The 57,145-nt window shown below is 64.2% G+C and carries 50 protein-coding genes, 1 tRNA gene and 1 other RNA gene (2 of these 52 running past the window's edge); 28 read left to right on the forward strand and 24 right to left on the reverse strand.

Annotated features, from left to right (window positions below; all coding sequences use genetic code 11):
* The 4 genes in view from thrC to argS are tightly spaced (at most 17 nt apart) and all read right to left on the reverse strand, a layout consistent with a single transcriptional unit that may run on beyond the window.
* A protein-coding gene (gene thrC, locus CXR03_RS00515) for a threonine synthase (protein WP_104101260.1) crosses the window boundary here: on the reverse strand, positions 1–474 show its beginning. It extends 642 nt beyond the left edge of the window; the window shows 474 of its 1,116 coding nt (coding positions 1–474); its start codon is at positions 472–474; its stop codon lies off the left edge, out of view.
* Positions 475–478: 4 nt separating this feature from the next.
* Positions 479–1,777: a homoserine dehydrogenase gene (locus CXR03_RS00520; RefSeq protein WP_104101262.1), complete on the reverse strand. Its 1,299-nt coding sequence runs from the start codon at positions 1,775–1,777 to the stop codon at positions 479–481.
* Between the two features lie 17 nt (positions 1,778–1,794).
* Complete coding sequence (lysA, locus tag CXR03_RS00525) at positions 1,795–3,246, reverse strand: diaminopimelate decarboxylase (RefSeq protein WP_104101264.1); 1,452 nt, start codon at positions 3,244–3,246, stop codon at positions 1,795–1,797.
* A 3-nt stretch (positions 3,247–3,249) separates the two neighbouring features.
* Positions 3,250–4,899 (reverse strand): arginine--tRNA ligase, encoded by a 1,650-nt coding sequence (argS, locus tag CXR03_RS00530; protein ID WP_104101266.1) that lies wholly within the window; start codon positions 4,897–4,899, stop codon positions 3,250–3,252.
* Between the two features lie 169 nt (positions 4,900–5,068).
* Between argS and CXR03_RS00535 the strand changes: the two genes are divergently transcribed.
* From CXR03_RS00535 to CXR03_RS00585, 11 genes are all read left to right on the forward strand, one after another.
* Positions 5,069–5,512, forward strand: a complete 444-nt coding sequence (locus CXR03_RS00535; RefSeq protein WP_258073431.1) for a hypothetical protein — start codon at positions 5,069–5,071, stop codon at positions 5,510–5,512.
* A gap of 7 nt (positions 5,513–5,519) precedes the next feature.
* The gene (locus CXR03_RS00540) at positions 5,520–6,386 is read left to right on the forward strand and encodes an FAD:protein FMN transferase (protein WP_104101269.1); all 867 of its coding nucleotides are present in this window, start codon (positions 5,520–5,522) and stop codon (positions 6,384–6,386) included.
* Complete coding sequence (locus CXR03_RS00545) at positions 6,383–7,945, forward strand: FAD-dependent oxidoreductase (RefSeq protein WP_104101271.1); 1,563 nt, start codon at positions 6,383–6,385, stop codon at positions 7,943–7,945. Before CXR03_RS00540 ends, CXR03_RS00545 begins: the two co-directional genes overlap by 4 nt.
* Positions 7,946–8,027: 82 nt before the next feature.
* A tRNA-Arg gene (locus tag CXR03_RS00550) sits at positions 8,028–8,100 on the forward strand.
* A 319-nt stretch (positions 8,101–8,419) separates the two neighbouring features.
* The gene (locus CXR03_RS00555; RefSeq protein WP_104101272.1) at positions 8,420–9,019 is read left to right on the forward strand and encodes a TetR/AcrR family transcriptional regulator; all 600 of its coding nucleotides are present in this window, start codon (positions 8,420–8,422) and stop codon (positions 9,017–9,019) included.
* On the forward strand, positions 9,016–9,990 hold the full coding sequence (locus tag CXR03_RS00560; RefSeq protein ID WP_104101274.1) for an NADPH:quinone oxidoreductase family protein: 975 nt from the start codon (positions 9,016–9,018) through the stop codon (positions 9,988–9,990). Before CXR03_RS00555 ends, CXR03_RS00560 begins: the two co-directional genes overlap by 4 nt.
* A gap of 69 nt (positions 9,991–10,059) precedes the next feature.
* The gene (locus CXR03_RS00565; protein WP_104101276.1) at positions 10,060–10,854 is read left to right on the forward strand and encodes an ABC transporter ATP-binding protein; all 795 of its coding nucleotides are present in this window, start codon (positions 10,060–10,062) and stop codon (positions 10,852–10,854) included.
* The gene (locus CXR03_RS00570; protein ID WP_104052478.1) at positions 10,851–11,567 is read left to right on the forward strand and encodes an ABC transporter ATP-binding protein; all 717 of its coding nucleotides are present in this window, start codon (positions 10,851–10,853) and stop codon (positions 11,565–11,567) included. Before CXR03_RS00565 ends, CXR03_RS00570 begins: the two co-directional genes overlap by 4 nt.
* Before the next feature lies 1 nt (position 11,568).
* Positions 11,569–12,447: a branched-chain amino acid ABC transporter permease gene (locus tag CXR03_RS00575; RefSeq protein WP_104101277.1), complete on the forward strand. Its 879-nt coding sequence runs from the start codon at positions 11,569–11,571 to the stop codon at positions 12,445–12,447.
* Positions 12,444–13,607, forward strand: a complete 1,164-nt coding sequence (locus CXR03_RS00580) for a branched-chain amino acid ABC transporter permease (protein ID WP_104101279.1) — start codon at positions 12,444–12,446, stop codon at positions 13,605–13,607. Before CXR03_RS00575 ends, CXR03_RS00580 begins: the two co-directional genes overlap by 4 nt.
* Positions 13,604–14,935, forward strand: coding sequence for an ABC transporter substrate-binding protein (locus CXR03_RS00585; RefSeq protein ID WP_258073432.1), 1,332 nt, complete (start codon positions 13,604–13,606; stop codon positions 14,933–14,935). Before CXR03_RS00580 ends, CXR03_RS00585 begins: the two co-directional genes overlap by 4 nt.
* A gap of 101 nt (positions 14,936–15,036) precedes the next feature.
* Here CXR03_RS00585 and CXR03_RS00590 read toward each other — a convergent pair whose 3' ends face one another.
* The 3 genes from CXR03_RS00590 to CXR03_RS00600 all read right to left on the reverse strand — a co-directional run bounded on the left by CXR03_RS00590 (position 15,037) and on the right by CXR03_RS00600 (position 17,028).
* Entirely contained in the window at positions 15,037–15,489 is a 453-nt protein-coding gene (locus tag CXR03_RS00590) for a MaoC family dehydratase (RefSeq protein ID WP_104101281.1), read from the reverse strand.
* A 2-nt stretch (positions 15,490–15,491) separates the two neighbouring features.
* Positions 15,492–16,265, reverse strand: a complete 774-nt coding sequence (gene fabG, locus CXR03_RS00595; RefSeq protein WP_104101283.1) for a 3-oxoacyl-ACP reductase FabG — start codon at positions 16,263–16,265, stop codon at positions 15,492–15,494.
* A gap of 112 nt (positions 16,266–16,377) precedes the next feature.
* Entirely contained in the window at positions 16,378–17,028 is a 651-nt protein-coding gene (locus CXR03_RS00600) for a DinB family protein (protein WP_181034456.1), read from the reverse strand.
* 125 nt (positions 17,029–17,153) lie between these two features.
* Between CXR03_RS00600 and CXR03_RS00605 the strand changes: the two genes are divergently transcribed.
* Together CXR03_RS00605 and hrpA are read left to right on the forward strand one after the other, a co-directional pair.
* A complete protein-coding gene (locus CXR03_RS00605) occupies positions 17,154–18,152 on the forward strand; it encodes a YafY family protein (RefSeq protein WP_104101285.1) in 999 nt (332 codons plus the stop codon).
* 13 nt (positions 18,153–18,165) lie between these two features.
* Positions 18,166–22,086, forward strand: coding sequence for an ATP-dependent RNA helicase HrpA (gene hrpA / locus CXR03_RS00610; RefSeq protein ID WP_104101286.1), 3,921 nt, complete (start codon positions 18,166–18,168; stop codon positions 22,084–22,086).
* A gap of 181 nt (positions 22,087–22,267) precedes the next feature.
* On the opposite strand, the gene CXR03_RS00615 is transcribed toward hrpA, so the two are convergent.
* From CXR03_RS00615 to CXR03_RS00625, 3 genes are all read right to left on the reverse strand, one after another.
* Entirely contained in the window at positions 22,268–22,696 is a 429-nt protein-coding gene (locus CXR03_RS00615; RefSeq protein WP_104101288.1) for an HIT family protein, read from the reverse strand.
* A 135-nt stretch (positions 22,697–22,831) separates the two neighbouring features.
* Positions 22,832–23,704 carry a sulfurtransferase gene (locus tag CXR03_RS00620; RefSeq protein ID WP_104101289.1) on the reverse strand — a complete coding sequence of 291 codons (873 nt, stop codon included), beginning with the start codon at positions 23,702–23,704 and terminating at the stop codon, positions 22,832–22,834.
* A complete protein-coding gene (locus CXR03_RS00625; protein ID WP_104101291.1) occupies positions 23,701–24,369 on the reverse strand; it encodes an MBL fold metallo-hydrolase in 669 nt (222 codons plus the stop codon). The genes CXR03_RS00620 and CXR03_RS00625 overlap by 4 nt, the downstream gene beginning before the upstream one ends.
* A 181-nt stretch (positions 24,370–24,550) precedes the next feature.
* On the opposite strand from CXR03_RS00625, the gene CXR03_RS00630 reads away from it, so the two are divergent.
* Entirely contained in the window at positions 24,551–24,973 is a 423-nt protein-coding gene (locus CXR03_RS00630; RefSeq protein WP_104052489.1) for a Fur family transcriptional regulator, read from the forward strand.
* 6 nt (positions 24,974–24,979) lie between these two features.
* Here CXR03_RS00630 and CXR03_RS00635 read toward each other — a convergent pair whose 3' ends face one another.
* The 5 genes from CXR03_RS00635 to CXR03_RS00655 all read right to left on the reverse strand — a co-directional run bounded on the left by CXR03_RS00635 (position 24,980) and on the right by CXR03_RS00655 (position 30,261).
* Positions 24,980–25,855 carry a metal ABC transporter permease gene (locus tag CXR03_RS00635; RefSeq protein WP_104101293.1) on the reverse strand — a complete coding sequence of 292 codons (876 nt, stop codon included), beginning with the start codon at positions 25,853–25,855 and terminating at the stop codon, positions 24,980–24,982.
* Complete coding sequence (locus CXR03_RS00640) at positions 25,842–26,657, reverse strand: metal ABC transporter ATP-binding protein (protein WP_104052491.1); 816 nt, start codon at positions 26,655–26,657, stop codon at positions 25,842–25,844. The genes CXR03_RS00635 and CXR03_RS00640 overlap by 14 nt, the downstream gene beginning before the upstream one ends.
* Positions 26,654–27,652 carry a metal ABC transporter solute-binding protein, Zn/Mn family gene (locus CXR03_RS00645; RefSeq protein ID WP_104101295.1) on the reverse strand — a complete coding sequence of 333 codons (999 nt, stop codon included), beginning with the start codon at positions 27,650–27,652 and terminating at the stop codon, positions 26,654–26,656. The genes CXR03_RS00640 and CXR03_RS00645 overlap by 4 nt, the downstream gene beginning before the upstream one ends.
* Before the next feature lie 123 nt (positions 27,653–27,775).
* Positions 27,776–28,846, reverse strand: a complete 1,071-nt coding sequence (locus CXR03_RS00650; RefSeq protein WP_104101297.1) for a hemolysin family protein — start codon at positions 28,844–28,846, stop codon at positions 27,776–27,778.
* A complete protein-coding gene (locus CXR03_RS00655) occupies positions 28,843–30,261 on the reverse strand; it encodes a hemolysin family protein (RefSeq protein WP_104101298.1) in 1,419 nt (472 codons plus the stop codon). Before CXR03_RS00655 ends, CXR03_RS00650 begins: the two co-directional genes overlap by 4 nt.
* 514 nt (positions 30,262–30,775) lie before the next feature.
* Here CXR03_RS00655 and CXR03_RS00660 point away from each other — a divergent pair.
* From CXR03_RS00660 to CXR03_RS00685, 6 genes are all read left to right on the forward strand, one after another.
* Positions 30,776–34,624 (forward strand): multifunctional oxoglutarate decarboxylase/oxoglutarate dehydrogenase thiamine pyrophosphate-binding subunit/dihydrolipoyllysine-residue succinyltransferase subunit, encoded by a 3,849-nt coding sequence (locus CXR03_RS00660; protein WP_104101300.1) that lies wholly within the window; start codon positions 30,776–30,778, stop codon positions 34,622–34,624.
* A 64-nt stretch (positions 34,625–34,688) separates the two neighbouring features.
* Positions 34,689–35,288, forward strand: coding sequence for a GDSL-type esterase/lipase family protein (locus tag CXR03_RS00665; protein ID WP_104052496.1), 600 nt, complete (start codon positions 34,689–34,691; stop codon positions 35,286–35,288).
* Positions 35,289–35,627: 339 nt separating this feature from the next.
* The gene (locus tag CXR03_RS00670; RefSeq protein ID WP_104101301.1) at positions 35,628–37,382 is read left to right on the forward strand and encodes an ABC transporter family substrate-binding protein; all 1,755 of its coding nucleotides are present in this window, start codon (positions 35,628–35,630) and stop codon (positions 37,380–37,382) included.
* Between the two features lie 114 nt (positions 37,383–37,496).
* Entirely contained in the window at positions 37,497–39,029 is a 1,533-nt protein-coding gene (locus CXR03_RS00675; protein ID WP_104101303.1) for an ABC transporter permease, read from the forward strand.
* Between the two features lie 12 nt (positions 39,030–39,041).
* Complete coding sequence (locus tag CXR03_RS00680) at positions 39,042–40,079, forward strand: ABC transporter permease (RefSeq protein WP_258073433.1); 1,038 nt, start codon at positions 39,042–39,044, stop codon at positions 40,077–40,079.
* Positions 40,076–41,863 (forward strand): ABC transporter ATP-binding protein, encoded by a 1,788-nt coding sequence (locus tag CXR03_RS00685; RefSeq protein WP_104101305.1) that lies wholly within the window; start codon positions 40,076–40,078, stop codon positions 41,861–41,863. The genes CXR03_RS00680 and CXR03_RS00685 overlap by 4 nt, the downstream gene beginning before the upstream one ends.
* Positions 41,864–42,136: 273 nt before the next feature.
* On the opposite strand, the gene rsrA is transcribed toward CXR03_RS00685, so the two are convergent.
* Together rsrA and CXR03_RS00695 are read right to left on the reverse strand one after the other, a co-directional pair.
* The gene (rsrA, locus tag CXR03_RS00690) at positions 42,137–42,397 is read right to left on the reverse strand and encodes a mycothiol system anti-sigma-R factor (RefSeq protein WP_104052500.1); all 261 of its coding nucleotides are present in this window, start codon (positions 42,395–42,397) and stop codon (positions 42,137–42,139) included.
* On the reverse strand, positions 42,394–43,077 hold the full coding sequence (locus tag CXR03_RS00695; protein ID WP_181032238.1) for a sigma-70 family RNA polymerase sigma factor: 684 nt from the start codon (positions 43,075–43,077) through the stop codon (positions 42,394–42,396). Before CXR03_RS00695 ends, rsrA begins: the two co-directional genes overlap by 4 nt.
* 343 nt (positions 43,078–43,420) lie before the next feature.
* Here CXR03_RS00695 and CXR03_RS00700 point away from each other — a divergent pair, with 343 nt between their 5' ends.
* The 6 genes from CXR03_RS00700 (at position 43,421) to CXR03_RS00725 (ending at position 49,451) form a co-directional block, all read left to right on the forward strand.
* On the forward strand, positions 43,421–44,002 hold the full coding sequence (locus CXR03_RS00700) for a DoxX family protein (RefSeq protein ID WP_104052502.1): 582 nt from the start codon (positions 43,421–43,423) through the stop codon (positions 44,000–44,002).
* Between the two features lie 4 nt (positions 44,003–44,006).
* Positions 44,007–45,383, forward strand: a complete 1,377-nt coding sequence (gene aroA, locus CXR03_RS00705) for a 3-phosphoshikimate 1-carboxyvinyltransferase (protein WP_104101308.1) — start codon at positions 44,007–44,009, stop codon at positions 45,381–45,383.
* The gene (gene rsgA / locus CXR03_RS00710) at positions 45,383–46,498 is read left to right on the forward strand and encodes a ribosome small subunit-dependent GTPase A (RefSeq protein WP_104052504.1); all 1,116 of its coding nucleotides are present in this window, start codon (positions 45,383–45,385) and stop codon (positions 46,496–46,498) included. Before aroA ends, rsgA begins: the two co-directional genes overlap by 1 nt.
* A 115-nt stretch (positions 46,499–46,613) precedes the next feature.
* Entirely contained in the window at positions 46,614–47,423 is an 810-nt protein-coding gene (gene hisN / locus CXR03_RS00715) for a histidinol-phosphatase (protein WP_104052505.1), read from the forward strand.
* A gap of 2 nt (positions 47,424–47,425) precedes the next feature.
* Positions 47,426–48,217 (forward strand): class I SAM-dependent methyltransferase, encoded by a 792-nt coding sequence (locus tag CXR03_RS00720; protein ID WP_258073434.1) that lies wholly within the window; start codon positions 47,426–47,428, stop codon positions 48,215–48,217.
* Between the two features lie 121 nt (positions 48,218–48,338).
* A complete protein-coding gene (locus CXR03_RS00725; protein WP_181034457.1) occupies positions 48,339–49,451 on the forward strand; it encodes a glutamate--cysteine ligase in 1,113 nt (370 codons plus the stop codon).
* 8 nt (positions 49,452–49,459) lie between these two features.
* Here CXR03_RS00725 and CXR03_RS00730 read toward each other — a convergent pair whose 3' ends face one another.
* Positions 49,460–49,900, reverse strand: a complete 441-nt coding sequence (locus tag CXR03_RS00730; protein ID WP_181032236.1) for a DUF2568 domain-containing protein — start codon at positions 49,898–49,900, stop codon at positions 49,460–49,462.
* A 35-nt stretch (positions 49,901–49,935) separates the two neighbouring features.
* Positions 49,936–51,645 carry an alpha-glucosidase gene (locus CXR03_RS00735; RefSeq protein ID WP_104101312.1) on the reverse strand — a complete coding sequence of 570 codons (1,710 nt, stop codon included), beginning with the start codon at positions 51,643–51,645 and terminating at the stop codon, positions 49,936–49,938.
* 257 nt (positions 51,646–51,902) lie between these two features.
* Between CXR03_RS00735 and CXR03_RS00740 the strand changes: the two genes are divergently transcribed.
* Together CXR03_RS00740 and CXR03_RS00745 are read left to right on the forward strand one after the other, a co-directional pair.
* On the forward strand, positions 51,903–52,394 hold the full coding sequence (locus tag CXR03_RS00740; protein ID WP_104102724.1) for a DUF1269 domain-containing protein: 492 nt from the start codon (positions 51,903–51,905) through the stop codon (positions 52,392–52,394).
* 142 nt (positions 52,395–52,536) lie between these two features.
* Complete coding sequence (locus CXR03_RS00745; protein WP_104101314.1) at positions 52,537–52,938, forward strand: hypothetical protein; 402 nt, start codon at positions 52,537–52,539, stop codon at positions 52,936–52,938.
* A 103-nt stretch (positions 52,939–53,041) separates the two neighbouring features.
* On the opposite strand, the gene CXR03_RS00750 is transcribed toward CXR03_RS00745, so the two are convergent.
* From CXR03_RS00750 to ftsX, 5 genes are all read right to left on the reverse strand, one after another.
* Positions 53,042–53,677 (reverse strand): uracil-DNA glycosylase, encoded by a 636-nt coding sequence (locus CXR03_RS00750; protein WP_104101315.1) that lies wholly within the window; start codon positions 53,675–53,677, stop codon positions 53,042–53,044.
* Between the two features lie 353 nt (positions 53,678–54,030).
* Positions 54,031–54,400: a transfer-messenger RNA gene (gene ssrA / locus CXR03_RS00755) on the reverse strand.
* Between the two features lie 84 nt (positions 54,401–54,484).
* Positions 54,485–54,958: an SsrA-binding protein SmpB gene (gene smpB / locus CXR03_RS00760; protein WP_104052511.1), complete on the reverse strand. Its 474-nt coding sequence runs from the start codon at positions 54,956–54,958 to the stop codon at positions 54,485–54,487.
* 42 nt (positions 54,959–55,000) lie between these two features.
* Complete coding sequence (locus CXR03_RS00765; RefSeq protein ID WP_104101317.1) at positions 55,001–56,401, reverse strand: M23 family metallopeptidase; 1,401 nt, start codon at positions 56,399–56,401, stop codon at positions 55,001–55,003.
* Between the two features lie 53 nt (positions 56,402–56,454).
* On the reverse strand, positions 56,455–57,145 hold the 3' portion of the coding sequence (gene ftsX / locus CXR03_RS00770) for a permease-like cell division protein FtsX (protein ID WP_104052513.1). 221 nt of this gene lie beyond the right edge of the window; only the last 691 of its 912 coding nucleotides appear in the window; the start codon falls outside the window, past its right edge; it ends in the stop codon at positions 56,455–56,457.

Genomic DNA, 57,145 nt, shown 5'->3' on the forward strand with positions numbered 1-57,145 from the left:
GTTTACGGAGTTCACCAGGAACACCGGGTAGGCCTCGGCGAGCTTGCGGGCCACATCCAGGCAGTTGTCGAAGTTGCCGTTGACCTGCAGCAGTTCAGCGCCGTGGGCAATGGCCTGGCTGAGCTTGCCCATGGAGATCTTGCCGTCCGGAACCAGCACGGCGCAGGTGATGCCGGCCTGCGTGGCGTACGCGGCGGCCGAGGCGGAGGTGTTGCCGGTGGAGGCACAGACCACGGCCTTGGCACCGGATTCGACGGCGGCCGTCATGGCCATCGTCATCCCGCGGTCCTTGAAGGAACCCGTGGGGTTCATGCCCTCGACCTTGAGGTAAACCTCATTGCCGGTCAGTTCGGAGAGGGCCTTCGCTTTCACCAGCGGAGTGCCGCCCTCACCGAGGGTGATGATCTCGGTGCTCTCGGTTACGGGAAGACGATCGGCGTATTCGGCGATGACGCCGCGCCATTGATGAGCCACGGTATTAGACCCCTTCTACCCGCAGGACGGATGTGACTGAATTGATGATGTCCAGGCCCTTGATGGCCTCGACGGTGGCTGCCAACGCAGCTTCGGATGCCCGGTGCGTAACGAAACGCAGTTCGGCGGACGAGGCCGTGCCGTCAGCATGGATGGTCTGGCGCATGGTTTCGATGGACACGCCGTGCTCGGCGAAGACCTGCGCCACCGCAGCCAGGACGCCCGGCTGGTCGGTGACCTGCAGGCCGATGCTGTAGCTGGTGGTGACCTTGGCGAACGGCAGTGCCGGTACGGAGCCGGTGGGCGTTTCAGCGCCGAGCGGTCCACCCAGGACCAAGCGGCGGGCGGTGGAGACGACGTCGCCCATCACCGCCGACGCGGTGGGTGCGCCGCCGGCGCCCTGGCCGTAGAACATGAGCTCGCCGGCGTTTTCTGCTTCCACGAACACTGCGTTGAAGGCACCGTGCACCGCGGCGAGAGGATGCGTGCGCGGCAGCAGCGTGGGGTGCACGCGCACGCTGACGCCGGGTTCGCCGTCGTTGTCCAGCTTTTCCGCGATGGCCAGCAGCTTGATGACGAAGCCGGCGTCCTTCGCCGCGGCAATGTCATCGGCGGTGACGGAGGAGATGCCCTCGCAGGAGACGTTGGCCAGGTCAAAGTTGGTGTGGAAGGCCAGCGAGGCGAGGATGGCGCCCTTTGACGCAGCGTCGTGGCCCTCGACGTCGGCGGTGGGATCGGCTTCGGCGTATCCGAGACGCTGGGCATCAGCCAGGGCGTCGGCGAACTGGGCGCCGGTGCTGTCCATGGCGTCCAGGATGTAGTTGGTGGTGCCGTTGACGATGCCCATGACCTTGGTGATCCGGTCGCCGGAAAGGCTGTCCCGGATGGGGCGCAGGATGGGAATGGCTCCGGCGACGGCCGCTTCATAGGCCAGCCGCACCCCGGCTGCGTCGGCCTTTTCGAACAGTGCGGCGCCGTCGGCAGCGAGCAGGGCCTTGTTGCCGGTGACTACGGAGGCGCCGTGTCCGATGGCGTGCAGCATCAGCGTGCGGGCCGGCTCCATGCCGCCCATCAGTTCGATGACGATGTCCGCACCCTCCACCAGCTTTTCGGCGTCGGTGGTGAACAGGTTCCGCGGCAGGTCCGTGTCGCGCGGCGCGTCCGGATTGCGCACGGCGATGCCGGTCAATTCCATCCGGGCACCGGTGCGTGAGGCCAGGTCTTCGGCGTCGTCAAGAAGGATCCGGGCAACCTGCGAGCCAACGTTTCCGCAGCCCAACAGGGCAACTTTCAGGGTCTTCATGGTGCGTGCCTTCTCCTTCAGCGATTCGGGCGGTCGGACGCCGGCGTTTCTACGTCCCGGGCCAACAGGTCTTCTTCGGTTTCTCCGCGGATGATCAGCCGTGCAGCACCGTTTGATACGGCAACCACGGGCGGACGGGCAATGTAGTTGTAGTTGCTGGACAGGGCCCAGCAGTACGCACCCGTTCCCGGAACGGCCAGCAGATCGCCGTCACCGGTGTCCGCCGGAAGATAGACGTCCCGAACCACTATGTCCCCGCTCTCGCAGTGTTTGCCAACTACGCGTGACATAACGGCGTCATGTTCGGACGTCCGCGAGGCGAGCACTGCCGAATAGTCTGCGTCGTACAGCACGGGGCGGGCGTTGTCGCTCATGCCGCCGTCCACTGAAACGTACCGGCGTTCGGCGGTCCCGCCGTCGGCCGTGTCCACGCGGACCGTCTTGACGGTGCCGGCGCGGTACAGAGTGAAAGTGGTGGGGCCAACAATGGCACGGCCGGGCTCAATAGAGATCCGCGGCACGGCCAGGCCCAGCTCGGTGCAGGTGGTGCCGACGACGGCGGCCATCGCCTGCGCAATTTCAGCCGGCGGACGCGGGGTGTCGGCTTCGGTGTAGGCAATGCCGTAGCCGCCGCCGAGGTCCAGCTCCGGCAGTTCGACGCCGTGCGCAGCCTTGACGTCCGACAGGAAGCCGAGCAGCCGCTTGGCGGCCAGCTCGAAGCCTTCAGGCTCGAAGATCTGTGAACCGATGTGGCAGTGCAGGCCCAGCAGGCGGATGCCCTTGGCTTCCAGCGCAGCGGCCACAGCGGCAGCGGCCGGAGATACGCCGCCGGTAGCCGGATCCGGTGCCATGGAAAGGCCAAACTTCTGGTCCTCATGGGCCGTGGCAATGAACTCATGCGTGTGCGCATGCACTCCGGGCGTCAGCCGCAGCATCACGTTGGCCTGTTCGCCGCGGGACACCGCGAGGGCGTCCAGGCGGTGCAGCTCGGCCATGCTGTCCACGACAATCCGGCCCAGGCCCATGTCCAGGGCTCGGGTCAGCTCTGCGTCGGACTTGTTGTTTCCATGCAGGCCCAATTCAGTGCCCGGGATCCCGGCGCGAAGGGCAACGGCCAGCTCACCGCCGGAGCAGGTGTCCAGACGCAGGCCTTCTTCACGCACCCAGCGGGCCACCGCGGTGCAGAGGAACGCCTTGCCCGCATAGTAGACGTCCACTCCCCCGCACAGGTCGGCAAAGGCGGCGTCGAAGGAGTCCTTGAAGTCCCTGGCGCGGGCGCGGAAGTCCGCTTCGGAGACCACGAACAGCGGCGTGCCGAACTCCCGTGCCAGGGCGGAGACGGACACTCCCGCCACTTCCAGTTCGCCGTTGGCTGCGCGGCTGACGTCGCGGGCCCACATTTGCGGGCGCAGTGCATTGGCGTCCGCCGGGTGGCTGAGCCATTCGGGGGCGAGCGGGGAAACAGTCATGGATTACATCCGTTCCGGTGCGGAGACTCCCAGCAGGCCCAGGCCGTTGGCCAGGACCTGGCGGGTGGCAAGGTTCAGCCACAGGCGGGTGCGGTTCACATCGGTGATTTCCTCGTCGCCCTGGGGGGCGATCCGGCAGGCGTCGTACCAGCGGTGGTAGGTGCCGGCGATGACTTCCAGGTGGCGGGCCACGCGGTGCGGTTCGCGGAAGGCGCTGGCCTGCGCGACGACGCCGGGGTACTGTCCCAGCGCGGCCAGCAGTTCGCCTTCGGTGGGATGGGTCAGCAGCGACGCGTCGAACGCTGAATCATCCACGCCGGCGGCCTCGGCGTTGCGGGCCAGGGCGTAGGTGCGGGCGTGGGCGTACTGCACGTAGAACACCGGGTTCTCATTGCTGCGCTTGGTCAGCAGGTCCAGGTCAATGTCAATGTTGGAGTCGGCGGAGAAACGGGCCAGCGTGTAGCGGGCGGCATCCACGCCCACGGCGTCCACCAGGTCCTCGAGCGTGACCACGGTGCCGTTGCGCTTGGACATGCGCACGGGCTTGCCGTCCTTGACCAGGTTCACCATCTGGCCGATCAGCACCTCAACGCACTCCGGGTCGTGCCCCAGGGCGGCGGCAGCGGCCTTGAGCCGGGCCACATAGCCGTGGTGGTCGGCGCCGAGCATGTAGAAGTTCAGGTCAAAGCCGCGGTCGCGCTTGTTCTGGATGTAAGCGATATCCCCGGCGATGTAGGCGGCGTTGCCGTCGGACTTGATGACCACGCGGTCCTTGTCATCGCCGAACTCGGAAGAGTTCAGCCACCAGGCGCCGTCCTTTTCGTACAGGTTCTTGGAGCCCTTGAGCTGTTCCAGGAGCTTGTCCACCTGGCCGTTTTCGTGCAGGGAATCCTCATGGAAGAAGACGTCGAAGTCCACGCCGAAGTTGTGCAGGGATTCCTTGATGTCGGCAAACATAAAGTCCACACCGGCGGCCCGGAAGTGTTCCTGCGCTTCGGCGTCGGGCAGTTCCATGATGTCCGGTTCAGCGGCCAGGATGCGGTTGGCAATGTCCTCGATGTAACCGCCGGCGTAGCCGTCTTCGGGAGCCGGCTCGCCCTTGGCCGAGGCCAGCAGGGACCGGGCGAAGCGGTCAATCTGCGCACCGTGGTCATTGAAGTAGTACTCGCGGGTGACTTCGGCGCCCTGGGAAGAGAAGATCCGGGCCAGGGCGTCGCCAACGGCGGCCCAGCGGGTTCCGCCCAGGTGGATGGGCCCGGTGGGGTTGGCGGAAACGAACTCCAGGTTGATCCGGGTGCCTTTGAGGACTTCCGAGGTGCCGTAGGACTCGCCGGCATCCACGATGGTCTTGACCAGCTCACCGGCGGCACCGGCGTCGAGCGTAATGTTCAGGAAGCCGGGCCCGGCAATGTCCACCTTCGCGACGCCGTCGATCTTTTCGAGGCGTCCCTTGAGGATTTCCGCGAACTGGCGGGGGTTCATTCCGGCCTGCTTGGAAAGCTGCAGGGCAATATTGGTGGCCCAGTCGCCGTGGTCGCGGTTCTTCGGACGCTCCACGCGCACCTCCCGGGGCACGTCGATGCTGAAATCACCGGCATCGATGGCGTCTTGGAGGCAGGCAGTTACGGCGGAGGAAAGTTCTTCAGGAGTCACCGGTTAAGCATAGCCTCCGGGCAGGTGCCGGTCCGCGAACTGTGACGACGCCGCGGACCGCCCCGGCTGTCCCCGGGTCCGCCCGGTGGGCAAATCAACACCCCGTGCGCAGGCGAAGCGCAACCGAATACGTTGTAATGGATAGGGATCCCGCCTCCAAGGAGAGAAATTGACCCCCTCACACAAGACCATGCTGTTCGCCGCCGCTTCCCTGACCCTGGCCTCTGCCGCCTGCGCCCCGGCGTCCGACGACGGCGCCTCCGCCAATCCGGAATCTGCGCCCCCGGCTGCCGGATCAGCCGTCCGAACCGGCAACTACGCAGACGGGGAATACTCCGCGCAGGGCAGCTACATTCCCCCGTCCAACCAAACCGAGGAAGTGGACGTGACCCTGACGCTGGAAGGCAATGTGGTCACCTCCCTGGACGTTCAAACGTCCGGCAACAACCCCACGTCCAAGCAGTACCAGCGCGAATTCACCTCCGGCATCCAGGAACAGGTCGTGGGCAAGAACCTTGATGAGCTGAACGTGGACAAGGTTGCCGGCTCGTCACTGACCAGCTCCGGTTTCAACAAGGCGCTGGACGCCATCCGGACGGAAGCCGCGAGCTGACGCTTCCATGCCGGATTTCAGCTTCGAGGCCATCGGCACCGCCTGGACCGTGAGCACCGCCACCCCGGTGACTGAGCAGGAGCGGGCAGCCGTGACAGAGCTGGTGGAATCCTATGACCGGACCTACTCGCGGTTCCGGCAGGACTCGGTCATCGCAGCGCTTGCCGCAGCACCGGGGACGGTGGACCTTCCGGTTTCCGCCGCACCGCTTCTCACCCTCTTTGATACCCTCCACCGGCTCAGCGGGGGCGCGGTAAATCCTTTGGTGGGCTCGTCGCTGGAGAAGCTCGGCTACGACGCGGCGTACTCGTTTGCCTCCGCCGGCCCCTCCCCGGCGCCGGACTGGGCGGCTTCGGCGTCCTGGCAGGTGCTGGGGAACCGAACCGTGCTGAGTACCTCGGCGCCGGTAACCTTCGACATTGGTGCCGCGGGAAAGGGACAGCTTGTTGACCTGGTCTTCGAACTGCTCCGTACGGCCGGGCACCGGGAGTTGACGGTGGACGCCGGTTCCGACCTGCGGCACAGCGGTCCCCGCGCCCTGCAGGTAGCTCTGGAACACCCGTATGACACCGCCCGGGCCGTCGGCGTGCTTCCGCTGCACAACCGCGCGCTGTGCGCCTCGGCGTCCAACCGCCGGCAATGGGGAGACGGGCTGCACCATATTGTTGATGCAGGGACCGGCCGTCCCGTCGAGACGGTGGCAGCCACCTGGGTGCTGGCTGATAACGCTATGACCGCCGACGGGCTGGCCACCGCACTGTTTTTCACCGACCCCGGCACGCTCGCCGAAGAATTCGCCTTTGACTATGTGCGGATGTTTTCGGACGGGCGGGCCACTTTCTCAGATGCCATGGCTGGAGTTCTTTTTTCATGAGTCTTTCCCTGTCCGCCGCGTCCCGCAGGCTGGACGCTTTCGCCGGCCGCTGGACGATGTACCGGCTGACCACCCTGCTCCTGCTGGCGATGACGGCGTGGTCCTTTGTGCTTTCCGCGGCGGGGCAGCTGTTCTACGCCCCGGCCGAGCTCGCCGCCACCGCTGCCACCGCCGTCGTGTCCGCTCTGGTGGCCAGCCGGGTCATGGGACTGCTCTTCCGGACCCGCCCGCAGACCGACTCCTCCGTCATCACCGGGTTGTTGCTCTACTTCCTTTTCTGGCCCACCACCGAAGGATCCCAGCTGTTGACCGTGGCACTCGCGGCCGGGGCTGCCACGGCGTCCAAGTACCTGCTGGTGTGGCACGGCCGGCACATCTTCAACCCCGCCGCTTTCGGTGCCGCAGTGTTGGCTGTGACGGGCCTAAACAGCGCCGTGTGGTGGGTGGCGGCACCGCTGATGCTGGTGGTGGTCCTGCCCGCCGCCGCGCTGATCCTCTACCGCAACCGGCTGCTGCCCATGGCCGGAGTGTTCCTGCTGGCCTCGGGGGCGATCATTGTGGCGCGTTTCCTGTCCGGCGGGGAACCGCTGACGACGGCGCTTGCCACCCTGATCGCTTCCTATCCGGTGCTGTTCTTTGCCGGCTTCATGCTGTCCGAGCCTCTGACCCTGCCGCCCCGGCGCGTCCAGCGCCTGCTGGAGGCCGCCGTCGTCGGCGTCCTGTTCGCCGTGCCGCTGAACCTGGGACCCGTGTATATGTCCCCGGAGCTTGCCCTGCTCATCGGGAACCTGCTGGCCTTTGCCTTGGCACCGCGTGCAGGCATCAGACTGCGGCTGCGCGAAAACCGGGCCCTGACACCCACGGCGAGGGAGCTGGTGTTTGAACCCCTGCGACCGCTGACGTTCCGGCCGGGACAGTACATGGAGCTGAGCCTGCCCCACGCCAGCCCGGATGCCCGCGGCGTCCGCCGCATCTTCAGCCTCACCACGGCGCCCGAAAAGCCGGACACAGTGGCCGTGGGACTGCGTGCCACAGAACCGTACAGCTCCTTCAAGTCCACCCTCCTGAAGCTGAAGCCGGGGGCCGTAGTTTCCGGAACCACGGTGGCCGGGGACTTCCTGCTCCCCCGCGATCCGGGCGTTCCACTGCTGCTGATCGCGTCCGGCGTCGGCATCACTCCGTTTATGAGCCAGCTGCGTTCCCTCGCTGCCCGCGGGAGCACCGGGGAGAGCACCGGGGAGAGCACTGGGGGATCCCTCGGACGGGACGTGGTCCTGGTCTATGCGGCGTCCTCGGTGGAGGAGCTGGCGTATGCGGCGGAACTGCACGGGATGGGAATCCGCGTTTTGGTCTGCACGCCCACCGATCCGAAGATCAGCGGATGGACCTGGCTGGGCCCAGGGCTGCCGGGCGCTCAGGCGCTCGCCCAAGAGGTTCCGGACGCTGCCCGGCGTGCGGCGTACGTGTCCGGATCGCCGTCGGCTGTTGCCGTTGCCCGTGCCGCGGTCCGCGGTGCCGGCGCCCGTTCAGTAAAGACTGACGCCTTCCTGGGCTATTGATTTCCGCCGCGTTTTCACACGGCGCGCCGGACCTGCTAAGCTTCTTGAGTCCCACAGGACCTGCCGGTTTACCGGTGTCCTTGCCCTCGTAGCTCAGGGGATAGAGCGGTTGCCTCCGGAGCAACAGGCCGTAGGTTCGAATCCTATCGAGGGCACATTGAGACACGAAAGGACCCCGCACAAGTTGCGGGGTCCTTTTGCGTTGCGGATCAACTGATTATTTGGTGCCCGGCCACTTCCGGCACCGATTGAAACATGCCAGTGCACCACCGTGCTGCCGAAGATGACACGGCAACCGCGGGCAGCACCACGTATTTACTCTCGTGTGCCGGCGAAAAACTTCCGAAAAACCCTTGCGCAGGGCGGGCTGGTCAGCGGTAGGGTGTGCCACATACCAACCGGTCGGTTCCTTCGTGTGGGAGCGTCCCGACCGGGCAAGACACCACCGCCACGAGAAACACGGATCACCACCCCATGAAGACCCTGAACATCAAAGAACAGCTGGCCCGCGTTTCAGTGGACCTCTTCGCCACGCAAGGCTATGCCAAAACCAGCGTCCAGCAGATTGTTGACGCGGCCGGAGTCACCAAGGGCGCCCTCTACCATTACTTCGATTCCAAGGACGATCTGCTCTTCGACATCTATGACCGCATCCTTACGCTGCAGCACCGCAATCTCGAAGAAATCACGGCGCGGAATCTTCCGGTGGAGGAAACGGTCCGAATGGCGTGTGAAGACGTCCTCATTACTTCGATCGAATGGATCCGCGAAGGGGCCGTCTTTTTCCGTTCCCAGCACATGCTCAGCACGGATCGGCTGGAAGAAGTAAAGAGACGGCGCCGCCGCTACAGCGAAGTCTTCGGCGCCCTGATTGTCCGCGGCCAATCCGAAGGTGTTTTCCGCAGCGACATCCCCACCGCCGTCCTGGTGGCCAATTTCTTCGCCAATCCGCACTATCTCTCGTATTGGTACCAGCCGGACGGACCCCTGACCAAACAGCAGGTCGCGAAGCATCTGACCGATTTGTACCTCGCCGGGCTCCGGCCTGCCACATCAGGAGGATCAGCACATTGAAAGCCTGGAACGTCGTTACCCTTGCCGAACCCCGTGACGCGATGCGCCTCACGGAACAGCCCTCCCCCACCGCTGCCCCGGGCTCGCTGGTGTTGAAGACCCTTGCCGTGGCCCTGAACTTCCCTGATGTGCTGCTGTGCCGCGGGGAGTACCAGGAGAAGCCCGAGCTGCCCTTCGTGCCCGGCATCGAGCTCTGCGGCACCGTCACCGGAATCGGCGACGGCGTCACCGGCTTCCGGCTGGGCGACCGCGTGATTGCCACGCATCTGGGCGTCATGGCGGAGGAAGTGCAGGTTCCTGCCGCAACGGCCTTCCCTGCGCCCGGGTCCCTCTCCGACGCGGAAGCCGCCGCTCTGTGCATCGGATACCAGACCGGCTACTTTGGACTGCACCGCCGGGCACGGATTGCGCCCGGCGAAACACTGCTGGTCCATGCGGCAGCAGGAGGCGTGGGGACGGCAGCCGTGCAGTTGGGCAAGGCTGCCGGCGCCACCGTGATTGGGGTGGTGGGCAACGAAGCCAAGCGCCGGATTGCCGAAAAGGCCGGAGCGGACATCGTGGTCAACCGCACCACCGAAGATTTTGTCGACGCCGTCAAAAAGGCAACCGGGGGCCGCGGAGCCGACGTCATCTATGACCCGGTGGGCGGTGAAACGTTTGAACGTTCAACCCGCTGCATCGCTTTTGAAGGGCGGATTATCGTCGTCGGGTTTGCCGGCGGCACCCTGCAGACCGCCCGCATGAACCACGCTTTGGTCAAGAATTACTCAATCCTCGGGCTCCACTGGGCGCTCTACACCAAGAACGCCCCTGAACTGGTTGCCGAGGCCCATGAACAGCTCACGCTCCTGGCAGACAAGGGCTTGATCCGGCCCGTGGTTAGCGAAACCGTACCGTTCGCCTCCGCTCCCGAGGCCGTCCAGCGCCTGGGCGACGGCAAGACTGCAGGGCGGGTGGTGCTGACCCTGTAACTGAACGCGCCCGCTTTCCCAGCACCGCGCCCCTCACCGGAGCAATCTTCACGAGACAACGGAGTACTCATGGAAATTTCACATACCGACCAGTCGGTTTTGACCCCTCGCCTGCGCTTCAGTGACGTGAGCGTGCGGTTCGGCGGACTCACCGCCCTGGACTCGGTGTCCTTCACCGTTCCGCCCGGGGCCGTCGTCGGCATCATCGGACCCAACGGCGCCGGCAAAACCACACTGTTCAACGTGATCTGCGGTTTCAACACTCCGGCGTCCGGATCCCTGGAGCTCGACGGCGAAAAGTTCCAGCCGCGGCGGCACCGGCTCACGCGCCAGGGTGTCGCCCGGACACTGCAGGGACTGGGCCTGTTTCCAGGGCTAACCGTGCTGGAGAATGTTCTGCTCGGGTTGGAGAGCACTGCCCGGCACAACCCTGTGGAGGATGCCCTGGCCCTGCCTCGTTCCCGGCGCGGTGAAGCCCGGCTCCGCGTGCGCGGGCTGCAGACGCTGGACGATCTTGGCATCGTATCCTTCGCGTCCGCGTTGCCGGACACCCTTCCCTATGGGATCCGGAAGAAGGTGGCCCTGGCCCGTGCCCTCGCCGGTTCCCCCCGCCTCCTGCTCCTGGATGAACCCGCCGGCGGACTGGCCCACGAAGACATTGACGAACTGGCCGAAATCATCCGCTCGGTTCCGGAGACCGGCTGCTCGGTGGTCCTTGTGGAACACCACGTGGACCTGGTCATGAACGTCTGCGAGCGCATTGCGGTCCTGGACTTCGGCAAGCTGATCGCCGACGGCACCCCCGCGGAGATCGGCGCCAATCAGGCCGTCACCGATGCCTATCTGGGAGTTGAGCCGGCATGAGCGGCCTGCTGGTCCTGGACTCAGTCAGTGCCGGTTACGGCCAGGTTCCCGTCCTGCACGGCGTCAGCCTCAGTGTCGAGGCGGGCAGCATCACCGCCGTCGTTGGCGCCAACGGTGCGGGCAAAACCACGCTGCTCCGCACCGTGATCGGCCAGCTGAGACCGGCGTCCGGAAACATCCGCTTCGACGGCACCGACTTGGCGGCCACCAAAGTGGAGGACATGGTGCGGCGCGGCATCGCACTGGTGCCGGAGGGACGGGGAGTCATCACGGAGCTGACCGTGGAGGAGAACCTGCGCCTGGGCGGGTTGTGGCGCCGTGACCGGGCCGCAGCCGCAGCCCTGCTGGCACGCATGTACGAACTGTTTGAACCGCTGGACCGGCGCCGCAAGGCACCCGGGCACCAGCTCTCCGGAGGTGAACGGCAAATGCTCGCCCTGGGCCGCGCCCTGATGGCCGGTCCCCGGCTGCTGCTCCTGGACGAACCGTCCCTGGGCCTGGCCCCGCGCATCACCGCACAAATCCTGGGACTGCTGCGCAGCCTCTGCGACGACACCGGACTCACCGTCCTTCTGATCGAGCAAAACGTCCGCAGCGCCCTTGCCGTAGCCGACGACGGCGTGGTCCTCAACCTGGGTTCCGTCGTCGCCGCCCGTCCCGCCGCCGACCTGGCAGCGGACACCGACCTCCGCCACACCTATCTGGGGTTCTGACATGGACAGATTTCTCTTCCTTACCGTCGACGGACTGGCCCGCGGCGCTGTGCTCGCCGCCTTTGCCCTCTCATTGGTCATCATTTGGCGCGCCGCCCGCATCGTGAACTTTGCGCAGGGGGCGATGGCCGTTGCCACCACGTACATCGCCTATACCGTCACCAGCGCCACCGGCAACTACTGGCTCGGTCTGGCTTCCGCCGTGGTCACCGGCCTGCTGCTCGGAGCCCTGGTGGAGCGCACGGTGATGCGCTTCGTGGGAAACACCAATCCCCTGAACTCGGTCATTGCCGGGCTGGGACTGCTGCTGGTTATCCAAGCAGTCCTGGGCATGATCTTCGGCAACGGATACAAGTCAATGGCCACACCGTTCAGCACAACACCCCTTTCCATCGGCGGCGTCAGCGCTGTCTCCCCCTACGACCTGTTCATCTTTGCCTGTGTCGGGCTGATCGTCGGTGGACTGGCCCTGCTGTTCACCAAGACCGCCCTGGGGCTGCGGCTGCGCGCCTCGGCCTTCGCTCCGGATCTGGCCCGGCTGCTGGGCGTGCGGTCCTCCCGCATGTTGACACTCGGCTGGGCATTGTCGTCCGCCGTCGGCGCCCTGGCAGCACTGCTGATCATTCCCACCGAGCTGGGCCTGAACCCGCATGCCGTGGACACCGTCTTCGTCTACGCATTCACCGTTGCCGTGGTGGGCGGACTGGACTCCGCAGGCGGAGCCGTTGCCGGTGGGCTGGCCGTAGGCGTGGTGCTCAGCTGGGTCAGCGGATATCTGGGCGCCACCCTCGCACCCATCGCTGTACTGGTCCTCCTGCTGGCGGTGCTGCTGCTCCGACCGGCCGGACTGTTTTCCATGACGAAGGAGCGCACGGCATGAAACCGTTGAAGCCGGGGACTTCCCTCCTCGTTGCCGTTGCTGCGGCAGCGATACTGATCGGCCTTACCTTTGCCGTGGATCCCTTTCGGTCCTACCAGCTGGCCACCGCGTGCGCCTACCTGTGCGCTGTTGCCGGCCTGACCCTGCTCACCGGAGCGGGTGGACAGCTCTCCCTCGGCCAGGCGGCGCTCATGGCCGCCGGTGCCTACAGCTACGCGCTCAGTGCCAATGCGCTGGCCGAAGCAGAAGTGGAAGGGCCCCTCCTGCTGCTGGCTCCGCTTGGGGCCGCAGTGCTGGGAGCAGGCGTCCTCGGCCTCATCATCGGATGCGCCGCCGGCCGGTTGCACGGCCCCTATCTGGCCGGCTTCACCCTTGCCCTGGTGGTGGCCATTCCGGCGGTGACCAGTACGTTCTCGAATGTTCTGGGCGGGGACCAGGGCTTATGGATCACGGTGGAAAAGCGTCCGGCCGCGCTGCGCGGCACCGTCAGCAACGAACAGTGGCAGGCCTGGCTGGCAATAATCTGTGCCGTCGCGGTGATGGTGGTGCTGAACAACCTCCTGCGCGGACGGTTTGGGCGCCAGCTGCGGGCCGTGCGCGACAACGACGCCGCGGCCTCGCTTTCCGGTGTCAACGTGGCCCGAACCAAGATCATCTCCTTCACCGTGAGCGCCGCAGCAGCGGGCCTGGGCGGGGGCCTGCTCGCTTACGTCACCCAGAGCGCCAATCCGGGTGCGTACTCGCTGGTGTTGTCCCTCTATCTGCTGATGGCAGCGGTCATCGGCGGCATTGGGTCGCTGACCGGTGCCGTCTGGGGTGCCCTGGTCATGGTGTTCCTGCCCTACGCGGTCAATTCCTTCACCGCTGATCTGCCGGTCTCCGCCGACGTCGCCTCCAGACTGGACGGGAATCTCGCCATAGCGGTGTTCGGCACCATCCTCGTGCTGGTGATCCTGCTTGCCCCGCGCGGCATCCAGGGGCTGCTCTCCGCTGCGGGCCGCCGGATCCGGGCCCGTGTCTCTCCCGGGCCGGGTCCCTCAAACCCTGCCCCCGCCGTCGTCGTACCCGTTCAGCAGTCCCGCACACCAGCAGACAATCCGCCATCAGGAACAGACACTCCTCCATCAGAAACACTGTCCACCACGAAAGGCCAACGATGATTATTTTCCAGCACTCTGGTTCTGTCCGCAGCACCTCTGCTCCCGGGCGCACGAGCCGGTCCAAGCGCAATGTCCTCGCCGCGGCAGTCACTGTGGCTGCCATGGCTCTTGCGGCGTGCGGGTCCTCCGGAGAAGGCACCTCGACGGCGGCGGAAGACGTTCCGGGTGTCACCGACAGCACAGTCAAAGTGGGCACGCACCAGCCCCTGACCGGTCCGGCAGCGGCAGGCTATGCCTCAATTTCGCCGGCCACCAAGGCCTACTTCGACCATGTGAACGCAAACGGCGGAATCCACGGCCGCACCATTGAATACACGGTCAAGGATGACGGTTACAACCCGGCCAACACTCAGAGCGTGGTGCGCGAACTGGTGCTCCAGGACGAAGTGTTCGCGATCCTCGGCGGTCTCGGCACGCCGCCGCACAGTTCCGTGCTGGACTTCCTGAACGACAACGAAGTCCCGGACCTGTTTGTCGCCTCAGGCAGCCCCACCTGGAACCAGCCCGAAGACTACCCCTATACGTACGGTTTCATGCAGGACTATGACACCGAGGCCAAAGGCCTGGCTGCGTATGTGCAGGAAGAATTCCCGGACGCCACTTACTGTCTCTTCGGCCAGGACGACGACTTCGGAGCGGACTTCAAAACCGGCCTCGAGTCGGCGCTGGGCAGCGACGGACTGGCCAGTGCACAGGTTTACTCTACGGCGAACACGGACGTGGCAGCGCAGATCAGTGCCCTGCAGGCGGCCGGCTGCGATGTGAACTTCCTGGCCTCGATCAACGGCTTCACCGCGCAGGCCATCGGAACCGCTGCCAAGCTGGGCTACATGCCGAAGTGGGCGGCGTCCTCTGCCGGCGGGGATTACAACACGCTGTCCAGTTACCTCGGAGAGAACACCGATGCGCTCTTGGAGGGCTTCATCAGCTCAAACTACCTCCCGGCCAATACCGACGCCGACGATGAGTGGACGGCCAAATTCAGGGAGATCAACGAGAAGTACAACCCCGGCGCGGAGTTTGACGGAAACACGATCTTCGGCATGTCCATTGGCTACCTCTTCGCCGAAGCCCTCAACGAGGCCGGTGAGAACCCCACGCGGGAGTCACTGCTGGAGGCACTGGAATCCGGCAACGTGCAGGGCAACGGACATGTGCCGCTGGGCTTCAGCGGGGACAGCCATGCCGGGTACACCGGTGGCATGATCACTGTGATTTCGGACGGCGTGCAGGCCTACACGGGAACGCCGTACTCCGCGGACGGTGACTCGGTTAGTGCCTACACCGAAGAACGTCCCGCGATGCCGGAAAACGCCATCCCGCAGTAACATTCCCTGTCCACCGCCGGGACACCAGCCGCATAAACAAGTGAAGGGCCCGCCGCTGAAATGATCAGCGGCGGGCCCTTCTCTTGGGCTGTACCTGCTGCTTAGGCCAGCACGTACAGGGTGATCCACTCTGCAACCGCCGCGGGCTTGTCCGCCCCTTCCAGTTCAATCGTGACTGCGGTGACAACGCGGACGCCCTGGCCGGTGGTCTCGACCTTGGACAGCTCGGAAACCGCCCGGACGCGGCTGTTCACCGGCACCGGGTGCGGGAACCGCACCCGGTCCAGTCCGTAGTTGATGCCCATCACGGTTCCGTCCACGCTCACCCGGTCCGCGGCCAGCGCCGGCAACAGGGAAAGGACCAGAAAACCGTGGGCGATAGTGGAGCCGAACGGACCTGCGGCAGCCCGTTCAGGATCCGTGTGGATCCACTGATGGTCATCGGTGGCGTCAGCGAACCGGTTGATCCGGTCCTGGTCAATGGTGATCCAGTCACTGGTTTCGCGCTGCCCCACGGCAGCTTCCAGCTCTTGTACGGAGTTAAAGTGCGCCATCGCTAAGCCCTCGGTCCGCCGGCAACGTACAGCACCTGGCCGGAGACAAAGGATGCTTCCTCCCGGATGAAGAAGGACGCCGCAGCGGCAATGTCGGCCGGTGTTCCGGCCCGCCCCACCGGGATTTCGGCCACCGCGTGCTTAACGAAGTCATCGAACGGCACCCCAACCCGTTCCGCGGTGGCCCGCGTCATGTCAGTCTCAATAAACCCCGGCGCAATGGCATTGACCGTGACGTTATACCGGCCCAGCTCGATCGCCAGCGTCTTAGTGAATCCCTGCAGCCCGGCCTTGGCAGCGGCGTAGTTGGCCTGGCCCCGGTTGCCGAGGGCAGAGGTGCTGGAAAGATTGACGATCCGCCCCCACTTCTCCTGTACCTGGTGCGCCTGCACGGCACGGCTCATCAGGAAAGCACCGCGCAGATGCACGCCCATGACCGCATCCCAGTCGCTGTCGCTCATCTTGAACAACAGGTTGTCCCGAAGGATGCCCGCGTTGTTCACCAGGATGGTTGGTGCGCCGAGCTCGTCCGCGATCCGGGCCACAGCCGTTTCGACGGCGCCCGCATCCGCGACGTCAGCACCAACACCCACAGCCTTGCCGCCAGAGTTATTGATGGCCTCCACCGTTGCAGCGGTGTCTTCTTCCCGTAAATCGATGACGCCCACGCGGTGGCCGTCGGCCGCCAGCCTCGCTGCGATGGCCGCGCCAATGCCGCGTCCTGATCCGGTGACAATGGCGGTTCGCTGGACCGGAGGGTCCTGGGCTTCGGTCATGTTTCTCCTCGGTGTGAGCTGCATCATGGTGTCACGCTGAGCGTACCGACCGGACGGTACGTATGCAACGTGTCCTCAACGCCCGGCTACACAACTCGCCGGGTTCCGTTGGTTATTTCAGGGTCCGGTGTGCATACAGGTCCCGCAGCAGTGCCACCTCGGCGAGGTGATGAATCATCTCGCGGTGGATGTGCAGGACCAGCTCCGCCATGGGCGCCTGCGCCCAGTTCCCCTCCGCTTCTCCCACCGGTGCGGCGAGCGCGGATTCGTCCAAAGCGGCAACCGACCGGATCCAGGTCCCGTAATACTCATCCAGCACCTCCAGAGCCCGCGCCGCCGTTCCCGGATACTCAAAGGTTTCATAGCTAACCGCGGGAGTACCAAAGTGCGCCGCGTTGCGCATGCCCAGCACTCCCACGAGGATGTGGCTGAGCCGCCAGGCAATGGTGGTTACCGGAGCAGGAACGGGTTCCGGATACTCGAAGTCGATCGTGAAATTTCCCTTCCCTGCTGCCTCCGCGTGGGTGCCGGAGGGCCGCGGACGCACATTCCAGGCTCCCGGCACGGGTTCCCGGAAATACTCATCGTCGGTAAGCCCCTCCAGCCGGGGGCGCGCCTGGTTCTCCCAGTGCCACTGCATCTGGTCGACAAGCAGCCGCGGAATGTCCAGTACGCCGCCGTGTGTGAGCCCCTCACCGCCTGACGGCCCTCTCCCCTCATCCTCGGCAGCGTCCTCCTCAACTATGTCCCTGTCCTGCTCCATTACCGTCCCCTTCCCTCTTAGAGCAACAGGGCTGCCGGGGTTCCGGCGCCCTGTTCACTCAGTTCCCCTCACCCTAAAAGCACATCAGGACAGCTTCTGTCCGCATCCGGGCGTATCTTGAAACCATGTTGGAAACCTCGGCCAGGCTGCTGCACCTGCTGTCGCTGCTGCAGATGAGACGCGAGTGGACCGGGGCAGCCCTGGCGGACCGGATGACGGTCACCGAGCGCACGGTGCGGCGCGACATCAGCAAGCTGCGCAGCCTGGGTTACCCCATCTCCGCCTCCCCCGGCATCGCCGGGGGCTATCAGCTGGGATCCGGTGCGCAGCTTCCGCCCCTGCTGCTGGACGACGACGAAGCGCTCGCCGTTGCCCTCGGGCTGGCCGCCGTTGCCACCGGTCCGGTGTCCGGTATCGGCGAAGCCTCAGTGCGTGCGCTCGCGAAGCTGGAACAGGTCCTGCCAGGACGCTTGCGCCCCAAATTTTCTGCGCTGCGCCAAGCCGTCAGCGTGCTGGGCGGCAGTGCCGCCACCGTGGATCCGCAAACCCTGACCGCTTTGTCCGGGGCCATTGCCGAACAGCGCGTGGTCTCGTTCCGCTACACGGCGGCGGGCAACGCACCGGGAAGGCGGCTGGTGGAACCCTACAAACTGGTCAGCACCGGCCGTCGCTGGTACCTCGCGGCCTGGGACCTTGACCGGCAGGATTGGCGGACCTTCCGCATGGACCGCTGCCAGAGCATTCCGGCCATCCGTGAGCGTTTCTTCCCACGCCCGCTGCCCGCGAAGGACATGGCGGCCTACGTCCAGGACTCCATCACGCGCTTTCCCTACCGGTACGACGTCGTGCTGCGGCTGGCAGCGCCCGTCGCCGATCTCCAGGACCGGATTCCGCCGGATGCAGCGACCTTGGAAGCGGACGGGCCCGGGCACACCATCCTGCGCGGGGGGTGGGATTCGCTGGATCTGCCGCTGATGCGTCTGGCCGGCCTGAACATCGAGTTCGAAATTCTGGCACCTGCTGAAATGCGGGACCGGGCGCGCGCCACGGCAGCGCTGCTCCAGCGTGCCGCCGGTGTCCAGCCCTCGGCGGAATACGGGAAGGCCGCGGATTCCAGGGATTAGACTGGGAGCAATCATGGCACTGACTATTTCCTACCCCGCGCTTTTGCCCGTTTCGGAGCGCCGCGAAGACATTATGGCCGCAATTGCCGCCAACCAGGTGACGATCATCGCGGGCGAAACCGGTTCCGGCAAGACCACCCAAATCCCCAAGATGTGCCTGGAACTCGGGCTGGCGGAGAAGGGCCTGATCGGGCACACCCAACCGCGCCGGCTCGCCGCCCGCACGGTGGCGGAGCGCATTGCCGAGGAGCTCGACGTCGAACTGGGCGCCGAGGTGGGTTACCAGGTGCGCTTCACCGGCGAGACCAGCCGGCAGACCAAGGTCAAGCTGATGACCGACGGCATCCTGCTGGCCGAGATCCAGCATGACCGCAAGCTGAAGAAATACAGCACCATCATCATTGATGAGGCCCACGAGCGCAGCCTGAACATCGACTTCATCCTGGGCTACCTGCGCCGGCTGCTGCCGGAACGGCCGGACCTGAAGGTCATCATCACCTCGGCCACCATTGATCCGGAACGCTTCGCCGGGCACTTCGCCGCGGACGGCAAACCCGCCCCCATTATCGAGGTGTCCGGGCGCACGTTCCCGGTGGAAATCCGCTACCGCCCGCTGAACCAGCCGGCCAACGGCGGATCGGACGACGAAGAGATCGATGATGAGCTGGAGGAAGACCGCGATCCGGTGGACGCGGTCTGCGACGCCGTGGAGGAACTCTCCCGCGAAGCTCCCGGGGACATCCTGATCTTCTTCTCCGGCGAGCGCGAAATCCGTGACGCCGCCGATGCCCTGCGCTCCTCCGTGCAGCGGGTGCCCCGCCTGGCCAACACTGAAATCCTGCCCCTGTACGCCAGGCTTTCCCTGGCAGACCAGCACAAGGTCTTCCACCCCGGCAAGCACCGGCGCATCATCCTGGCCACCAACGTTGCCGAGACGTCGCTGACCGTGCCGGGCATCAAGTATGTCATCGACACCGGCACTGCCCGCATCTCCCGCTACTCGCACCGCACCAAGGTTCAGCGTCTGCCGATCGAGCGCATCTCCCAGGCCTCCGCCAATCAGCGCTCCGGCCGCTGCGGCCGCGTCTCCGACGGCATCGCCATCCGCCTCTACTCCCAGGAGGATTTCGAGTCCCGTCCTGAATTCACGGATCCCGAGATCCTGCGCACCAACCTTGCCGCCGTCATCCTGCAGATGGCCGCCATGGGCGTGGCCAAGGGGCCCAAGGACGTGGCGGATTTCCCGTTTGTCCAGCCCCCGGATTCCAAGGCCATCAACGACGGCGCCACTCTGCTGAAGGAACTCGGCGCCCTGCAGCCGGCCGGCGGCATCACCCCGGTGGGCCGCAAGCTCTCCCAACTGCCGGTTGACCCGCGGCTGGGCCGGATGATCGTGGAGGCCGGCGCACGAGGCTGCGCCAAGGAAGTCATGGTGCTCACCGCCGCACTGACCATCCAGGATCCGCGTGAGCGTCCCTCGAAGGACGACGCCGCCCGCGCCCAAAAGGCCGCAGAGCTGCACAAACGCTTCGTGGACGAAAACTCGGACTTCACCGGCTACCTGAACCTGTGGCGCTACGTGCAGGAGAAGCAGAAGGAACTCTCGTCGTCGGCTTTCCGCCGGATGTGTAAAAACGAGTTCCTGAACTATCTGCGCATCCGCGAGTGGCAGGACCTGTTTACCCAGCTGCGCCAGATCGCCAAGCCGCTGGGCATCACCCTCTCCCCCGGCCCGGTGGACCCGGTGGCCCACGACAAAGAAATCCATATGAGCCTGCTGGCCGGCCTGCTCAGCCACATCGGCCTCTATGACCAGCGCAAACGGGAGTACTCCGGCGCCCGCGGCACACGCTTTGCGGTCTTCCCGGGATCGGCCCTGTTCAAGAAGACACCGGACTGGGTGATGGCCGCCGAGCTGGTGGAAACTTCCCGGCTGTGGGCCCGTGTGGCCGCCAAGTTTGACCCGCTGTGGGTGGAGGAAGTGGCTCCCCATCTGATCAAGCGTTCCTACAGTGAACCGCACTGGTCCAAGAGCCGCGGCTCCGTCATGGCTTATGAAAAGGTGACCCTCTACGGTGTCCCCGTCATCCCCCAGCGCAGCATCAACTATGGCCGCGTGGATCCGGAACTCTCCCGGGAGATGTTTATCCGCCATGCCCTGGTGGAAGGTGACTGGCGCACTCACCACAAATTCTTCCACCGCAACCAGGCACTGCTGGCCGAAGTGGAAGAACTGGAAAACCGCGTCCGGCGCCGCGGCCTGCGCGTGGATGACGAGACACTGTTCGAGTTCTATGACGAGCGCGTGGGCAAGGATGTGGTCTCCGAGCGGCACTTCGACAAGTGGTGGAAGAGCGCCCGCCACGAGAACCCGGCACTCCTGGACTTCGACCCTGATGCGCTGCGCACCGACGACGCTTCCGGACTGGACGAAAACGACTTCCCCAAGAGCTTCCGCTACGGCGACTTTGATCTGCCGCTGTCCTACGAGTTCTCCCCCGGCATTGCCGGAGCCGGCGACGGCGTCAGCGTTGAGGTCCCCGTACTGTTCCTGAACCAGCTGGACCCTGAGCCGTTCAAGTGGCAGATCCCCGGGCTGCGCGCCGAGCTCATCACAGCGCTGATCAAGTCCCTGCCCAAGGCAATCCGGAAGAACTTCATCCCGGCACCGGATGTGGCGCGTGCGGCTGCGGCCGCCCTGGCCGCTGACTTCGATCCAGCGCAGGACGCGCTGGAGCCCTCCTTGGAACTGGCGCTGCGCCGGCTCAAGGGCCACATCATTCCGCCCGGCTCCTGGAACTGGGATGCGGTGCCCGAACACCTGCGCATGAGCTTCACCGTGGTGGACGGCTCCGGCAAGGTCCTGGACGAAGGAAAGGACCTGGCCGCACTGCAGGAATCCCTTGCCCCCGCCACCCGTCGGGCCATTGCCGATTCCCTTGGCGCCACGCCCAAAACCGTCACTCCCAAGGCGGCCGGCAAGCGCGGAGGCAAGCCTTCCGGTCCGGCTGGAACCGCCGGGGCAGGGCAGCCGGGGGGTGCGGCGTCGTCGGGCCCCTCAATGGCCGAACAGACCGGGCTGACCGAGTGGAGTGTCGGCACCATCGACAAGCAGGTACAGCGGCTCGTGGCCGGGCACATGGTCACCGGCTACCCCGCACTGGTGGATGAAGGAAAAACCGCCGGGCTGCGCATGTTCCAAAGTGCCGGCGAACAGTCAGTGGCGATGCGCGGCGGTGTGATCCGGCTGCTGGTGCTGCGGGTTCCCAGCCCGGCGAAATACGTGCTGGAACACCTGAGCAATGCCGAGAAACTGACGTTCAGCCAGAATCCGCACGGATCGGTGGCTGCCCTGATCGAGGACTGCACCCTGGCCGCCGTGGACAAGCTGACGCCGGAAGCGCTGCCGTGGACCCGCACAGAGTTTGATGAACTCTACGAAAAGGTCCGCGCCGAGCTGATCGACACCGTCTTCACGGTGACGGCCACGGTGGAGAAAATCCTGTCCAGCACCCGCCGGATCACCAAGGCGCTCAAGGGAACGCAGTCCCTGGCGCTCATCAGCGCCCTGAATGACATCCGCGCGCAGCTGGATTCCCTGGTGTACCCGGGGTTTGTGGCGCGCACCGGCTACGCGCAGCTCACGCACCTCCCCCGTTATCTGGCAGGCATTGAGCGGCGGCTGGAGAAACTGCCCACCAATGTGCAGCGTGACGCCCAGCAGATGGCAGTGGTCCAGGCGCTGGAGGACGACTACGACGACGCCGTTGCGGCGCTGCTGCCCGGCGCAGGGACGCCCCCTGCACTGACCGAAGTCCGCTGGATGATCGAGGAACTGCGGATCAGCTTCTTCGCACAGGAACTGGGAACCGTGCGGTCAGTATCGGAAAAGAGGATCCGCACGGCCCTGAACGCGGCTCTGGCTCCGTCTTAGGCCGCAGATCCTTCCGCTTTGGGCAATCGCTGCCAGTTTGGGAAATCCCTGCCGGTCCGCACCGGCAGCAAATGCTCAAAGTGGTTGCGGAATCCCAAACCGGTTGCGGAATCCCCAACCCGGTTGCCAGGCAGCAGAAAGGGGCGGGTTTCCCCGCCCCTGAGCCGATCTGAGCTGCCCGCTACGCCTCCGGCACGAACTCCCCGTGTCCGGCAGCCCGCAGCGCCCCGCGGAGCTTCTGGGCGTTGGCGTCCATGCGTTCCGGGTCGGGATTGGACTCGGCCCTGCTGAAGTCGAAGTCCTGCAGGGAGTTCGTGGGCCAGACATGCAGGTGAAGGTGATCAATCTCGAACCCGGCAATGCTCAGTCCGGCCCGCTCCGAGCCGAAGGCGGCAATCTGCGCCTGCCCAATAACCTGTGCCACGGCAGTGAGTTTCTGCACCAGATCAGCCGGGGCGTCCGTCCACTTGTCGACCTCGAGCCGCGGCACCACCAGAGTGTGTCCGTCGGTGAGCGGACCGATGCTGAGGAACGCCACCACATCCTCGTCCTTCCAGACAAAGCGGCCGGGAATCTCGCCGTTGATGATCTTGGTGAACAGGGTGGGCATGGGTGCTCCTTGCGGGGACTGGGAGGTGGATGGCGGGGTTGCGGCGCCGCTTGATACATCGGATGGCTGCCTGTTGGCAGGCACCTTCAAGCGCAGGGGCGGCGGAACGGGACGGCCGGTAATCATGCCTAGACGCTATCGCTTTTTGACCGCCCCCGGCCATTCGCCCGCCTGTGTTCCCAGGGCAATCGGGGATCCTTTGGTGGAGGACCACTGGGACCAGGACCCGGGATAAAGGGCCGCCCGGTAGCCGGCCAGCTCCAGGGCCACGACATCGTGGGCAGCACTGACACCGGACCCGCAGTACACGGCCACGGGATCGCCTTTTCGAACACCCAGTGCCTCGTACGCTGTCCGCAGCTCCTCCGGCGGGCGGAAGGTGCCATCCTCGGCAAGGTTCCCCGCGGAGGGAGCATTCACGGCTCCGGGAATATGCCCGGCCCGTGGATCCACCGGCTCGCGGTCTCCGCGGTAGCGTTCCTTTGCCCTCGCATCGATCAGGCGCCCGCTTGCCACAACTGCCGGGACGTTCCACATTTCCACCACCGGCATACGGCCCCAAGAGAGCTCGACGTTCCCGGGCTCGGGCACCACAGGTCCGCCCTGCAAAGCGAAACCGGCGCGGTGCCAGGCGACGACGCCGCCGTCGAGCAGGTAGACGGAGTCCAGCCCGGCGTGGCGCAGCAGCCACCAGGCGCGCGCTGCGGACGTGCCGCTGACGGCGTCGTACACCACCACGGTGTCCCCGGGATTGATGCCCCAGCCGCGGACCGTGCGGTGAAAGTCTTCCGGCGCGGGCAGCGGATGCCGGCCCGCGGAACCGTTCCCCGCCGGAGCGGCCAGTTCCTTTTCCAGGTCCACGTAGACAGCGCCCGGAATGTGCCCGCGCTCGTACTGCTTGCGCCCGTCGGTGTGTCCCAGCGCCCACCTCACGTCCAGCAGCACCACCGGCTCACCGCTGGCCAGGAGTTCCTGCAGGGACTGAACGCTGATGACCGGCCCGCTCATACCTCGACCGACTCTCCGGGGGACAGATGCCGGTACACGGTTCCGTACAGTTCGCCGAAACGGGTCACATGGCTCTCGGCGATCCCCAGGCCGCGCTCATTCAACAGGGCGTCGTGGATGGGGTAGGCACGCTCAGCCCCGGAAGCGATGACAAAGTCGATGACCTCCCCCACCTTGGACCACGGAGCATGAATGGGGACCAGCAGGGTCTTCACCGTCAGCCCGTTCGGAATCACGAAGGAATCCCCCGGGTGATAAAGGGTGCCGTCAATCAGGTAGCCGACGTTCGCCACCAGGGGCACCAGCGGATGGATGAGGGCGTGCTGTCCGCCGAAGGACCGTACCTCAAAGCCCGCTGCCGAAAAAGCACTGTTGGGTTCGACGTCGATGATCCGGTCATCAGCGCCGTTGCCGTTCGCGGCTGATGCCGACCGCAGCTCTGCGGCCAGGGCTGCCGGCGCGTGAAGCACCAGCTCCGTGTTCGCGGCCAGCACGGCCAGAACACGGTCCCGGTCCAGGTGATCGGCGTGTTCGTGGGTAATCAGGACCGCTGAAGCGCCGTCCAGGGCTTCCTCCACTTCGGAGAAGGACCCGGGATCCAAGACGAGGACGTTGCCGTCACGCTCCAGACGCACGCAGGAATGGGTGTACTTGGTCAGATTCATAGGGTCACAGTACCCCTGCGCACCTGCCCTTGGCCGGACAATTCCCCGTGACCCGCGGGTCCGGGCGCAGGCCCGGTGCGATAATCTGGAAGTTGCGCCGGCGGAGCCGGCTGCGGAGAGTCCATGTTGGGCTTGTCCCCCGGGGCCTTCAGGCACCGCCACCACTGTTCCAAGGAGGAGCATGTCATCCGAGACGTCCCGCCCAGTGAAGCGGCAACCGGAGCAGCGGGTCACCCGCCAGCGGCTCGCCGTCGGGCGGACCCTGGATGAGCTGGATGATTTCGTCAGCACCCAGGAGCTCTACCGGCTGCTGCACGAGCGCGGAGACAGCGTCTCCCTGGCCACCACCTACCGCATCCTGCAGTCAATGGCGGAAGAGAACCAGGTGGATGTCCTCCGCACCGGCGACGGCGAAGCGCTCTACCGCCGCTGCGCCGTCGAGCACCACCACCATCACCTGGTGTGCCGCAACTGCGGCAAGGCTGTGGAAGTGGAGGCGCCCGCCGTGGAAGCCTGGGCTTCCGGGCTCGGGGCCCAGTACGGGTTCACAGACGTGGCCCACACGGTGGAGATCTTCGGCCTCTGCCCGGACTGCAGCGCCTAGGGCGGGCTACGCCCGGACTGTTGCGCCCGCCTGTGCCCGTCCCTTTGTCCGCATCCGCTTTATCAGCCGGCAGACCAGGTAGATCAGGAATGAGATGGTGGTGATGTAAGGGCTGATCGAGATCCGCCCGCCCAAGGCCAGCAGAATTCCGCCCACTGCCGAGGTCACGGCAAACGCGACACTGAGCAGCACGACGAGCCGCGGGGAGGATGTCACCAGCAGCGCGGCGGCCGACGGCGTGATCAGCAGCGAAAGCACCAGCAGCGCACCCACCACCTGGATGGACAGGGCCACCGAGAGCCCCAGCAGAATCATGAAGACAATGGACAAAACGCGCACGGGAACACCGCGGGCTTCTGCCAGTTCCGGGTCCGCGCTGGCAAAGGTCAGGGGCCGCCAGATCAGGACGAGTCCGGCTATGACGACGACGGCGGTGCCGGCCAGCAGGTTCAGCTGCACGGTGTCGACGGCAACGATTTGCCCGGTGAGCAGGCCGAACTTATTGGCCGAACGGCCCTCATAGAGGCCCAGGAACAGGATGCCCAGGCCCAGGCCGAAGGGCATGATCACTCCGGTCACGGAGTTCCGGTCGCGTGCCCTGAGCCCCATCACGGCGAGCAGCACTGCTGCGGCCACGGAGCCTGCCAGGGATCCGATCACCACGTTGGCGCCGATCAGCAGGGCAAAGGCTGCGCCGGCGAAGGACAGTTCGGCGATGCCGTGCACTGCAAAGGCGAGGTCCCGCATTAGGACAAAGGTGCCGATCAGGCCGCCTACCAGTCCAAGAATGGCTGCCGCCCAAATGGAGTTGGCCACCAGGGGCAGCAGCTGCCCGTAGTCGCTGAAGTCAAAGATGGCGGAGAAGTAATCACGCAAGTCCATGGTCATCCTCGCTCTCGCCGTGGACATGGGTGGTCGCATCGGGGATGCCGAGGACCACGATGCGGCCGTGGCTGCGCAGCACCTCCACCCGGCTTCCGTACATTTCCGAGAGCACGTCCGAGCGCAGCACCTCAGACGGCGTTCCGGTCCGGAAGGTGCCGCCGGCCAGGTACAGCACCCGGTCCACGTAATCAATGACGGGGTTGATCTCGTGGGTCACGAACACCACGGCCGAACCCTGTTCATGACAGCGCCGGTCAATCAGTGAGCTGATGGCCTGCTGGTGGTGCAGGTCAAGGGACAGCAGGGGTTCGTCGCACAGCAGGAGGTCGGGATCGGTAGCCAGTGCCTGCGCGGCCCGCAGCCGCTGGACTTCGCCGCCGGAGAGCAGGCCCACCGGTTCATTGGCATAACGCGTGGCACCGACCTGTTCCAGGAGTTCATCCACCCGCCGCCGGACCGGTGCGCGCTTTAGCCGAAGCCCCCATTTGTTGCCGTCGACGCCGAGTCCCACGAGGTCGCGCGCCCGCAGCGGCGTCCCTGGGCCGAAGGCCTTCTGCTGGGGAATATAACCGATGTCGGCGCTGCCCCGCTGGGCCGGTTTTCCGTTGATCTCCACGGTTCCCCTGCTCAGCTGCTGCAGACCCAGCAGGACTTTCAGGAAGCTGGTCTTGCCGGAACCGTTGGGGCCCAGCACCGTAAGGAATTCACCGGGTTTGATGTCCAGGTCCAGGCCGTCCCAAAGAGTGCGCTGCCCGTAGGTCAAGCCGGCGTTCCGGAGCCGGACAACGGGACCGGTCACCGCAGCACGTCATCAATTGAGGTCACGTTCGCGCGCATCCAGCCAAGGTAGTCCTGGCCTTCGGGCAGGGTCTCGGAGAAGTCCAGCACGGGTACGCCTGCGTCTTCCGCCGCGGCACGGACAGTCTCGGTCTGCGCCGTGGAGGTTTGGGTGTTGTAGGCCAGGAAGGCCACGTCACCGGAGCGCAGCAGATCCTGCATTTGTTTCAGAACCGCCGGCGGGACGTCTGACCCTTCCTCGACGGCTGAGGTGAAGTCTGCGGGCGTCACGTTGTGCAGGCCGGCAGCTTCAAACAGGTATTCAGGAACAGGTTCCGTTACCGCCACATCCCTGCCGCCGGCCGCGGTTTTGTCTTCGGCCAGGTCAGCCGTGAGCTCTTCGACGCCGCTGTTGAAGGTTGCGGCATTGTCCCGGTAGGAGGAGGCATGGTCCGGGTCCAGGGTGGCCAGGCGTTCTGCGGCCGCTTCGGCGAGCAGCCCCATCGCTTCGGGGCTGTACCAGACGTGTTCGTTGAAGGATCCGTGGGAGTGTCCGCCGTGATCGTCGGCGTGATCGTCGGCGTGATCGTCGGCGTGCGAGGGGTCGTCGTCGTGCGTTTCCCCGTCAGCTTCCCCCAGCCCTGAGATCTCCACGGCGTTGAGGACGTCCGCACTGTCGATGCCGGAATCGACAACCAGCGTTTCCATGAAGGTGTCGTAACCCCCGCCGTTCAGGACCACCACGTCAGCCTCTGAGACGGCCAGCTTGTCCCGTGCCGTCGCTTCATAGGAGTGCGGGTCCTGGCTGGGGCGGTCGATGATCGAAGTGACGCTGACACGGTCCCCGCCCACGGTCTCCATGATGTTCCCGTAGACATTGGTGGAAGCCACCACCTCAAGCGCACCGTCGCCTCCCCCGGCGGAGGAACCGGAGCCAGAGTCACCGGTGCAGCCGGAGAGAGCCAGGGCTCCCCCGGCCAGGAAGATGCAGGCAAGACGGACGGAGGGTCGTTGCATAAGTTTTTGTTTCCCTGTCGAGCGGAAGTGCTTGGAGATGGAGGGGAGTTCCGCGGGGGAACTCCCCCAGCATAACGTAAACGCGAATCATTCGCATCTGGAAATGCGCGTTACGAGCCGGAGCTACTCGGAATAGCTTTCCCCGGACCGCCGGAATCCCTGGGCCTGCGTTGCGTCTCGGATCTCGCCCACCAGCTGCTCGATAATGTCCTCCAGGAAGAGCACTCCGCGGGTCTGGTTGTCCGGACCGAGTACGCGGGCCAGATGGGATCCGGTGCGCTGCATGGTGGCCAAGGCATCTTCAATCCCGTCCTCCAGCCGCAGGTTCGCCAGGGTCCGCACCTTGTTTTCGGTCAGCGGGCGGTCATAGGCATCCAGCGGCATGGCCATTATGTCCTTCAGATGCATATACCCGGTCAGGTTTCCGTGGTCATCCATCAGCACGAACCGGGAGAAGCCCGTGCGCCCCACGGCTTTCTCGAACTCCGCCGGTGTGGTGTCGGTGCTCAGCGTCACAAGCTCGTCCAGCGGCACCATCACTGTTCCGGCGGACTGCCCGGAGAACTCCAGTGCTCCTGAAATCACGCCCGAATCATCGGCTACCAGCCCGTGCTTCGTGGACTCCTCCACAATGGACTGCATTTCCTCCAGTGTGAAAGCCGAGGCCACCTCATCTTTGGGGGTAATGCCCATGACACGCAGCGCGTGGTTCGCCAGCCAGTTCAAACTGGAAATGACAGGCCGCACCAGCCGGGAGATAAAGACCAGCGGAGGTGCCAGAAGCAGCGCCGCCCGGTCCGCCACGGACACGGAAATATTCTTCGGCACCATTTCGCCGAAGGTCACGTGCAGGAAGGTCACGATCAGCAATGCCACCAGGAACCCGGCGCCGTCGGCGAATTCCACCGGCAGCCCAAGGGCTTCCAGCGGAGCCGCCAGCAGATGGTGGATCGCCGGTTCGGCCACGGAGAGAATGAGCAGCGAACACACCGTGATGCCAAGCTGCGCGCAGGCCAGCATCAGGGATACGTGTTCCATGGCCCAGAGCGTGGTCTTTGCCCGTTTGGACCCAGCTTCGGCCAACGGTTCAATCTGGCTGCGGCGCGCGGACATAACGGCAAACTCGCCGCCCACAAAAAAGGCGTTGCCGATCAACAGCACCACCAGCCAGAAGATGCCCATCAGGTCGCTCATCGCCGATCCCCCTTGCCGGCAGCATCCTTTGTCGGAGCATAAGCTCCGGCTGCGCTCTTCGTTTCCGGCTTTTTCGAAGCCGCGGGCGCGCTTTCGTCGACAGCGGACGCATCGTCGTCGTCGTACCGGGGAATGAAACTGACCCGGTCAATGCGCCGGCCGTCCATGCGTTCAACTTCCAGGAGTCCGCCCTCAACGCTGACGCGGTCACCGGCGGCTGCGATGCGGCCCAGCTCGGCCATAATGTAGCCGCCCACCGTTTCGTAGCCGGCTTCATCAGGAATGTTCAGCAGCGGCACGAGCCTGGAGACTTCATCAGGACGCATGATGCCCGGGAAGTACCAGGCACCGGCGGCACTCTGCAGCACGCCCGGCTTGATCTTGTCGTGTTCGTCGGACACTTCGCCGACGATTTCCTCCACCAGGTCCTCGAGGGTCGCTACGCCGGCTGTTCCGCCCCACTCATCGAGGACGACGGCGAGTTGCAGGTTCGCGCCCCGCAGCTCCGAGAGCAGGCTGTCCAGGTGCACCGTCTCGGGCACCCGGAGGACCTCACTCATGATGGCCCCGGCCGGCAGGTCCGCCCGCCGGCTGCGGGGCACAGCCACTGCCTTTTTCACGTGGACCACTCCCCTGATGTCATCCGGGGAATCACCCAGGACGGGAAAGCGTGAATATCCGGTGCGGCGTGCAGCTTCAATGACATCCGCTACGGACTGCTCGGAATCGATGGTCTCCAGCCTGATCCGGGGCGTCATGACATCTGCGGCCGTCCGCTCCGCGAAGGAAAACGTCCGGGACAGAAAATTTGCCGTGCCCTGGTCCAGGGTGCCCATCTCGGCCGACCGCCGGACCATGGAGGAAAGTTCGGCGGGGGTGCGCGCTCCGCTCACTTCCTCCTTGGCTTCCAGCCCGAACAGGTTCAGGACCTTGTTGGAGAAGCCGTTGAGCACCAGGATGGCGGGCTTGAACACCACGGTGAACGCCAGCTGCGGCCGGGCGAGGGCGCGCCCCACCCGGAACGGCAGCGAGATGGACATGTTCTTGGGGATCAGCTCTCCCAGAAGCATGGACAGGAACGTCGCCAGGATCATGGCCGCCACCACGGACACGGAATCCACGGCAACCGGCGGCAGGCCAAGAGCGGACAGCGGGGTTTTCAACAGGCGGCCCACTGACGGCTCCATCACAAATCCGGTCAGCAGCGTGGTGAGGGTAATTCCCAGCTGGCAGCTGGAGAGCTGGGTGGAGAGGGAGGTCAGGCAGCGCAGGAGCGGCTCGGCACCCTTGTCGCCGTTTTCCACGGCCCGCCGGACCGTGGGCTGGTCCAGGGCCACCAGAGAGAACTCAACAGCCACAAAAAAGCCGGTGCCGAGAATCAGCACCAGGCCAAAGAAGAGATATAACCATTCCATTTAGGCTCCCACCGCCGGATTGTGAAGCGCTGCGCGGCTTATCAGGGGAAGCGCGGAAGGAAGTACCGCGGGAAAGTGCCCGCTGCGGGCGGCAGGCGGAGGGTGATCGGCCGAAGCCGGTCTGGAAGGCTCCGATGCGGCGCCGGGGGTGCGGGGTGAATGGGTGCGGGCGTGGCCGGCTCTGTGCGTGCGGTCCGCAGAAGCTGCGGAACCGGACGCAGGCCGGCGCCTAGAGAAACTGTCCATGAGATTTTCAGTTTACAGGTTTGGCATTTGGGCGCCACCGGTAAAACGGAACGGCCGCACGCGCCCCTGGAAGCTTGCGCGCGGGAAGCCCCGCTGCATGACGGATGTCAAACAGAATTGGCCAGTTGTCCCGCAATGTCACTAGACTGGCATGAAGTCTCGGTCACTGCGCACCGGCCGGGCCGCACCAGTGAGCTTTGAGGCTTCTTGCCCTCAGACATGGTGCCAATCAGGGCAAAAGGCAACTCATGGAAGAGGCGTATTAACAGTGCCAGACCAATCCAACCACCGGCTGCCGGAAGAATTCGGCGGCAACGAGTGGCTTGTCGATGAACTCTACGAGCAGTACCTCAAGGACAAGAACTCGGTTGACAAGAAGTGGTGGAGCATTTTCGACTCCTTTAAGAACGAGGAGGCCCAGGCCTCCGGTTCGAGCACTTCCAACGGAAACGGATCGGCAGTCCCCAGCGAACTTGGCGCCAATCCCACAACGCGCCAGCTTCCGGTAGTGCAGGCCGAATCCGCCAAGCCGAAGGCTTCCGGCGAGTCCCCCGCCTCCACCCAGCAGTCCGGCAAGCCTCCGGTTGCCAAGGAATCCGCAGCGTCCAACTCTGCTGCCAAGGATTCCAAGCCGGCCGCCGGCAAGGGTGAAGCAGCCGAGAACAAGGCAGCTGACAGCAAGACCCCGCCGATTCCGGCCCAGCTGCCCAAGACCCAGCCCAACAGCAAGCCCTCCGAAGAGGACAAGGTCAACGTCCTGCGCGGTCCGGCCAAGGCCATCGCCACCAACATGGACCTGAGCCTGAGCGTCCCCACGGCAACCACTGTGCGTGCCGTGCCCGCAAAGCTGCTGATCGACAACCGCATTGTCATTAACAGCCATCTGGAGCGCGCCCGCGGCGGCAAGGTCTCCTTCACCCACCTCCTCGGCTACGCAATCATCCGCGCCGCCGCCCAGTTCCCGTCCCAGAACGTGTACTACGACGTCGTGGACGGCAAGCCTGTTGCTGTGCAGCCCGCGCATGTGAACTTCGGGCTGGCCATCGACATGCCGAAGCCGGACGGCTCCCGCCTGCTCGTCGTGCCGAACATCAAGAAGGCCGAAACACTGAACTTCTCGGAGTTCTGGCAGGCGTATGAAGACCTCGTGAAGAAGGCCCGCAACGGCAAGCTCACGGCGGACGATTACAAGGGCACCACCATCTCGCTGACCAACCCGGGCGGCATTGGAACGGTGCACTCCGTCCCCCGCCTGTCCAAGGGCCAGGCCTGCATCATCGGCGCCGGCGCCCTGGACTACCCGGCTGAGTTCCAGGGTTCCAACGAGAAGATCCTGGCCCAAAATGCCATCTCCAAGATCATCACCCTGACCTCCACCTATGACCACCGCGTGATCCAGGGTGCCGGCAGCGGCGAATTCCTGCGGATCATCCACCAGCTGCTCCTCGGCGAGCAGGGTTTCTACGACGAGATTTTCGAATCCCTGCGGATCCCTTACGAGCCCGTGCGCTGGAGCCCCGACATCCAGGTCAACCCGGACGAGCAGATCAACAAGGTTGCGCGCATCCAGCAGCTGATCCACGCTTACCGCGTCCGCGGCCACCTGATGGCCGACACGAACCCGCTGGAGTACGTCCAGCGCCGCCACGCGGACCTGGACATCCTCAACCACGGCCTGACCCTCTGGGACCTGGACCGGGAATGGCCCACCGGCGGCTTCGGCGGCAAGCCCATGCTCAAGCTGCGCAAGATCCTCGGCGTGCTCCGGGATGCGTACTGCCGCACCGCCGGAATCGAATACATGCACATCCAGGATCCGGTGGAACGCGAGTGGTTCCAGGATCGCCTGGAAACCAAGTACAGCAAGCCGACGCGCGAAGAACAGCTGCGCATCCTGGGCAAGCTCAATGCCGCTGAAGCCTTTGAGACGTTCCTGCAGACGAAGTTCGTCGGGCAGAAGCGCTTCTCCCTGGAAGGCGGCGAGTCCCTGATTCCGCTGCTGGACGCCGTGATCTCCGGTGCCGCCGACGACGGACTTGAAGAAGTCGGCATCGGCATGGCCCACCGCGGCCGCCTGAACGTCCTGACCAACATCGCGGGCAAGACCTACGCCCAGGTCTTCCGCGAATTCGAAGGCACCCAGGACCCGCGCAGCGTCCAGGGTTCCGGTGACGTGAAGTACCACCTCGGCACCGAAGGCACCTTCACCTCGGACAACGGCAACCAGACGAAGGTGTACCTGGCCGCCAACCCGTCCCACCTCGAAGCCGGGGATTCCGTACTCGAAGGAATCGTGCGGGCCAAGCAGGACCGCCTGGACCAGGGAGACGAGTTCCCTGTCCTGCCGATCCTCATCCACGGAGACGCCGCTTTCGCCGGCCAGGGCGTGGTGGCGGAGACCCTCAACCTTTCGCAGCTCCGGGGCTACCGCACCGGCGGAACCATCCACGTTGTGGTCAACAACCAGGTGGGCTTCACCACCTCGCCCACGTCGTCGCGCTCTTCGGTGTACTCCACCGACGTTGCCAAGATGGTGCAGGCTCCGATCTTCCACGTGAACGGCGATGACCCGGAGCAGGTTGTGCGCATTGCGCAACTGGCCTACGACTACCGCCAGCGGTTCCACAAGGACGTTGTCATCGACATGGTCTGCTACCGCCGCCGCGGCCACAACGAAGGCGACGATCCTTCGATGACACAGCCGATGATGTACAGCCTGATCGAGGCCAAGCGCTCGGTGCGCAAGCTCTACACCGAGTCCCTCATCGGACGCGGCGACATCAGCCAGGAAGAGGCCGAACAGGCACTGCGCGACTACCAGGGCCGCCTTGAGCGGGTCTTCGCTGAGACGCACGCTGCCCAGACCTCTCCCCTGCCGGTCATCACCAAGGACACCGAAGCCGTCTCCGATCTGGAGCGCCCGGCGTCCCAGCAGGAAGGCAGCACCATTGTGTCCCCGGCGTCCACGGCCATTTCCGCCGAGGTCCTGGCACACATCGGCAAGGCCCACGTAGCGGTGCCCGAAGGCTTCACGGTGCACCCGAAACTGAAGGCACTGCTGGAAAAGCGCGAGCAGATGTCCCGCGAAGGCGGCATCGACTGGGGCTTCGCTGAAATCGCAGCCTTTGGCTCCTTGGTCATGGAAGGCGTCCCCGTACGCCTCGCAGGCCAGGATTCCCGCCGCGGCACCTTCACCCAGCGCCATGCAGTTTTCCACGACCGGGCAACCGGTGCGGAATGGATGCCGCTGGCAGAGCTGGATCCGAACCAGGCCAAGCTGTGGATCTACGACTCGCTGCTGTCGGAATTCGCCGCCATGGGCTTCGAATACGGATACTCCGTGGAGCGCCCGGATGCCCTCGTTCTGTGGGAAGCGCAGTTTGGCGACTTCGTCAACGGCGCCCAGACCATCATCGACGAGTTCATCTCCTCGGCGGAGCAGAAGTGGGGCCAGCGTTCCTCGCTGGTGCTGATGCTTCCGCACGGCTACGAAGGCCAGGGTCCGGACCACTCCTCGGCCCGCATCGAGCGCTTCCTGCAGATGTGCGCCGAGGACAACATGATCGTGGCGAACCCCACCACGGGTGCTTCCCACTTCCACCTGCTGCGCCGCCAGGCCTACAGCCGGCCGCGGAAGCCGCTGATCATCTTCACGCCGAAGCAGCTGCTGCGCCTGAAGGCTGCGGCAACGTCGGTGGAAGACTTCACTTCGGGTTCGTTCCAGCCGGTCATCCCGGAGCACGCAGAGCTGGACGCGAACGCCGTCGACCGCGTGCTGCTGGTCTCCGGCCGCCTGTACTACGATCTGCTGGCCAACCGGCAGAAGACAGGTGACGAAAAGACAGCTATTGTCCGTGTCGAGCAGCTTTATCCGCTGCCCGTTGCGGAGATCCAGGCAGCTGTCGCCAAGTACCCGAACGCTGACATCGTTTGGGCACAGGACGAGCCCGCCAACCAGGGTCCGTGGCCGTTCATCGGCCTGAACCTGCCGGCACAGCTGGACCGCCCGCTGCGCCTGGTGTCGCGTCCGGCGTCCGCTTCCACCGCCACCGGCTCAGCCAAGCGGCACGCCGTGGAGCAGGACATTCTCGTCAAGAAGGCCTTCGAGCGTCAGTAGGCTAAGTTGGGGTGGGGCGCCGCGGCGCCCCACCCCGTTTTTTTGTGACCGGAGAAGGTGACTAGTGGAACAACGCAAAATCAGGCTTGCAGCCGTCGGCGACGAGCTGCTGGCCGGGCACGGCGACCCTCGCGCCCTGGGCTGGCTGGGCCGCGTTTTGGCCCGCACCACCCCCGAAAACGTGAGCGTACAGGCGTATACCCTTGCAGCACCCCAGGAGGGAACCGAATCGCTGGCGAACCGCTGGCTTCAGGAGGCCGGCCGCCGGTTTGACGACAGGTGCGAGAACCGGCTGGTGATCGGGCTGTCCGACCGGGACCTTGACCTTGACCTGTCAACGGCGAGAAGCCGCCTCAACCTGGCCAATATCCTCGACGGGGCCGCACAAATGAGCATCAAGGTCTTTGTCGTCGGTCCCCCGCCGGGGCTCGATGCCGAACGGAACCGCCGTCTGTCGGATCTGTCTGCCGCCTTTGGTGATGTGACCACACGGCGCAAGCACGTGTACGTGGACACGCTGACTCCCCTGCTAAACCATGAACAGTGGCGCACTGACCTGGCTTCCAACGGCGGGACTCCGGGCCAGGCCGGATACGGGCTGATGGCCTGGCTGGTTCTCCACCGCGGCTGGTACCGCTGGCTGGACCTTCCGGACATGAACTGAATAGACGAAACACCTCATGAGGGCCTTCGGCGACACGCCGGAGGCCCTCTACGCATTAAGACGTATTGCCCCAAGTAGTTTTCTCCTCCATCGCTGATGCAGGCGGCGAAAAATCCCTGCAGCACCGCGCCATTCCGGCCTGCAACTGCAACTAAAGCACCTTCCTGCACAACCCTGCCGCCCTGCTTTACAGGTAACAATCAGTTAACGTCCGCTCACAGTTAGCCCAGTGGAAACAATTAGTGACTAGTCTTTCGGAACATGTGGCGGTCATCACGATCGCTTGGGGGAGCCGCCAGCGGTGGTTCCTGACGACTTCATCACAAGTTAGGACTACGAATGCGTACAAAGCGCACGGCAACTCTTGCCGCACTTTCCGTGGGGGCCCTTTTCCTGGGCGCCTGCGGCTCAGCCGGAGGCGGAGAAACCGCTGAAAGCGACAACACTGAGGACGCCAACCTCGCGTCGTCCATCTCAGTTGCCATCAGCCAGGCCCCCGATTTCTACAACGGCGGCACGTCCAAGTCCAACAGCGTGTACAACACGTACGTGGACAACTTGGTTCACAGCAACTTCTCGGAGTACAGCCCCGAGGGCGTCATTCGCAATGAAGAGTTTGGCACCTTCGAAAAGACCAGCGATGAGCCCCTGACCGTGAAGTACACGATCAATGAGGACGCCCAGTGGTCCGACGGAACGCCCATCGATTTTGACGACATCCTGATGAACTGGGCCGCCTTCTCCGGCAAGGTTCTCGACGGAGAGGCCGAGATCTTCGAGCCCTCCTCCAATAACGGCTACGAGTACCTCGCAATGCCTGAGGGCGAAGCCGGAGACAAGGAATTCACCTACGTTTTCGACCAGCCGTACGCTGACTGGGAAAACCTCATGATCGGCTCCCTCATGCCGGCCCACATTGCGGCTGAGCAGGGCGGCCTGAGCACCGACAACAACGGCGAAGCACTTGTTGCCGCCATCCAGGACAACGACCTGGCTGCGCTGAAGCCCGTTGCCGAGTTCTGGAACACCGGATGGGGCTACGCCGAAGGCCTCCCCTCCCTTCCGGACGCAGCACTCATCCCCTCCTCCGGTCCTTACGTTCTCGACAACGCAGCCGGCGGCAACCTGACGCTGACGAAGAACGAGAATTACTGGGGCGAAGAGCGCGCTGCCGCCACTGAAAGCATCGTCTTCAAGACCATCGAAGACACCGAAGCCGTGCAGGCACTGCAGAACGGCGACGTGGACATCATTGAGCCGTCCGGTCCCACCGGCGACACCAAGAGCCAGATCGAAGCCATCGGTGAGTCGGTCTCCCTGCTCACCGGTACGGGCATGACCTTCACCCACATTGACCTGGACCAGTCCGAAAACGGCGTGTTCAAGGACCTCAAGGTCCGCCAGGCGTTCTCCAAGTGCGTTCCGCGCCAGGACATCGTGGACAAGTTCGTCAAGCCGGTCGACCCGGAGGCCACCGTGCTGAACCTGCGCGACTTCCAGCAGTCGCAGCCGGAATACGACGAAGTTCTTGAAGCCGCCCCGTCCGCCAGCGAATACGATGAGGTTGACCTCGAAGGCGCCAAGGCGCTGATGGAAGAGGCCGGCAAGACCGAGCCCGTTGACGTCCGCATGCTGTTCTCGTCAGCAAGCCAGGTGCGCGCCGATATCACTGCCCTGATCAAGGATTCCTGCGACCAGGCCGGCTTCAACATCATCGCCACCCCCGACGCCGAGTGGACCAAGAAGCTCGATGAGCTCGGCTCCTGGGATGCTGCACTCTTCGGCTGGGCCGGTTCAGGTCTGGTAGCCAGCGCACAGTCGATCTACGACTCCGAGGGCGTCCAGAACTACGGCAAGTTCAAGAGCGAAAAGGTCGACGAGCTGTGGGACGAGATTGCCCGCACCACTGAAGCCGACAAGGTGCTGGAGCTGAAGAAGGAACTCGAAGAGGAACTGGCCAAGGACGTCTACAACGTCGTTCTTTACACCCAGGCCGACATTGTTGCCCACAACTCCGGCATGGAGAACGTGGAGTACAACCCCACCCAGAGCGGCGTGACATGGAACGCCTTCAAGTGGACCAAGCAGGCCTAACCAAGGCATCACGCCATAACGGTTAGAAAGCGGGATGGGCAGACCCTCGGTCTGCCCATCCCAAACTTTTGCCCCGCTACGGCTTTACGTACCACCCCCCAATAGGAGCCTTCGGTGTTCTCTTTCATCCTTAGAAGAGCGGTGACCTCGTTCTTCGTCCTTGTCGCCGCCACAGTGCTGATGTTTATCCTTGCCGTCAACTCTGGCGATCCCTTTCATGACCTGATCGAGCTCCAGAGCGCCGACCGCGAGTCGCGCATTGCCCAGCGAACGGCAGCACTGCATCTTGATCAGCCCGTCGCCGTCCGCTACCTCCTTTGGCTGCAGGAAGTGGGCCGATGCATGATCCCCGGCGGTGCCGAATGCACACTTGGGCTTAACCGTGCCGGCAGCCCCGTGATCGACCAGCTGCAGACAGCGATCGGCTCCACCTTCCGGCTCGTCGTCGTAGCTACCCTGGTGGCAATCGTTCTCGGCGTCGCCGTAGGCCTGGTCACTGCCCTTCGCCAGTACAGCACCTTCGATTACTCCATTACCTTCATTTCCTTCCTACTCTTCTCCATGCCGCTGTTCTGGCTCTCCACTCTGCTCAAGCAGTACCTGGCGATTGATCTGAACACCTGGCTGGCCGATCCACAAATGTCCTATCTGGGAATAGCGGCCGTGGGACTCATAGTGGGACTCGTTGGAGCAGTCGCTGTCGGCGGCGACAGGAACCGCCGCCTTCGTGTCTTCGCCATTGTTGCCGTTGCCACGTCGGTCACGTTCTACCTGCTGCTCATCTCCAACTGGTTCAAGACACCGGGCCTGGGCCCGATTGGCCTGTTCATTACCGCCTTTGGACTGGCCCTGGGGATTACAGCCTTGCTGGCAGGCTTCCGCCGCCGCCGGATTGTCTATGCCGCGCTCGCAACTGCGGCGGTTGGTTTCATCAGTTATCTGGTGACGCAGCCGCTCATGCAGGATCCCAACTGGGGCATCATTGCCGGCCTTGCTGTCCTCACCCTTCTCGTGTCACTGGGCATCGGCCATTTTGTCGGCGGTCCCTATGCCAAGCAGACCCGCAACCTGACCGCAGTCATCGGGCTGGCCATCGGCTTCTTCGTCTTTATTGACGCATTGCTGGGCGCCTATCCGTCACTCGCACGCAAAAACGGCGGCCGCCCGATTCCCACCACCGGTTCGTCCACCCCGAACCTGCAGGGCACCTTCTGGGAAATCAATCTGGACTACGCCCTGTACCTGGTACTGCCGACCATCGCGATCATGCTGATCTCTTTTGCCACCTATACCCGCTACACCCGAGCCAGCATGCTTGAGGTGATGAACCAGGATTACGTACGCACCGCACGGGCCAAGGGCCTGAGCGAGCGATCTGTGGTCGTCAAGCATGCCTTCCGCAATGCCATGATCCCCATCACCACCCTGATGGCGTTCGACTTCGCCGGAGTGCTGGGCGGGGCCGTCATCACCGAGGCGGTGTTCGGCTGGAGCGGAATGGGACGAATGTTCACGGACGGCCTGAATGACGTGGATCCCAACGTGATCATGGCCTTCTTCCTGGTGACCGGTGTGGCCGCGGTGACCTTCAACATGCTGGCCGACATCGCGTACGCGTTCCTCGACCCGCGCATTAGCCTGAACTGATAGGCGGAAGACATGACTGAGAAAATACCGTCCGGAACCACGGGCAGCAGCCCGGAACTGACGAGCATGACTCTGGAAAGCCAGAGAACGGATATCGCTGACGCGCCCGCAACCCGGGCCGTCACGGCGGATCCACAGATCACCGCTGCGAAAAGCCAGGGCCAGCTGGTCCGCGAACGGTTTTTCCGCCATAAGGGTGCCATTGCCGGCCTGAGCGGTCTGGTGTTCATCGTACTGCTCGCTTTCACCTCCATCGGGCTCTCCGTGGGCCCGCTGCGCATCCCCGGCTGGTGGCCGCACACGTTCTCCACGGTGATGCCGCTTGAAGACGGCGGAGCCCCCACCCTGTCCTGGACCGGGCTGGGGAACCACCCGTTCGGCCAGGACACCCTGGGCCGCGATTACTTTGCCATGACGATGCGCGGCGCACAGATCTCCCTGACCATCGCCTTCATCGTCGGAATCGTGGGCACCGTCGTGGGAACCGTCGTCGGCGCCCTCGCCGGGTATTTCCGCGGCTTCACCGAAACCGTCCTGATGCGCTTTACCGACGTCATCATCACCATCCCGCTGCTGGTGGTGGCCGCCGTGCTGGCCAGCATCGTCTCGGACTACGGCATTGTGGTGTTCGCGATCTTCCTTGGTTTGCTGACCTGGACCGGGCTGGCCCGTATCGTCCGCGGCGAATTCCTCTCCCTTCGGGAAAAGGAATTCGTCGAGGCTGCCAAGTCCGTCGGCGCCAGTTCCGGCCGCATCATCTTCAAGCACATCCTGCCCAACACCGTTGGGGTCATCATCGTGTCCGCAACGCTGGCGATCTCCGGCGCCATCCTGCTGGAGACCGCGCTGAGCTTCCTCGGCCTCGGCGTGCAGCCGCCGGATACGTCCCTGGGCAAGCTCATCAACGAGAACCGGGCGGCCATGACCACGCGCCCGTGGCTCTTCTTCTGGCCCGGCATCTTCATTGTGGCCATTGCGCTCACCGTGAACTTTATCGGCGACGGCCTCCGGGACGCGTTTGATCCCCGACAGACAAGGACAAAGCAATGAGTTCGGCACCCCTGTACAGCGACATCACATCAACAGCGGGCACGGCTCCGATCCTGGAAGTGTCCGGTCTGGGCGTCGATTTCAGCGTGGACAGTAAATGGGTGATGGCGGCGGAGGACGTTTCCTTCACCGTCTCCCCCGGCGAGATCCTGGCCATCGTGGGTGAATCAGGTTCCGGTAAGAGCATGTCGTCCATGGCGCTGCTGGGCCTCCTCCCCGGCAACGGACGTTCCAAGGGCAGCGCCAAGCTTCAGGGCAAGGAACTCATCGGGGCTCCCCAGTCCGTTCTGCGCAGGATTCGCGGCAATGACATTGCCATGATTTTCCAGGAACCCATGACGGCGCTCAACCCGGTGCTCACCGTGGGCGAACAGATCAAGGAGATCATCGAACAGCACACTGATGCTTCTCCGGCACAGGCAAAGGCACGGGCCATCGAGCTGCTGCAGATGGTGGAAATCCCCGAGCCGGAGAGGCGGTACGATTCCTATCCGCACCAGTTCTCCGGCGGTCAGCGGCAGCGGGCCATGATTGCCATCGCCATCGCCAATGACCCCATCCTGCTGGTCGCCGACGAGCCCACTACGGCCCTGGACGTAACCGTTCAGGCTGAAGTGCTGGAACTGCTCCGGAACCTCAACAAGCGCCTGAACAGTGCTGTCATGCTCATCACCCACGACATGGGCGTGGTGGCGGACCTCGCTGACAAAGTGGTTGTCATGGAGAAAGGCCGGATTGTAGAAGCGGCGCCCGTGGCTGAGCTCTTCAACAATCCGAAGGAGGAGTACACGCGCCAGTTGCTGGCAGCTGTACCGCATCTGGGCTCAATAGTCGGCGGAGTGCTGTCGGCTGTTGAGGTGGAGAATGACGGCTCGCTCCAGATCGCCGAGGCTCCCCGGGCGGTCCTCCGGGATTCCGAGGATCTGACGACGGCGGACGCCGGCGTCGTGCCTGCCCTGCAGCTGACCGGGGTATCCATTGAGTACCCCGGGCGGTTCCGCCAGCCCGCCTTCAAGGCAGTGACCGACGTTTCCTTCGTCATCAACCCCGGTGAAGTCATGGGGCTGGTTGGCGAATCCGGTTCCGGCAAGTCGACCATCGCCCGGGCCGTAACGGGGCTGCTTCCGGTCAGCGCCGGCAGCGTTGACATCAACGGCACCAACATCGCCGGCCTGTCGCCGAAACAGATGCTGCCGCTGCGCAGGAAATTTGCAATCGTGTTCCAGGATCCGGCGGCGTCGCTGAACCCGCGCATGTCCATCGGCGAATCCATCGGCGAGCCGCTGTTCCTGCATGAGAAGCTCTCGCGCAAGGACCTCGACGCCCGGGTTGAGGGCCTGCTGGACGATGTCCAGCTTCCCACCAGCTTCCGCAACCGGTATCCCCATGAGTTGTCCGGCGGACAGCGGCAGCGCGTTGGCATTGCCCGGGCCCTCTCCCTGCGGCCGTCGCTCCTGGTGGCCGATGAGCCAACGTCCGCACTGGACGTTTCGGTACAGGCCAGGGTGCTTGCCCTGCTTCAGGACCTGCAGCAGCAGTACGGTTTCGCCTGCCTGTTTGTCAGCCACGACCTGGCGGTGGTGGAGATCCTGGCAAGCCATATCGCAGTGCTGAACAAGGGCATCATGGTTGAACGGGGCTCCACCGAGCAGGTGCTGCGGTATCCGCAGGATGCATATACGCGCCGCCTGCTCGCCGCAGCACCCGTGCCTGATCCGGCTGAGCAGGCTCTTCGGCGGGAACAACGCAACGCCCTCATGGCCGCCGGCAGCTCAATCGACTAAGCAAACCTATTCCGCGGCCGGTCCGGGCCGCGGTTTAGGTTGTCGGGCTCACCTTGTGGGACACTGGAGGGCAGAACTTTCAGCAAATCGAAGGAGGCAGCTATGAGCAAGCGTGCACGCAAGCGTCGTGACCGTAAGCGCGGCGGCGCCAACCACGGTAAGCGTCCCAACACTTAAGTCTTGGACTAACCGTGTGGCCCATCGCCACTAAGAAAAGAACCCCCGGAGCCTTACGGACGCCGGGGGTTCTTTTTGGTTATAGTCGCCGGCTTGCTAGTGCTCAGCGGTCTGGATCTGGCTGATCCTCGCCAGGATGCTGGCTTTGAGTGTTTCCGGGGCGGCCTCGGTGCAGGACCGCTTCACCACGGATCGAATAACACATTCCAGGTCGTGTTCCTCGGCGCACTCGGGACAACCGTCCAGATGCTCCTTGATTTCCACAATGTCATCGTGGGACAGAGCACCGTCCAGGTATTCGTACAGCCGTTCGATGCGGGTATCCTCGCAATCACCCAGGCTTTGGCAATCGCTCATAGCGTGTTCCCCTGTTTCTTGTTCTGGCTGGCCGCGGCGGGTGCAGGTGCTGCCTTGCCGCGGATACCGCGTTCATGTGCATATTCGGCCAGCAGTTCACGGAGCATTTTACGGCCCCGGTGCAGGCGCGACATTACGGTTCCGATGGGAGTATTCATGATTTCCGAGATTTCCTTATAGGCAAATCCCTCAACATCAGAGAAATACACTGCCAAACGGAATTCTTCGGGAATGGACTGCAGGGCATTCTTCACATCGGAATCGGGAAGATGATCCAGCGCCACTGCTTCGGCGGAGCGCAGCCCGGTGGAGCTGTGTTCGGCTGCACGGGCAAGCTGCCAGTCCTCCACACCGTCGGAGTTGGCCTGCAGCGGTTCGCGCTGCCTCTTCCGGTACAGGTTGATGTAGGTGTTCGTCAGGATCCGGTAGAGCCAAGCCTTCAGGTTGGTCCCCGGCCGGTACTGGTGGAACGCCGAGAAGGCCTTTGTGTAGGCCTCCTGGACCAGGTCCTCGGCATCGGAGGGGTTGCGGGCCATGCGCATGGCCGCAGAGTAGAGCTGATCCACATACTGCATGGCATCGCGCTCAAAGCGTATCTTGCGGGCCTCTTCCGATTCGGAAGCGACATCCAGCTCGGAGTCTTCCACCTGGGGGCTGCCTTCCGGCGCATCAGTTCTCATCACTTCCCAGTCTACGGTGCGGGCTGCCGGACCCACACGCAACTGGACGGTTGCTGATGAAGCCTCCGGGTGTGCATCTGCCATCGCTAAAGTACCCGGCACGAACACTCTCCTCACTTGGGGCTGCTTTGCTTCACGGGCACCGCGGTGCCCGGCGAATCCGGTAATCCCCCGCTTCGCGAAGAATGCCGTATACCCCGCACAACGCCCGGCTGCGTCCGCTTATTCCGCAGCGGTGTTTTGGCGCCGCAGCGCGGCATAAGGTGTGCGGGACCGGTAAAAGTGCCAAACTAGGAGTATTCTGCCCGGCTATTCCGAGACGGGCAGCAACCAGGAGGTCAATATGTCGATTGTCCGTTTGCTCGCCCGCCCGCTGCTAGCCACCGGCTTTATTGCAGCCGGAGTTGACCGCCTGCGGGATACCGATCAAACCGCGCAGCAGTTGCGTCCCACCCTGGATCGTGTCGGTGCACTGGTGCCTTCGGCTGCACCCGTTACCGGCAACGCCCAGCTCGTTGCCAAGGTTCTCGGCGCCACACAGGTGGGTGCCGGTTCGCTGCTGGCTCTGGGTAAGTTCCCCCGTTTGTCCGGCCTGCTGCTGACGGGCACCGCAGTGCTGAACGCCGTCGTTGAGTACAAGAATGCTGAAACGGACACTGCCGATGAGCGCAAGGCACGCCGTGCCGCCCTGCTAAAGAACCTCTCCCTGATCGGCGCCGTCCTCCTGGTCGCCGTGGATACCAACGGCCGTCCCGGCCTGGCGTGGCGCGCCGGCCATCTTGCTGATGACACCCGCCGCAGCGTTGCCTCCCTTGGCAAGGATGCCGGCCGCAAGTCGCGGTCAGTCCAGAAGGACGCCGCCAAGCAGCTCAAGAAGGCCAACAAGACCGTCCGCACCACCGCAGCCGGCATTGTGGGTTCCTAGCTCCATGTCTTTCCCCGCCAATCCGCAGACAGTCTCTCCCTGGCCCGCTCCCCGGGTGTCGGCACCTCTGGACGCCGACGTCCGGGTACCGGGTTCCAAGTCCCTGACCAACAGGTATCTGGTCCTTGCTGCCCTGGCTGACGGCCCCAGCATGCTCCGGGCTCCCCTGCATTCCCGGGACACCGCCCTCATGGTCCAGTCGCTCCGGGCGCTGGGCGCCACGGTGACCGAGATCGACGGCGACGGCGCCTTCGGACCGGATCTCGAAATCCGGCCGATGGATTCGGGGAGCGCATCAGGGACAGGCATTGACTGCGGGTTGGCGGGAACAGTCATGCGGTTCGTGCCTCCTCTGGCCGCACTGAAAACCGGGAGCACAGACTTCGACGGCGATCCCCACGCACGCCAGCGGCCGATGGCCGCGATCATCGATGCGCTCCGCGCGCTGGGCGTGACGGTACACGACGACGGCAGAGGCGCCCTTCCCTTTAGCGTGGCCGGCACCGGAGAGGTGGCCGGGGGCCGGTTGGAAATTGACGCCGGGGCGTCCTCCCAGTTCGTCTCGGCCCTGCTGCTGGCAGGCGCGCGCTTCAGGGACGGACTGCACCTGGTCCATGTGGGCTCCACCCTTCCCAGCCGTGAACACATTGCCATGACAGTCCAGGTGCTGCGCGGGGTTGGTGTGCAGGTGGACGATTCCGTCCCGAACGAGTGGCGCGTGGCTCCCGGCCACATCCGTGCCTTCGACGTAGCCATCGAGCCGGACTTATCCAATGCCGGACCGTTCCTGGCCGCAGCCCTCGTGGCAGGCGGCACCGTGCGCCTGGCCGGCTGGCCCGAACACACCACGCAGGTGGGCGACCGGTGGCGGAGCATCCTGCCCGCCCTTGGCGGCACGGCCACCCTGTCCCAGGGCACCCTGACAGTGACCGGCTCCGGCCGCATCACCGGAGCGCAGCTTGCTGACACCAGCGAGCTGGCTCCCACGGTGGCCGCGCTGTGTGCCCTGGCAGACTCCCCCTCAACACTCACCGGCATTGCCCACCTGCGCGGCCACGAAACCGACCGCCTCGCTGCCCTGGTGACCGAGATCAACCGGCTGGGCGGAAACGTCGAAGAGACCGAAGACGGCCTGATCATCCATCCCGCGCCGCTGCACGGCGGTGTTTTCGAAACGTATGCCGATCACCGGATGGCAACGGCAGGCGCGCTCATCGGTCTGGCGGTGCCGGGAGTCCTGGTGCAGGACATCGGCACCACCGCCAAGACGCTGCCGGAATTTCCGCAGCTGTGGCGTGAACTGGCCGCCACGGCCCAACCACCGGCTGCAGCGGAACCAGGCCCTGCCGCGGCTCCGGACCGGACGGAAGGTGCGCGCTGATGGCCCGCTCAACCGGCAGCTGGGATGAATCGGATGTCCGCATCCGTCCCAACAAAAAGGGGTCGCGGCCCCGTACCAAGGACCGGCCCGCCTATGACGAGGCCGTAACGGGCCGCATCATCACCGTGGACCGCGGACGATACACCGCCGTCGTGGACGAAGACACCCCCACGGAACGCATCGTCACCGCAGCCCGGGCCCGTGAACTGCGCCGAAACCCGGTGGTTGCCGGCGACCTCGTTTCGCTGGTGGGAGACGTGTCGGGCGGACCGGACACGCTTGCCCGCCTCGTACGCATCCAGGACCGCCGGACCCTTCTGCGCCGCAGCGCCGATGACACCGATCCCGTGGAACGCGCCGTCGTTGCCAACGCTGACCAGCTGGTCATCGTGGTGGCCGCAGCAAACCCCGAGCCGCGCACCGGGTTCATCGACCGCGCCCTCGTTGCTGCCTACGACGCCGGCATCTCGCCGCTGCTGTGCATTACCAAGGCCGACATCAAGGACCCCGCTGAACTGCTGGCCAATTACGAGCATCTGGACTTGGATGTCATCATCAGCCGCACCGCGGCGGACGACGCGTCGGGAATCGATGCCCGCTCCGACGATGGTCTGTCCGCCCGCCTGCAGGGAGACGCCGTGCAGCAGCTGCACCGCCACCTCGAGGGCAAGGTCTCGGTCCTGGTGGGGCACTCCGGCGTCGGCAAGTCCACCCTGGTGAATGCCCTGACCGGCTCCGACCGCGCCACCGGCGGCGTCAACGCAGTGACCGGCCGTGGAAGACATACCTCATCCTCTGCGCTGGCCCTGAAAGTCCTGGAGGCGCCGTCGGGCAGTTGGATCATTGACACTCCCGGTATCCGCTCCTTTGGGCTTGCGCATGTTGACCCCGACCGCATCCTGCAGGCTTTCCCGGACCTTGAACCGGGAACTGAAAGCTGTGAACGCGGGTGCCGGCACGACGACCAGGCCAAGAACTGCGGGCTTGACCCGTGGGTGGAGTCGGGGCGGGCCGGGGCTGCAGGGCCTGCACGGCTCGCCTCCCTGCGCCGGCTGCTGGGTTCGGGCACCCGGACGGAAAACCGGGCATCTGCCAAGGAGCTGGGCGCGCAGTGACGCTTGCCGGGAACACATCACAAGACTGCCGCGGCGTCCACGAGAGCGCGCCACGGCAGGTCCCGGGCCGTGTAATCGTGGGCGCCGCCCACCGAATAAGGATAAGTTGAACAGTATGCCGTTCGCCCAGAACTACAACGATGACCTGCGACTCGCCCACGTCATGGCCGATTCCGTGGACGATCAGACGATGTCCCGCTTTAAGGCCCTTGACTTGAAAGTTGAAACGAAGCCGGACCTGACGCCCGTCACCGACGCCGACAAGGCTGCGGAGGATGCCATCCGCGGGCAGCTCTCCCGTGCCCGCCCCCGGGACGCGGTCCTTGGTGAAGAGTTTGGCTCCACCGGCTCCGGGCCGCGCCGCTGGGTGATTGATCCCATCGACGGCACCAAGAACTTTATCCGCGGCGTCCCCGTCTGGGCCACCCTGATTTCCCTGGTCGACGACGGCGTTCCCGTCCTGGGCGTCGTCAGTGCACCGGCGCTGGGCAAGCGCTGGTGGGCCGCCACCGGAACCGGCGCCTATATGGGACGCTCCCTCGCCTCCGCCACCCGGCTGCGGGTGTCCAACGTTTCCGAACTTTCAGATGCTTCGCTGTCCTATTCCAGCCTCGGAGGCTGGAAGGAACGCGGCAACTTTGACGAGTTCATTGGGCTGACGGAATCGGTCTGGCGCACCCGGGCATTCGGAGATTTCTGGTCCTACTGCATGGTTGCCGAGGGCGCCGTGGACATTGCCTGCGAGCCGGAACTGAACCTGTATGACATGGCGGCGCTGGTCCCCATCATTACCGAAGCCGGTGGCAGATTCACTTCCCTGGAAGGTGAAGACGGTCCGTTTGGGGGCAACGCCCTGGCCACCAACGGTGCGCTGCACAGTGACGTCCTGCGCCGCCTCAACCCGGCGCTGGACGACCTGCTCTGACCGTGGCCCCGTCAAGGTCCGGCCCCCGGCTGGAAGCTCTGCGCCGGCAGGAACTGGCACGCAGCTATGAGGACGGCGGGGAACACTATGACCGCATCCGTCCCGGCTACCCCTCCGAAGCGGTCCAGTGGTTGTTTGCCGGGCCCCGGAGCGCAGCTGCCGGGCCCGGCGCCCGTGTGGCCGACATCGGGGCCGGCACCGGCAAGTACACACGTTCCCTGGCCGCCGCCGGCTACCGGCCCACCGCCGTCGACCCCTCCGCCGACATGCTCCGCCAGCTGCAGCAGATGCTGCCCGGAGTACCTGTCCTACAGGGCACTGCTGAGGCCACCGGACTTCCCTCCTCCTCCATGGACGCCGCCACTGTGGCACAGGCCTGGCACTGGTGCGATCCCATCACAGCAAGTACCGAGCTGGCACGGATTCTCCGGCCCGGCGGAATCCTGGGGCTGGTCTGGAACCAGCTGGACGTCAGCGTCCCCTGGGTCCACCGCTATTCGCGCATCATTCATGCCGGAGACGTCCTGAAACCCGGATTCCGGCCGGTTGTCGGGCCCGAGTTCACCCCTGATGATTCCCACGTCACCCGGTGGTCGCAGCAGATGACCCCCGAGGACCTGATGGAGCTCGCCAAGTCCCGTTCCTACTACCTCAGCGCCGGCGGACCGGTGAGGGACAAGGTGATGGCGAACCTGGCCTGGTACCTGTTCGAACATTTGGAATACCGTCCAGGGCAAACCTTGGAGCTCCCCTATCTGACGCTCTCCTGGCGGATGGTGCTGTCCGGGGGCTGATTAACAGCTCAGGTAGTATCTGTTCGCCGAGACCCCGCGGCATGTAGTCTGATGCCTCCGGCTCCGATGGGTGCCCGGACTTATCCAGCAACATACTCTGCTGCGGAACGGGGGCACGCACGTGGTCACCTTTGGAATCGAAGAAGAATTCCTGCTCGTCAACCCTGACAGCGAAATGCCCAGCTCCCGTGCCGGTGAGGTGATCACGGCGCTGATCCCCGGCGATGGCGTCAGTCTTACCAGTTCCGCGGAATTTCTGGCCTGCCAGGTCGAGAGTTCCACTCCCATCTGCAGCGACCGGGACGCAGCTCTCACCTCCCTGCTAGATTTCCGCGGGCGCCTTCAGGACGCAGCGGCAGCTGCCGGACTCGCCGTCGCGCCCACCGGAGCAGCTCCTCTGGTTGAGGCCTCCCCGGCCGTTGTGAGCGGCACGGAACGCTATCAGGACATGGGTGCCATGGCCGGCGCTGTAGCCGATGAGCACTATGTGAACGGAACGCACGTCCATGTTGCCATTCCCAGCCGGGAAGAGGGCGTCCAAGTCCTCAACCGCCTGCGCCCCTGGTTGGCCACTCTTGGGGCCATCAGCGCGAACTCTCCCTATTGGCATGGAAGGGACACCCTCTTTGCAAGCTGGCGGCTTGTCCAGTACCGCCGCTGGTCGGTGCAGGGGTGCCCGCCGTATTTCCAAAGTTCGGCGGACTACGACGCGCGCGTGGCCAAACTTATGGCAACAGACATTGTGCTTGATTCCGGCCACGTCGGCTGGATTGCCCGCCTTTCCAACCGGTTTCCCACCATCGAGATTCGGGTGGCCGATACGCAGTTGGAGGCACGGGACGCGGTTTTGCTGGCCCTCGTTGCCCGCGGGCTGGTAAGCACCGCGCTGTCCGAGGAGACTGCCAGCGTTGACGGCGGCCCGGACACGCTGGCCGATCCGGAAATCCTTGATGCCGGGCTATGGCAGGCTGCACGCTTTGGATTGCGGGGGAACCTGTTGGATCACGGACCTAACGGCGGTGATCTGAGCCGTGCTGCCCCCGCCCAGGTGGGCGCGTTGCTGGACTATATTCGGCCTGCCCTTGAGGAGTCAGGCGATGATTCCTTTGTCCGGGCGGGTGTGGCGCACGTACTGTCCGCGGGAACCGGCTCGCAGCGGCAGCGGGAGGCGGTACGCCACGGTGGCTTTGCGGCGCTCAGGCCGCTCTTTGCAACATCACTGACGGCGTCCTGACAACCGGTTTATTTGGCCCGCCGGCCGGAACGACGCGGTGCCGAAGCCACAGCCGGGTAACCGGCAGCAAGGTCCCACACCAGGTTCACAACGGCAGCCGCTGCAACCAGCACGGCAGCCAAGGCCAGACCGCTCACCATAAGTGCGCCTGCACCGGCAAGAAAGGCACCGCCGGCTACCAGTGGAAGCGCCGGCCACGGCAACCGGTTCTTGGCGCGGGGTGCCAGTACGAGGCTCCACAGGACAACCGACAGTGCCAGTGCAACAACAGCGGCGGGAGCCCGGTGCGAGGGAAAAGCGGTAATGGCCCAGTACGTAACAGCAAAGAGGAAAGCTGTTTCCAGGGCGAAGGCCAGCACCTGCCGGACAATTAATGTCCACGGTCGGGAGCGGCCCTCACCTGCGGGCTTCGTTGCGGTGCGGGTCCGGGATGTCTCGTCCTCTGTCACAGAAGCAACTTTAGCCCCAGCAGCAGAGAATCCGGCTACCCGAACTCGTACGTGGAAATATCCAAGATGCGTGCCTCCCATGGGCGCAGCCAGTGCGTCTCACCGGCTTCGTCATAGTTGCCCAGGATCAGGTCTCCGCTGCCGAGGTTGGAAGGCAGCTCCAGCACAGCACCGGAGACGTTGCACTCAACCAAAAACTGCTGGTCGCCGAGGCTGCGCCGGAATGCATAGAGGGTGGGATGCTCCGGGTCCAGCAAATGAAAATCACCGAGCGAAACCACTGCGGAGTCATGCCGCAGGCGGATCAGCTTCTGGTAGTAGCGGTAAACGGACTTCTCCGAGGCCAGATCCGCCTCGGCATTGAGGTGGCGGAAGTTGGCGTTCACCGGTATCCAGGGCGTTCCGGTGGTAAACCCGGCGTTCGATTCGCTGCTCCACTGCATGGGGGTGCGGGCGTTGTCCCGGCTCATGGCGGCAAGCGCTGCCAGGACTGCGTCCGGATCGGATCCGCGGCTGAGTGCATCGGCGTAGTAGTTCAGAGATTCCACGTCGCGGTATTGATCGATGGATGTGAACCCGGCACTGGTCATTCCGAGTTCCTCACCCTGATAGATGTAAGGGGTTCCACGGTGCAGATGCAGCAGGGTAGCCAGAAGCGTTGCCGACTCGTAGCGGTATTTCCCGTCATCTCCGAACCGGGACACCTGCCGCGGCTGGTCATGGTTTCCCAGGTACAGGCTGTTCCAACCCGTTGCGGAAAGTCCCCGCTGCCAACGGTTCCAGCTTGTTTTCAGATCTCTCAGGTCCAGTTCCCGGTAGTCCCACTTGTTTCCGGGGCTCTGGTCAAGGCTGACGTGTTCAAACTGGAAAACCATGTCCAACTCTCCGCGGTGCGGATCAGTGAACAGGAGCGCCTGGTCTACGGTTGCCCCGGGCGTCTCCCCCACGGTCAGGAAGTCCCCGGTGCGGTTCGCGAACACCGCCCTGCGCATCTCACGCAGGAACTCGTGGATCCGGGGACCTGACGTGAAATACGGCGTCCCGTCACCCCATACGCCGCCGGGCTCCACTACGCCGTCGGGCAGCGCCGGATCCTTGGAGATGAAGTTGATGACGTCCATCCTGAATCCGTCGACGCCCCGGTCGATCCACCAGTTCATCACGGCGTGGACACTTTCCCTCACCCTGGGGTTTTCCCAATTGAGGTCCGGCTGCTGCGGGGTAAAAAGGTGCAGATAATACTGTTTGGTTCCCGGATCATAGGTCCAGGCGGATCCGCTGAAGTGTGAGCCCCAGTTGTTGGGTTCCGCCCCGGGTTCTCCGGGTTCAAAGCCGGGCCGCGGATCACGCCACCAATAGGTATCGCGTTCCGCGTTGTCCCGTGAACGGGACGATTCGCGGAAGGCCTCATGCTCGCTGGAGGTATGGTTCACCACAAGATCCATGATGAGTTTCATACCCCGGGCATGGATGCCGTCGAGCAGATCGTCAAAGTCCTGTTCGGAGCCGAACATGGCGTCGATCCGGCGGTAGTTGCTGATGTCGTAGCCGTTGTCGAACTGCGGGGACTGGTGCACGGGCGAGAGCCAAATAACGTCTACGCCCAGTTCGGCAATGTAATCCAGCCGCGCTGTGATTCCGGCCAGGTCACCGGTTCCATTTCCGGTGCTGTCCGCGAAACTGCGCGGATAGACCTGATAGACAACGGCGTTGGTCCACCATGCAGGACGGTCAGGATCGCTCATGCTGGCGCCTTTCACTTGGCCCGCCGCTGTCGCGTGCGGCCCGCAGCAGGCCGGACACAGAAGTGATCCGGACACGCGGGTTCGTGCATTCTACGTCGGCCCCGGCCGGTCTGACAGTGCTGCGGGACACACTCCCCCAGTCCTCACCCGGTCAGGACGATTTCCTTGCCCCCAACTTTCCGGCGTCGTTAGTGTGGGCGCTACTTCGTCCCTTTATGGTGGACGATTTCTGGATCCCCACGTTTGGAGACAACGCGATGACAACACTGACCGTATGGAAATTTCCGGATTCAGGTTCTGCGGAACAGGCAACCGAGACACTGTCCAGCCTGCAGTCACAGGGCTTGATTAGTGTCGAGGACGAGGCCTACGTAACCTGGCCCGAGGACAAGAAGAAGCCAAGCACTCATCAGGAACATCATCTGGTGGGAGCCGGCGCTCTGGGTGGCGGGTTTTGGGGCCTCCTCTTTGGATTGATCTTCTTCATTCCACTCATCGGTCTGGTCGTGGGCGCAGCCGTTGGTGCACTTTCGGCTTCTATGGTTGACGTGGGGATCGACGACAACTTCATTAAGCAGGTTCGCAGCGAAGTCACCCCGGGAACCTCGGCACTGTTCGTCCTCACTTCGAACGCTGTGGAGGACCGGGTGCTGGAGGCCTTCAAGAGCAGCTTCCCCGACGCGAAGCTGATTTTCACCAACCTCTCCAAGGAGCAGGAAGCCAACCTGCGCCAGGCGTTCGCTGACTAATTCGTTCGGCGCAAACAGGCTGACAGCATGACTGCGCCGAGCCAATTCGTGGAGGCCGGATTGTCCGACGGGACGGTCCGGTCTTCACGCATCTCCGCCCCTGCGCGGCATGCCGGCCCCGGTTCCCGTATCGTTAATGGGGATGATTACCAGACGCCAAGCTGCACTTGCCCTAGATATTCCGCTTGAAATGGCCACCCGCCATGGAATCCCCGCCCGACTCTCCGAAGAGGAACTGGACCGCCTGCAAGCTGATCCCCCTGCCTGGCTGATCCAGTCACGCGCCAATCGGACGGGCAAACGCCCCGTATGGGTGGAGCTGGAGTGTGTGGTGTGCGGTTACCGCGAAAACGCCCGGCCAAAGAAGTGGTGGCCGGACTTTTCCTTCCTGGCATGTGCGGACCATGCCCTTCGCGAGCTTCCCGCGGTGCCGGCCGGACATGCGCGCGGCGAATATGACGGCATCGGCACCCGCTTTACCGGATATGTTCATGTGCCGGCGGATCAGGTTCCCGGCTGCACGGAATCGCCCGTCAGCCACTGATCTTCAGGGGCGGGGCCCCAAAACTTCCAGACATCAAAAAACCAGGTGCGCCCCGCGGCGCACCTGGTTTTTTATGTACCGGGTTGAAAAACCGGCGAGAGTCTCAGTTCCCTGGGATGGCCAAACCGGTGCGTGCCATAGCGTCCTTATACGCGATCCGCATGGCAGCCAAGCCTTCTTCCTGACGTTCCGCCGTTGCCCCAAACGCGCGGCCGTCAACAGAGCGGGCCTTGTAAATCTTGAAGCTGCGCCGGTAAATCATCCGGTTCTCAGTCTTGAGGAAGGCTGCACACAGGCGCTGTGCTTCAGTGCCGTGGGCCACGATGGCTGAGGCACGCGGCACCAGGGCGAGGAAGCGCAGCAGAGGCTTGAGCCCTTCCTGGATCTGTTCCTTGGTCAGTTTGCCGTTGGGCTCGCCGGGAACGTACCAGGGATAAGTGTTCCACGGCATGACGTACTCCGGCCGGAGCCCCACCTGCCAGTGGACTCCGAGAAGCCGGGCAACGGCGTCGTCGTCGCCCGCGGTGATGAAGCCCGATGGATGGGCCGTGCCGATATTGGAGAAAAGGCTCACAATGCGGGTGTCGCCCACGTCGTGCATGGGATCAACGTAGGGCACCTCGGTGCCGGGCTTCAGCGCTTTGAGTGAGTCGCAGAGCTGATTTACCTCGGCTACGTTGTCGTCATAGCGACGGTTCCAGAGTTCTTCGGATTGTGTTCCATTGTCCAGGCTTTGCATAAGGTGGTGCGTCTCCTACAGGGTCGTATCGACCGGTTATAGCTCATGTGCCCGGACGGAGCGCGTACGGGCGGATGCTGCCGTATCCCGCAGCGCCGTGAGGCGGCGGTATTCACGACCGCCGACAGCGGAAGGCCGGACGCGGTTCCTGGCAACAGGTTTCCGGCTCCTGCCAGTCTAGCAATTCCTGTGGTCCCTCCTTCCCTGCTCTGCAGACCGGGGACTGAAAAACCGGGGTGCTGTGACCAAGAACTCCCCGCAGTCCGGCTAATCGCCCGACGGCGGGGAGAAACAAGTCGTTAAAACAAAAAGCAGGGAAGCTGCCTGTGGCAGCTTCCCTGCTTTTTACTATTGGGTGGAGATGGGGGGAATTGAACCCCCGTCCGATGTCGTGTTGTCAGGGCTTCTCCGGGCGCAGTCTGCGGTGGATTTTCTCGGCCCCAGCTGTCATGCAGACAAGCAGCTGATCCGGGCCCAGCCGTCTAAGAGTCCCGAACACGCCAACGGCGAGCATGTTCAGCAGTGGCCCTCTAAATGACGCCAGGATCCGGGACGAGAGCGTTCCCGGGCTGACGGACTATGCCCGCTGCTTAGGCAGCGAGAGCGAAGTCAGTGCGCTTTGAATCGGCACTTATTGTTTTACAAGGAGCGTTTACGAGATAACCCTGTATCCTCGGCCCGCTTCACCTGTCTCGACTAACACCGTCGAAACCTGTCATCCCCAATGTGTTGCTAACCCATATGTACTTTTCAAACCGGACCATGAACCGGACCGGTGCGTTAAGTGTAGCCCATGAGCGAAGCGGGTCAGGCGCCGCGGTTTTTCTCCCGCATGTCCCGCAGGGCTTCCCTGTTGTCCTGCTTTTCGCGCAGCGTCTGGCGCTTGTCATAGTCTCGCTTGCCGCGCGCCACGGCGATCTCCACCTTGGCCCGGCCGTCCAGGAAATACAGCTGCAGCGGAACGATGGTAAACCCGGATTCCCGTGTCTTCTGCATGATCTTGTCCAGCTGCTCCCGGTGCAGCAGGAGTTTCCGGCGCCGGCGGGCCGAATGGTTGGTCCAGCTCCCGTTGAGATACTCCGGGATATAGGCTGCCTCGAGCCAAAGCTCATCGTTGTAGAAGGTGCCGAAGCCATCCACCAGGGACGCGCGGCCTTCCCGCAGTGACTTGACCTCGGTACCCATCAGAACCATGCCGGCCTCGTAGGTATCGAGGATTTCATAGTTGTGCCGGGCCTTGCGGTTGGTGGCCACAACCTTACGGCCACTTTCTTTGGGCACGGGGGAACTCCTTGTCGATAAACGGAAAACTCTATTGTAGGCCTACAGCAGGCCCATGGGGTCAACCAGCGCACCGTTCAGCACAGTCTCGAAGTGCAGGTGGCAGCCCGTGGAGTTGCCGGTGGTGCCGACGTAGCCAATGAGCTGGCCGGCATTGACCAACTGGCCGACGGAGACCACAAAGCTGGTCAGGTGGTAGTAGTTCGTTGCGAGGGCACTGTTTCCGATGACGCCGTGGTCGATGACCACGCGGTTGCCGGTTCCGATCATGCCGTCGGGCTGGCCCTGATCGGCGCGGTAGACCTCGCCGACTGCCGGAGCGTAGACGGGCGTACCGCAGCTGGCGGCGAAGTCGATTCCTGAGTGCAGGTATCCGCCGGTGCCGAAGAAGTCGATGCTGCCCGGAGGTGTGGCCCGCCAACCAAACCCGGAGGAAATGGAGGCCTGCACGGGGTGGCTCAGGCCGAAGGCTGACGGATTGGTAGGCGTAACGGAGGGCACTTCAGGCACAGGCGCCGGCCGGTTGTTGCGTGCCGCTTCTTCCGCGGCTCGGCGGTTCGCCTCGGCGATCCGGGCTTCCTCTTCCTTGCGTGCCTTCTCAATGAGGGCGCGCTGGCGTTCAGCGATATCGGCCGTTGCCTTGGCCTTGGCCGTTTCCAGGGAAGCGAGCTGCGCCTGGATAACCGGCTTTCGGGCTTCCAGAGCAGCGTTCGCTGCCGCGGTCTGCTCGATCAGGGCATCCACCTTGGCCTTTTCAGCCGCAGCGGAGTCTCTGGCTTCCTGTTCCAGCACCAGTGCCGCTTCCGCCTGCGCCTTGAGGTTGGAGATTTCCTCTTCAACCGCGGCGAGGCGAGCTTCAGAGTTCACGTTGGTGGCGTTCTGCTGGGACAGCTGCTGCATGGCGGCGTTCTGGTTGCGCAGCACCTGTTCCGCCAGGCCCATGGAATCAGTCAGGCTGTCCGCACCGTCTGCTCCCAGCATCAGCGAAAAGCTGGAGGGCACCCCGCCGCTCTTGTAAGCCTGCGCCGCGATTTGGCCAATCACTTCTTCGGTGTCATCCATGGCCGCCTGATCCTGCTGGATCTGGGCAGTTATGGTGTTGCGGGTCTCCTGCGCCAGGGCAACCCGGTCGGTGAGCGCGCTGACTTTACCCGCAGCTGCAGAAACCCTGCCTTCAGCATCAGCCAAGGCCTGCTGGGCTCCGGGAAGCTGCTGCTGGTAGATCGCCAGCTCGGCGACCTTCCTGCTGGTTTCGGCATCCAGATACTCGTACGTTTCCTGGACCTTCTGCTGCTCGGCCTCGATGGCTGCCTTGCGGTCATCCAGTTCGTCAGCAGAGGCGGTTCCGCTGAAAGCAAGCGTCATCGCGAGTACGGCGGAGGCAACCACGCCTGCGGTGGTTTTGCGCAGGACCGGCCTCGCTGCCGGCTGGGCACTAACCATTGATGGAACCGTCCATGGAGTCTGTCAGCTTTCTCTTCAAAGTGTGCAACACTCTAAACCTTTAAGTAGCGTCTAAGCGTTAGTAGCGAGGATCCTCCGGCCAGCAAAGCCCCGATAACAAGTAGAACAGGGCTCAAGACCAGTACCTGTTGCGCGGAAATGAACGCAGTCGCGGGGTAGGCCTCGGCAAGTGCACCGATAAAGAAGTGCGCCACTGCCCACAGCGTACCCGATGCCAGGACGGCACCAATGACGGCTGCGATGACTCCCTCCAAGATGAACGGCAGCTGGATGACGGCCTTGGATGCTCCCACCAGCCGCATAATACCGGTCTCGCGCCGCCTGCTGAAGGCAGACAAGCGGATGGTTGTGGCGATCAGCAGAATGGCACAGACCAGCATCACCGAGGCAATAATGAGTGCGATCAGTGACGCCATGTTCATGAACGAGAAGACCTTCTCCAAAAGCTCACGCTGGTCGCTGACGGTCTCCACGCCGGGCATCGACGAGAATGCTTCATCGATAACCTCGTACTTTTCCGGATCAACCAGGGATACACGGAAGGATTCGGGCAGCTGCTCAGCCGTCACGGAATCAACGAGCGGAGAGTTGGCGAACTGCTCACGGAAATGGCTCAGCGCCGTCGCCTGGTCCTCATAGTCAACCGACGCCACGTACTGGGAGAAAGCCGGTGACTGAAGCTGGTCTTCAATGGCCTCCCGCTGCTCATCCGTCACTGCACCG

Origin of the sequence: Arthrobacter sp. 08Y14 (assembly GCF_002929455.1) — a bacterium.
Lineage (GTDB): Bacteria > Actinomycetota > Actinomycetes > Actinomycetales > Micrococcaceae > Arthrobacter_B > Arthrobacter_B sunyaminii.

Excerpts from the sequence above, each read along its gene's own strand:
- CXR03_RS00650 (WP_104101297.1), bottom strand. The coding sequence starts at position 28,846 with ATGAGCGACCTGATGGGCATCTTCTGGCTGGTGGTGCTGTTGATCGGC.
- CXR03_RS00575 (WP_104101277.1), top strand. The coding sequence starts at position 11,569 with ATGGACAGATTTCTCTTCCTTACCGTCGACGGACTGGCCCGCGGCGCT.
- CXR03_RS00605 (WP_104101285.1), top strand. The coding sequence starts at position 17,154 with ATGTTGGAAACCTCGGCCAGGCTGCTGCACCTGCTGTCGCTGCTGCAG.
- CXR03_RS00700 (WP_104052502.1), top strand. The coding sequence starts at position 43,421 with ATGTCGATTGTCCGTTTGCTCGCCCGCCCGCTGCTAGCCACCGGCTTT.
- aroA (WP_104101308.1), top strand. The coding sequence starts at position 44,007 with ATGTCTTTCCCCGCCAATCCGCAGACAGTCTCTCCCTGGCCCGCTCCC.
- fabG (WP_104101283.1), bottom strand. The coding sequence starts at position 16,265 with ATGACCGAAGCCCAGGACCCTCCGGTCCAGCGAACCGCCATTGTCACC.
- CXR03_RS00685 (WP_104101305.1), top strand. The coding sequence starts at position 40,076 with ATGAGTTCGGCACCCCTGTACAGCGACATCACATCAACAGCGGGCACG.
- CXR03_RS00615 (WP_104101288.1), bottom strand. The coding sequence starts at position 22,696 with ATGCCCACCCTGTTCACCAAGATCATCAACGGCGAGATTCCCGGCCGC.
- CXR03_RS00585 (WP_258073432.1), top strand. The coding sequence starts at position 13,604 with ATGATTATTTTCCAGCACTCTGGTTCTGTCCGCAGCACCTCTGCTCCC.
- CXR03_RS00600 (WP_181034456.1), bottom strand. The coding sequence starts at position 17,028 with ATGGAGCAGGACAGGGACATAGTTGAGGAGGACGCTGCCGAGGATGAG.
- CXR03_RS00540 (WP_104101269.1), top strand. The coding sequence starts at position 5,520 with ATGCCGGATTTCAGCTTCGAGGCCATCGGCACCGCCTGGACCGTGAGC.
- hrpA (WP_104101286.1), top strand. The coding sequence starts at position 18,166 with ATGGCACTGACTATTTCCTACCCCGCGCTTTTGCCCGTTTCGGAGCGC.
- CXR03_RS00750 (WP_104101315.1), bottom strand. The coding sequence starts at position 53,677 with ATGCAAAGCCTGGACAATGGAACACAATCCGAAGAACTCTGGAACCGT.
- CXR03_RS00670 (WP_104101301.1), top strand. The coding sequence starts at position 35,628 with ATGCGTACAAAGCGCACGGCAACTCTTGCCGCACTTTCCGTGGGGGCC.
- CXR03_RS00630 (WP_104052489.1), top strand. The coding sequence starts at position 24,551 with ATGTCATCCGAGACGTCCCGCCCAGTGAAGCGGCAACCGGAGCAGCGG.
- CXR03_RS00520 (WP_104101262.1), bottom strand. The coding sequence starts at position 1,777 with ATGAAGACCCTGAAAGTTGCCCTGTTGGGCTGCGGAAACGTTGGCTCG.
- CXR03_RS00765 (WP_104101317.1), bottom strand. The coding sequence starts at position 56,401 with ATGGTTAGTGCCCAGCCGGCAGCGAGGCCGGTCCTGCGCAAAACCACC.
- CXR03_RS00745 (WP_104101314.1), top strand. The coding sequence starts at position 52,537 with ATGATTACCAGACGCCAAGCTGCACTTGCCCTAGATATTCCGCTTGAA.
- lysA (WP_104101264.1), bottom strand. The coding sequence starts at position 3,246 with ATGACTGTTTCCCCGCTCGCCCCCGAATGGCTCAGCCACCCGGCGGAC.
- rsrA (WP_104052500.1), bottom strand. The coding sequence starts at position 42,397 with ATGAGCGATTGCCAAAGCCTGGGTGATTGCGAGGATACCCGCATCGAA.
- CXR03_RS00590 (WP_104101281.1), bottom strand. The coding sequence starts at position 15,489 with ATGGCGCACTTTAACTCCGTACAAGAGCTGGAAGCTGCCGTGGGGCAG.
- CXR03_RS00740 (WP_104102724.1), top strand. The coding sequence starts at position 51,903 with ATGACAACACTGACCGTATGGAAATTTCCGGATTCAGGTTCTGCGGAA.
- CXR03_RS00625 (WP_104101291.1), bottom strand. The coding sequence starts at position 24,369 with ATGAATCTGACCAAGTACACCCATTCCTGCGTGCGTCTGGAGCGTGAC.
- CXR03_RS00635 (WP_104101293.1), bottom strand. The coding sequence starts at position 25,855 with ATGGACTTGCGTGATTACTTCTCCGCCATCTTTGACTTCAGCGACTAC.
- CXR03_RS00695 (WP_181032238.1), bottom strand. The coding sequence starts at position 43,077 with ATGAGAACTGATGCGCCGGAAGGCAGCCCCCAGGTGGAAGACTCCGAG.
- CXR03_RS00680 (WP_258073433.1), top strand. The coding sequence starts at position 39,042 with ATGACTGAGAAAATACCGTCCGGAACCACGGGCAGCAGCCCGGAACTG.
- CXR03_RS00580 (WP_104101279.1), top strand. The coding sequence starts at position 12,444 with ATGAAACCGTTGAAGCCGGGGACTTCCCTCCTCGTTGCCGTTGCTGCG.
- hisN (WP_104052505.1), top strand. The coding sequence starts at position 46,614 with ATGCCGTTCGCCCAGAACTACAACGATGACCTGCGACTCGCCCACGTC.
- CXR03_RS00555 (WP_104101272.1), top strand. The coding sequence starts at position 8,420 with ATGAAGACCCTGAACATCAAAGAACAGCTGGCCCGCGTTTCAGTGGAC.
- CXR03_RS00570 (WP_104052478.1), top strand. The coding sequence starts at position 10,851 with ATGAGCGGCCTGCTGGTCCTGGACTCAGTCAGTGCCGGTTACGGCCAG.
- CXR03_RS00545 (WP_104101271.1), top strand. The coding sequence starts at position 6,383 with ATGAGTCTTTCCCTGTCCGCCGCGTCCCGCAGGCTGGACGCTTTCGCC.
- CXR03_RS00735 (WP_104101312.1), bottom strand. The coding sequence starts at position 51,645 with ATGAGCGATCCTGACCGTCCTGCATGGTGGACCAACGCCGTTGTCTAT.
- CXR03_RS00655 (WP_104101298.1), bottom strand. The coding sequence starts at position 30,261 with ATGGAATGGTTATATCTCTTCTTTGGCCTGGTGCTGATTCTCGGCACC.
- rsgA (WP_104052504.1), top strand. The coding sequence starts at position 45,383 with ATGGCCCGCTCAACCGGCAGCTGGGATGAATCGGATGTCCGCATCCGT.
- CXR03_RS00565 (WP_104101276.1), top strand. The coding sequence starts at position 10,060 with ATGGAAATTTCACATACCGACCAGTCGGTTTTGACCCCTCGCCTGCGC.
- CXR03_RS00645 (WP_104101295.1), bottom strand. The coding sequence starts at position 27,652 with ATGCAACGACCCTCCGTCCGTCTTGCCTGCATCTTCCTGGCCGGGGGA.
- CXR03_RS00620 (WP_104101289.1), bottom strand. The coding sequence starts at position 23,704 with ATGAGCGGGCCGGTCATCAGCGTTCAGTCCCTGCAGGAACTCCTGGCC.